Genomic DNA, 55,632 nt, shown 5'->3' with positions numbered 1-55,632 from the left:
TACCGCATTCCGACGGTCCACGTATCGGCGACGCCGGCCGTGGCCCGCTGGATCGCTGAGACCGTCCCCGACGCTGTGCTGATCGGCCCTGACAGCGAGAGCGAGCAGTGGGTAGCGGACATCGCCGCCCTGTCCGGCATGCCCTACCAGGTGCTGGCCAAGGAGCGGCACGGCGACTACGACGTGCGCGTCAGCCTGCCCGACCCGGCAGCCGTGGCTGGTCGGACTCCGGTGCTGATCGACGACATCGTGTCGTCCGGCCACACGATCCTGGAGACCCTCGCACACCTGCGCCGGTTGTCGTTGCCGTCGCCGTTGCTGGTCGCCATCCATCCGGTGTTCGCAGGCGACGCCTATGCCCGCCTGCAGGACGCGGGCCTGGCCCGCATCGTCAGCACTGACACCATTTCCCACCCCTCCAACGCCATCGCGCTGGGTGCGGACCTCGCCGCCGCGGCATCGACCCTGATGACCGCTTCGACCGATTCCCCGGAGGACCCATGAACCTGCATCTCAACTGCTGCACCGCCGACCAGCTGTCGGCCGCCGAGCGCCAGCGGATCCTTGAACTCGCCGACGCCCACCGGCAGGCCGATCCGGCGTTCGCCCATTGGGCGGCCGGCTACGGCGTGATCCGGCATGACCCGCTCACCCAGCTGCGCGTCCGCCAGATGGTGCACGAGCTGGTGGCCCTGGGCCGCACACCCGATGCCGGCACCGCCTGGCAGCGGCTCGCCGCGGCCGACCGCATCACCAGCGCCGGCATGTGGCTGGTGGCGCACATGACCTACAGCCAGCGGGTCCGCACCGACGGCGCGGCCCTCGAGGCCGATGACTTCAAGGCCACGCCCGAAGGCCACACCGGCGGGTCCCTCAACATGGTGCCCGCCTACGCCGGCTACCTGCTGATGGATTCCCTGGATGGCGTCACCCGCGCGTGGATGATGGGCCAGGGGCACTGCGTGGCCGCCATCGACGCGCTGAACGTGCTGGTTGGCAACATGACCGACCGGCACGCCGAACGTTACGACCGCACCGGCGAAGGGCTGAGCCGGTTCGTAAGCGACTTCTATGCCTACACCCTCAATCCGGACGGAACGCCGGCGTCGCCCCTCGGCTCCCACGTCAATGCGCACACCGCCGGGGGCGTGATGGAAGGCGGCTATCTCGGCTTCGCCGAACTGCAGTACGTGCATGCGCCACTGAAGGACGAGCGTCTGGTCGCCTTCCTGAGTGACGGGGCGTTCGAGGAACAGCGCGGCAGCGACTGGGCGCCACGCTGGTGGCGTGCCGAGGACAGCGGGCTGGTCAGCCCGATCATCATCCTCAACGGGCGGCGCATCGAACAACGCAGTCAGATCTCCCAGCAGGGCGGCGAGCGGTGGTTGGACCGGCACCTGCGCTTGAACGGCTTTGATCCGGTCGCGCTGGACGGGCGCGATCCGGCCAGCATCGCGTGGGGCATCCACGTGATGGAGTCGCGCCTGCAAGCGGGCGCCGCCGTTCCCGATGCCGACGTGCGGCTGCCCTATGGCATCGCCGAAACCGTCAAGGGCTTCGGCTTCCCCGGCGCCGGGACCAATGCCTCGCACAACCTGCCCCTGCCCGGCAATCCGGCGAAGGACGCCGAGGCACGCGCGCTGTTCAATGAAGGCACGGCGGCGCTGTTCGTGGCTGCGTCCGAGCTCGATGAGGCCATTGCCGCACTCAACAGCCACGATCTCCAGCAGCGGGTGCGCGAGCGCGACCATGCGTTGGCTGATCGTCAAGTGGATCCGCCCCGCGCTCCAGCGATTGCCGACCGCACCGTCGGCGGTGAAAGCTCGCCAATGACCGCGCTCGACGAGCAATTTGTCGCCATCGCCGAAGCGAACCCGGGGCTACGCGTGCGCGTGGGCAATCCTGACGAGCTGCGCAGCAACAAGCTCGACCGCACGCTGGACGCGATGAAGCACCGGGTGCACGAACCCGAGCCCGGCGTCGCCGAATCGCCGACCGGCGCGGTCATCACCGCGCTCAACGAGGAAGCCGTGGTCTGCGCCGCGCTCGGCAACAAGGGCGGGCTGAACCTGGTGGTCACCTACGAAGCGTTCGCACCGAAGATGCTCGGCGCCGTGCGCCAGGAACTGATCTTCGCCCGTCACCAGGCACAGGCGGGGCGACCGCCCGGCTGGCTGGGCGTGCCTCTCGTGCTGACCTCGCACACGTGGGAGAACGCGAAGAACGAGCAGTCCCATCAGGATCCGACCATGGCCGAGGCGCTCCTGGGCGAAATGGCCGACATATCGCGCGTGGTGTTTCCCCCGGACGCCAACGGCGCCGCCGCGGCCCTCGCCCACGCCTACGCGCAACGCGGCACGGTCACCACCCTGGTCGTCCCCAAGCGACCGGTGCCGCACGAGCTGACACCGACGCAGGCGCAGGGGCTGGCCACCCAAGGTGCGCTGTGCCTGGCCGGCAACCCGGCGACAGCGGCGATCCTGCTGGTCGCCACCGGTGCTTACCAATTGCAGGAAGTGCGCCACGCGCAGGTGCGCCTCGTTGAACGTGGCGTGTCGGCAGCGATCCTGTATCTCGGCGAGCCCGGCCGGTTCCGCACGCCGCGCGATCCGGACGAGGCGCGGTACGTGCACTCCGACAGCGAGGTCCATGCACTGTTCCCGGCGGAACGGCCGCGCATATTCGTCACGCATACGCGGCCCGAGCCCTTCCTGGGCGCGCTGCGCCGGCTCGACACTGGCCCGGCCACGACCGCGGCGCTCGGCTTCGTCAACCGCGGCGGCACGCTGGACGTGCCGGGACTGCTGTTCGCCAACCGCAGCACCTGGGCGCACGTGGTCGATGCGGCTGCAAGCGTCCTCGGCGAGTCCCGTGGCAACCTGTTGACCGAGGCGGAGCTGGCGGCAGTGGATGGCCAAGGCGATCCGGCCACCATCCTGCGCCCAGCAACGGGCCCGGCATCGTGAGCCGGCCGGCCAGGGCCGCGCGCTGATGGCGGGCACGGTGCGGCGCGGAGGGCAGATCGCCTGGGCCGGACTGAAGCTCGGGGCCGCCGTGCTGCGCCTGCGCCGGCGCGCACCCGAACGGCTTCCCGCGTACGTCAGCGCCACCTTGGTCGGGCTGGGCACCACCTTCGTCAAGCTGGGCCAGGGCTTGAGCCTGCGTTGGGACCTACTGCCGGTGCCCTATCGCGAGGCGCTTGCGCGGTTGCACAGTGACGTGCCGGCGTTTCCGGCGGACGAGGCGAGACGCATGGTTGAACAGGCGTTCGGCGCGCCGGTGGACGCGCTCTTCGCAAGCTTCGATGACAAGCCGTTGGCCGCGGCGTCGGTGGCCCAGATCCATCCGGCGCGCATGCAGGATGGTCGCGATGTGGTCGTCAAGATCACCCGCCCCGGGATCCATGCCCAGGTGCAGGCCGACCTGCGGCTCCTGCGGCGCACAATGCGCGTGGCCCAGTGGATCTGGCCGCCCCTCAAGCGACACCGCCCGCTCGAACTCGTAGACGAACTAGGCGCATTCCTGCGCGACGAGATCGACATGCGTCACGAGGCGCAGAACATGCGGCGCATGGCCAAGGTGCTTGATGCGCTGCCCGGCATCACCCAGCCGCACGTCGTCGAGCCGTACGCCACCCGCGACGTGCTGGTCCAGGATCGAAGCCACGGCACCCGTCTGGAGGCCGCCTACGGGACAGCGGCCGCTCCCGAGCTGGCACGGGCGTTGCTCGATGCCTACGTGCATCAGCTCTTCGGCGCCGGCGTATTCCATGCAGATCCGCATCCTGGAAACCTGTTCTTCTTCGACGACGGTCGCCTGTGCCTGCATGACTTCGGCTCGATCGGCGTGCTCGACCCGGCATCCCGCCTCGCGCTTGGCGGCATGGTCGAGGCCATCGCGGCCGACGACGCCGAGGGCGTGCTGGATGCGGCAATCGCCTTGGGTTTCTTCCCGCCACAGGTCGAGCGACGCTCACATGTGCGAGAGATCCACCTGATCCTGGCCGAGATGGCCAGCCGCCCGCTGGCGGAATGGTCCATTGCCGAGGCGATCTGGCGCGTGGCACGCATTGGGCAGGGCGCTGGCTTCCGGCTACCCGCCCACCTGTTGGCCCTGATCCGCACGTTGTTCTTGGTCGAGAACACGCTGCGGGCACTGGATCCGGACATGGACCTGCTGGGCACGCTGTCGGCGCAGGCAGCCGACGTCATGGCGATCGTCGACGCCAGCCGACCCGCGCGCCGTCCGCTGGCGATGCGGCTGGCACGCACCGCCCGCCAGCTGCCGCAGATCGCCACCGACCTGTTGCGACAGGCACAGCTGAGTGACGGACGACCCGCGTTCTCGGTGCACCACCACGGCCTGGCTCCCACGCACGAGGCGCTTGCGCGCACCGGCAACCGGCTGGCGCTGGCCCTGGTGACCTTGGGCCTGTACGTGAGCGGCTCCCTGCTCGCCCTGCACAGCACCGGTCCGCTGCTGGCCGGACATCTGCCATGGCTGTCCGTCATCGCGTTCGCCGGCGCAGCGCTCCTGTCGCTGCGGCTCGTCGTTGCCATAGGGCGATCAGGCCACCTGTAAGCGCAACAACGCCACTGATGTCCGGAGGAACCGCCATGAAACGTCGCCTTGTCCTGTCCCTCGTCGGCATGCTGTCCCTGGCCGTCGGCAGCGCGTCCGCCACCGAGGCGCCCATGGCGGGTCCAGTCCAGCATATCGATGGATACACGCTGTATTTCGGCATGGTGCCCAGCGCGATTGCTGCGCCCTCGATCGGAACCCACAGCCCCGGTCCGCGCGACGCGCACGGATTGCCGCGCGGGGACTATGCGCGCGAACATCACCTGCTGGTCGTCGTCGAGCGCATGCGCGACGGGTGCGTCCGACAAACGTGCAGGTCGTGGCGACCGTGCCGATCGCCGGGCAGACGATAAGTCGCACGCTCGGGGCGATGTCGATCAACGGCTCGATGAGCCACGGCGCCGTGTTCGTACTCGCGGGCCCGGGGCGCTACGTCTTCACCACCACCGTGCGCGTGCCTGGCGAGCCCGAACTGATCGTCGCCCGCTCCTCCTATACGCTGGCGCACAATCCATGACCACGCTGCCAGGCTTTGCCGACCCGGCACATCCCGGTCTTCCCGAACGCCTGCATGTGGAGTCTCTCGGCCGGGGGTCGCTACGGGTGACGTTCCTGCCGGGCTTGGGTGGCACCACGCGCTACTGGACCTCGACGCCGGTGGCACCGGCGTTCCGGCATGCGCAGACCGAGCTGGTCGATCTCTACGGGTTCGGGCACTCGCCCCGGCCCTGGTGCCGCTACACGGTCGAGCGGCACGTCGACGCGCTCGCACGCACCCTCCAGGCCGGCCCGCCGCGGGTCCTCGTCGGCCATTCGCTCGGCGCGGCGCTGGCGCTCGCCTTGGCCGCGCGCCACCCCGACCGGGTCCAGGCGCTGTGCTTGTTCAGCCTGCCCGACTACGGCTCGCGCGCTGGCGCGATCGAATGGTTCGCCAGTCAGCGCGGTGGCTGGGTCTACACGAACATGCTGGCGACCGCGCTCGCGTGCCTGGTCACTCGCCGCGTGGCGGGCCGTTGGCTGCCTTATCTGGTGCACAACGTTCCGCCCGAGGTCGCGCGCGACCTGGTGTTGCACAACATGGCCTCGTCCACCACATCGCTGTGGGAGGTGCTCTACCGGCACGACGTGCGGGCCGACGCGGCCGCTCTGCCACCGGACCTGCCAGTAGCGTGTGTGCACGGCCTGCGTGACGCGACGGCACCGCCTGCGCGCGTGAACGAGCTGGCGGCGCGTTTCCCGCTCTGGCGCCATGTGACGCTGGATGCCGACCATCATCCGTGGTTGCGCGATCCGGGCGCCTGCCATGGGGTAGTCGACGCCCTCTGCGAAGCGGTGCGGCCCCAAGCCGTCCGCGCCGAGGCGATCGCGTGATGGCCGGACGCGAACCCGTCGGCATCCCGAGCGCGCGGCCGGGGTTGGCGGCGAGCGCAGCGGTTGCGCTCGCCTACGGCGTGGTGCTGCCGGTCCTGCCCACGGTGGTGGCTTCGTCGCCTTCGCCGGCGCGCGCGATCGCCGAGTTGATGGCGGTCTACAGCGCCGCCATGGTGGTGACGGCACCGATCTGGGTACGGGTCTGTCGCCAACTTCCGGCACACCTGCTCGTGCGCCTCAGCCTGCTTGGCCAGGCCGCGGCGATGATCATGCTCCTCTGGTCTTCGGAAACGACGATGCTGCTGTTGGCGCGCGGCCTGCAGGGCATCTTCGCAGGTGCCGCACTCCCCGCCCTGCAGACCGCCGCTTCGCGCGCCGCTGGCAGTGAGGGCGACCGCTCGCAGCGCCTGTCGGACCTGACCCGCGCCGCGCTGGTCGGCGGCCTGCTTGGCCCCGGCGTGGGGGCGGTCGCGGCGCCCGACGACAGCCTGGTCGGCCCGGTCCTCGTCGGCGTTGCCGTGCTCGTGCTTGCAGCCGCAGCGCAGCGGCCGGCGACCGGGTCCTCCACCATTGTCGTGGCCGGCCCGGGTTCGCCACGCGATCGCGACGTCGTCGTCCTGATTCTGCTGGCTGCCCTGGCGGCTGCGGCAATGAGCGTTTACGAGGTGGGGCTCGCGACGCAGGGGCGCCTGGTGGATGGCCTGTCGGCACGCGCGCTCGGCTTCATGTTCACGGGCTGCGGGGTGGTGATGCTGCTCAGCCAGTCGCTCGTCTTCCGCCCGCGACACGACCCGTTGCGCGCATTCGCCTGGGTGGCGCCCTCCTTCGTCGCCACCGCTGCCGGCCTCGCGTTGCTCGCCTGGCTCGGGGGCCGGTGGCCGAGTGCGCTCGGCCTGATCCTCGTGGCGGCAGGTGGCGGCGTGCTGCAGCCGGCGCTCGTCTACTGGACCTCCCGCGCCGCGGGGCCCGCCGAGGCCACCGGTCTGGGGTGGCGCGCTTCGTTCACGAGTGCCGGCCAGGCGCTTGGCAGTCTTGCCGGCGGTTTCGCTTTCGCTGCGACCCTTGTGGGAAAGATCGCGCTGGCCACCCTCCTCTTGACCCTGCTCGTCGCGGCCATGCTCGCCCTCGCACGACGCCGTGCACCGGCCGGGCTTCCATATTCCGTACCGACTCACGAGCGATGACCATGTCCAAGACCACTCATCCTGCTGCCCACCGCGCCGCCCCTTCCGGCGACGCCCCGCATGCCACCCCGCCGACGCGCCGTCCGTTCCCTGGCCAGGCGGCCGTCACCGCTGTTCTTGCACGGGCCGACGTCCTTGTAGACGGGCCGCACCCCTGGGACATGCGTGTCCACGACCCTGGCGTGTTTCCCCGCCTGCTGCGTAACGGCTCGCTCGCACTTGGCGAGACCTACATGGAAGGCGCCTGGGACTGCGAGGCGCTGGACGAGATGCTCACGCGCCTGCTGTGCGCGGGGCTGGAGGAGGCCGTCATCGGCTGGGCCGACCGCTGGGACGCCTTGCGTGCGCGGCTGTTCAACCGCCAGCGCGGGCGGCGCGCGTTCAAGGTCGGCGAGCGCCACTACGACCTGGGCAACGATCTCTACCGCGCCATGCTGGGCACGCGCCTGGTCTACAGCTGCGCGTACTGGAGCGAGGCGGCCGACCTCGACGCCGCGCAGGTCGCCAAGCTCGACCTGATCGCGCGCAAGCTGCAGCTCGCGCCGGGCATGCGTGTGCTCGATATCGGCTGCGGCTGGGGCGAGGCCCTGCGCCACTTCGCCGAGCACTACGGCATCAGCGGTGTGGGCCTGACCATCTCCAGGGAGCAAGCGGACTTCGCGCGCGAGCGTTGTGCCGGGTTTCCCGTCGAGATCCGCGTGCAGGACTACCACGATGTGCGCGGCGAGTTCGACCGGGTGTTTTCCGTCGGCATGTTCGAGCACGTCGGCGTGCGCAACTACCGCGCCTACTTCGAGACAGTGCATCGCTGCCTGCGGCCGCACGGCCTCACGCTGCTGCACACCATCGGCACCAACCGCTCGACCAACCACACCGACCCCTGGATCGAGCGCTACATTTTCCCCAATTCGATGCTGCCCTCGGCGGCGCAGATCACCGCCGCCAGCGAGGGTCTGTTCGTGCACGAGGATTGGCACAACTTCGGTGCCGACTACGACCGGACGCTGCAAGCCTGGCGTGGCAACATCGAAGGTGCGTGGTCCCGGCTGCCGGCCCGCTACGATGAACGTTTCCGCCGCATGTGGCGCTATTACCTACACGCCAGCATGGCCGCATTTCGCAGCCGCAACGCGCAACTCTGGCAGCTTGTCCTTTCCCGCGACGGCGTGCCGGGCGGCTACGTCGCGCCCCGCTGACAGGAGGTCGCCATGTGCTTTTCCGCCACCGCAAGCTTTTCCGCCAGCGTCGCACTCACCGGCATCGGCGTGCTTGCGCTGCGCGCCGCGCACACGCCCGGCGAGCGCATGTTCGCCTTGATCCCGCTCCTGTTCGCCGCGCAGCAGGCGACGGAGGGCCTCGTATGGATGAGCTACCCGTGGGATGCACCGACCTTGCGCGCCTGGGCAACGCAGGTCTATTCGGTCTTCTCCCACCTGGTCTGGCCCGTCTTCATCCCATGGGCGGTGCGTGCACTCGAGCCCGTGCCATGGAGACGGCGCGTGTTGGTCCTGCTCGGTGTCGCCGGCCTCGCGAGCGCCCTGTTCCTCCTCTTCGGCATGGTCGTCACGCCGATTGACGTGGTCCCGACCGGGGGCCACCTCGCGTATCGCTCACCACATTTCTTCCTGCCGATATCACTGACGCTGTATCTCGCCGCGACGACGGTGGGGCTGGGCGTGTCGAGCCAGCCGGTGATCCGCTGGTTCGGCGTGCTGGCACTGGCATCGGCGGGCTTCACCTACCTGGTTTATGCGCGCTGGTTCATCTCGGTCTGGTGCTTCTACGCCGGCTTGCTCAGTGTCATGGTCTACATCGAGCTCGCGTCGCGCCGAACCGCAGCTCGCCCTGCACCCTGACCTTCTTGCACTTCATGATTCCCGCGCTGGCCCGCAGGCACACGAGAGATTCTGGCTGCCGCCAGCCCGGCTTTCATGGCGGTCTTATCTTGTCCTTCCCGTTGTCTCACGGCGCGCCTGCGCCACTTGGCACATGGCGTAGACCGGAGGTCTGATAGAGTGAGCGCCATTCGAGGATCTTCATCAAGCCTGGTGTCCAAGCGACAGCAGCTGACCCGCTACGTGGAATACTCGGCCCGCGTTCCTGAGACAACCGGCGACACTGACAGCCGAGCGAACTCCGCTGTGAGGAGAAGACGATGAGCCAAGCGAAGAAGTGCAGAGTCGCCGTCAACGGCTACGGCGTGATCGGAAAGCGTGTCGCCGAAGCCGTGGCCAGGCAGGACGATATGGAGCTCGCAGGAGTGGCGGATATCAGTACCGACTGGCGTCCGCGCGTGGCGCTGCAGAAGGGCTTTCGCCTGTTCGGGGCCACCGGGGAACATACGCAGGCGATGCGGGAGTCAGGCCTCGAAGTCGTGGGAAATCTGGAAGATCTGCTCGGGGTGAGCGATCTGGTGGTTGACTGCACGCCGAAGCGAATCGCGGCGCTGAACGTTGACATCTATCGACAAAGGGGCATCAAGTTCATCGTCCAGGGTGGCGAAAAGCACGAGGTGACCGGACACTCCTTCGTCGCCGAGGCCAGCTATTCGAGCGCATTGAACCGGGAAAGCACGCGAGTCGTCTCCTGCAACACCACCTCGATCGTCAGAACACTTACTGCATTGAAGCACGCGGGTCTGCTGCGCCGCGCGCGCGGGACGCTGCTGCGCCGCGCCACGGATCCGTGGGAAAGCCATCTCGGCGGCATTATGAACACCCTCGTCCCCGAGCCTGAAATTCCCAGCCATCAGGGGCCGGACGCGCAGTGCGTCGACCCCGCTTTGGATGTCATCACGATGGCGGTCAAAGTGCCGGAGACCTTGGCGCATCTGCATTACTGGTCGGTGCAGTTGACGCGACCGGCCTCCACTGAAGAGGTGCTCGACGCCTTTGCCGCATCGTCCCGGATCGCGCTGATACGCACGGATGCCGGATTGTCGGCTCTCAATACGGTCAAGGAGCTCATGGCCGATCTCGGCCGGCCGCATGACAATCTCTATGAAGTGGCTCTGTGGTCGGACATGTTGAAAGTCGAAGGGGACGAGCTGTTCTACGCTTACATGGTCGACAATCAGGCGATCGTCATTCCAGAGACGATCGACGCCGTCCGGGCGTTGACCGGAACGATGAGCAACGCTAAAGAATCGATCGCCAAAACCGATGCAACACTCGGGATCGGCTTGCTGACCCAAATCGCCGGGCGACGATGATTGCAAAAATATTCGGCGCCCACCTCGGGCTTCAAGCGCGTCCGATCCGGGCGCAACAACGGCTCTGCGATCGATGAACCTTCCAGACCCCGCGTCCTCGAGTCCAGGTCAGGCGATATGTTCGCCAATTTCACGGGACGACCGGGTCCACTTCCGCCAGAAAGTTCGCCCGGCGCGTCCACTTTCGCTTGCCCAGTCACTCGGCACCACCGAAGGCCAGCTGCATTCATCGTCTGCCCCCTGAGGTCGCGCAATGCTGGCCTGGACGTGGGTCAAGCGCTCACGGGCTTCAGGCAGTGTCAGCGATGACGACGCAATGCCAGCGGGCCGGTTGCGCGACGACACCGGAACGACGGGCAGCCGCGACACAACGGATTCGACGGGGCGCCGCCCCGGCCAAGTCCGCCCCTGCGGTCTTGGCGCACCCACTCCGGGTGTCGTCAGAGCCAGCGGCGTGCCCACCAACCGATCAGTTGGGTAACCGGCGAGTGCCATGGCCTGCGCCGCGACCAGTCTTCGGTGACTTCGGCAGCGTCGTCCAGGTCCAGTAGAAACTGGCCGGCAAGCTGTCCATTCAGCGCCGGTCCGTGTTCGAACAGATTGAGCTCATCGTTGACGAAGAAGCTGCGGTAATCGAAGTTCGCCGTACCCACCGTCGCCCAGTCGTCATCCACCAAAACCGTCTTGGCATGGAGGACGCGGGACTGGTACTCCCAGATCCGTACGCCCGCCGCCCGCAAGCTGCCATAGGCGGCGCGCGCGGCCCACTGGGTGATGGGAACGTCGCTCTTGCCCGGCACCAGCAAGCGCACGTCCAGGCCTCGCCTGGCAGCGTCGCGCAGCGCCGCTTGGCTGTGCTGGTCGGGGACGAAGTAGGGAGTGGTCAGCCAGATCCGGTGACGCGCTGCACGGAACGCATCGGTGAATTCGCAGTGCAATACGTGCCGGCAGCGGCGGTTGCTGTTGGGCACCAGCTGCCGGCCGGAGTGCGTTACCGGTGGCCAAGGCGCGCGCGGGTAGGCATCGAAGTGGCGGATGGCATCCTGCACGAGTTCACACTCGAACCGCAGGTGGGTGTCGCGCCACCGGCCGGGGCCGACGGCGGCGGCCGAACTGTCCCGATGAATGTTGAAGCCGCCCAGATAGGCGGCCGTGTCGTCCACGACCAGCAGTTTGCGGTGGTTGCGCCGATGGTACGCCAACGGCCGCCTCCACGACCAGGGGCGGCTCCAGTGCAGTTGGACCCCGGCGGAGCGCAACGCGGCAAGCCGCGCACTGGAAAGCATGCCCCAGGAGCCGACGGCATCGATGCGCAATCGGACCAGTATTCCGCGCGCGGCCGCACTGGCCAGGAGATCGAGGATCGGGTCTCCGGCCTCATCGTCCGCAAAGATGTAGGACTCCAGACGGATGGTGGAACGGGCCGCCGCGATATCTGCGCGCAGATCGGCGTAGAGCGCGTCGCCCTCAATATAATGTCGCATGGCTCAACGAGCGGACGGACGCGACAGATGCGTGGCCGCCAGCGCAAGTACCTCCTCGTCGATCACAGTGGCCGGTCCTGCTGACCAACCCTTATGGCACACTGCCTTGGCAGCCCCTCTCAATGCAACGAGTACCTGCATGAACTCGCCCTCTTCTCATCATCATCCCCGTGCTGAAGGCGCGAGAACCGCTGTTGAGACGGTGGATGGACGGGTCACCGACCCGGTCTGTGGCATGCAGGTGGATCCCGCCACCACGCCGCATCATGCGACCCACGACGGCGCGGCTTTCCACTTCTGCTCGGAGCGATGCCGCGCGAAGTTCGTGGACGATCCGCAGCGTTGGCTGTCGCCCCGGGACGAGCCCGAGGTGGCACAGCCGGGCGCCATCTATACCTGGCCGATGCACCCTGAAGTCCGGCAAGAGGGTCCTGGCACCTATCCCTTCTGCGGCATGGCGCTGGAAGCGGAGATGCCGAGCCTGGAGGACGATGACAATCCGGAACTGCGCGACTTCTCGCGCCGGTTCTGGGGGACGCTTCCGCTGCCGGTGGTGACGCCATGGTCGCCACCGGCAAGGCGGCACAGCTGGGCGTGTTGTTCCGCGATGCCGAGGCCATCGAGCACAGTGTTCGGTCACATGCCTTTCCTGGCGATCGTGGCTTTTGCTGCTGCGGGATTGCGCTCAATGCGGCTGGTGACGGCCATCGCCAGATCGGGGCACTTGTAGCAGAACACTGATCTATCTCCCCGCTGATGCTCGGTGCATCAGTGCATCCAGGAAGGCAGACCCATGACGCAACACACTCATCATCAAGATCATCAGGCGCATGGCGAGCAACCGCCGCATCCCCCCAAAGGTGCCGATGGCGACGCCCATGCCGGGCACGACAAGCATGCCGGCCACAGCGCGGCGGGCTTCCGCGACAAGTTCTGGCTCACGCTGCTGCTGACCATCCCCACGTTGATCTGGAGCGGGATGATCCAGCATTGGTTCGACTACACCGCACCCCAGTTCCCGGGGTCGGCGTACATCCCGGCGGTGTTCGGCACGATCGTGTACTTCTACGGCGGCTCGCCGTTCGTCCGCGGCGGATACCACGAGCTGAGAAATCGCCTGCCGGGCATGATGACGCTGATCTCGCTTGCGATCACCGTCGCCTTCCTTTACAGCGCGTTGGTCACGCTCGGCGTTGTCGAGGGCTTGGACCTGTGGTGGGAGCTGGCGACGCTGGTGGCGATCATGTTGCTCGGCCACTGGATCGAGATGCGTTCGATCAACCAGGCACAGGGCGCTCTCAAGGAACTCGCGAAGCTGCTGCCTGATATGGCGGTGCGGTTGGATGAGGCCGGTACCGCGAAGGAAGTCCCTGTCGCGGAACTGAAGCGCGGCGACCTGCTGCTCATCAGGCCCGGCGCGAGCATTCCCGCCGACGGCGTCGTGAAGGAAGGGACCAGCGCCGTCAACGAAGCGATGATCACCGGCGAGTCCAAGCCGATGGACAAGTCGGCGGGCGACCGGGTGATCGCCGGCACCGTCAACGGACAAGGCTCGCTGCGGGTCGAAGTGACAGGCACCGGCGACGAGACCGCGCTCGCGGGCATCATGCGGCTTGTCGAGCAGGCCCAAACGTCGCGTTCGCGTGCCCAGGCCCTGGCGGACCGGGCGGCGTTCTACCTCACGATCATCGCCATCGTCTCCGCCGCCATCACCGCCATCGTCTGGCCACTCCTCGGTCGACCGTGGAGCTTCACGATCGAGCGCGTAGTGACCGTGCTCGTGATCGCCTGCCCCCATGCGCTGGGTCTGGCCATCCCGCTGGTGACCGCCATTTCCACCACGATTGGCGCCCGGAACGGCCTGCTCGTGCGCGATCGACGCGGCCTCGAAGAGGCCCGTCTGCTGAACACGGTCGTGTTCGACAAGACAGGTACGCTCACCCTCGGTTCGCACCGCGTCGTGAAGACCACTGCCGCCGATGGACTCACCGACGACGAGGTGCTTCGCGTGGCCGCGTCGGTCCAGCGCGACGCTGAACATCCGATCGCGCAGGCGCTGATGACCAGCGCCAAGGAACATGGCATCGACGTTCCGATGTCGCAGGACTTCGAGTCCATGCCGGGACGCGGCGTGCGCGCAGTCGTCGAGGAGCGCTCGCTTCACGTTGGCGGGCCGGGTCTGTTGAGAATGCTCGCGGTCGAACCGCCGGAGACGCTTCGGCGGGCTGCCGAATCAGCGGCAGCCGATGGTCAATCTGCAACCTACCTGGTGGAAGGCGACCGGGTGCTCGCCGTATTTGCGATCGCGGATGCCATCCGTCCCGAATCGTTCGACGCGGTCAAGCGGCTGCACGACGAAGGACTGGAGGTTGTCCTGCTGACGGGTGATTCCACGGCGGTCGCAAACGCGGTCGCGAAGGAACTCAACATCGACACCGTCTTCGCCGAGGTATTGCCCGAGGACAAGGTGGCGAAGATCGAGGAGCTGCAGGCCCAGGGCAAGCGCGTCGCGATGGTGGGTGACGGTGTCAATGACGCTCCGGCGCTGCTCACGTCCGACGTCGGCATCGCCATCGGCACAGGGACGGACGTCGCGGTCGAGGCCGGCGACGTCGTACTCGTGCGCAGCGACCCGCGCGACGTGCCAGCGATCATCGAATTGAGCAAGGCCACCTATCGCAAGATGATCCAGAACCTGTGGTGGGCCGCCGGCTACAACATCGTCGCCATCCCTCTCGCCGCTGGCGTTCTCGCCGCATGGGGGATCCTGCTGCAACCTGCGCTTGGGGCAGTGCTCATGTCGCTGAGCACCGTCGTTGTGGCAATCAATGCGCAGTTGTTGCGCCGGGCGGTGCGGTCCCCATGAACATGATTCGGGGACACCTGTGACCACGCGCCGGCTTCTTGCACTCAACGTTGGCTCGTCCACCCTCAAGGGCGCGTCCTATCTGTTCAACACTGAGGGACACGGCGCGCAGTCTCGTCTGCTCGAGCGCTCCCGGGCCGAAATTCCAGTCGGCGTGGATGCGCAGGAGCGCCTTGCCACCCTGCTCGAGGCATTGTCGGAGCCGTGGCCCAGCCCCGACGTGGTGGTGCACCGAATCGTACATGGCGGTGACCTGCACGACGCCCGCGAGCTCGACGAAACCGTGCTCGCGAAACTGGATGCATTGGTGCCGTTCGCACCCTTGCACCAGCCGGTAGCCCTCGCTTTCGCGCGTGCCGCGCGCATGCGTTGGCCGCACGCGCGCCAAGGCGTGGCCTTCGACACCGACTTCCACGCGTCGCTCGCGCCCTGGAGCCGGCGCTTGCCTGTCCCTGAAGCATGGGATGCGCTGGGCATCCGCCGCTACGGTTTCCATGGACTCGCCTTTGCCTCCGCGCTCCGCATATTGGCCAGCCACGACGCTGGAATCCTGAAGGGCCGCGCTGTCTTCGCGCATCTGGGGGGTGGCTGCAGCGTCTGCGCCGTCGAGGGCGGCCGCAGCCGCGACACCACCATGGCGCTCACTCCGCTGGGTGGAATCCCGAGCCCTACCCGCTCCGGAGATCTCGATCCCGGCGCGTTGCTGTATCTGCTGAGGCATGAACGCCTGGATGCGCAGGCGCTTGAAAACGGCCTGTACCGCAGTGCAGGCCTTGCCGGAATCGCCGGCCATGGCGACATGCGCGTGTTGCTGACGGATCCCGGCCCGCAGGCCCAGCTTGCCGTGGAGCTCTTTGCAGTCCGGATTGCGCAGTCCATCGCGGCCATGGCCACGGCAATTGGCGGTCTCGACCATGTCGTCTTTTCCGGCGGCATCGGCCATCGCGCGCCGGTTTTGCGGGCTCGCATCGTCGCGCGACTGGCCTGGCTCGGCCTGGCGCTGGCACCTGACGTCAACGATGCTGGAGCCACGCGGATCGACCGCGGCGGCGGGCCGAGCATATGGAACGTCGCGATCGATGAGGAACGCGAACTGGCTGAATCGGCACTCGCCTGGCTGTAGCCACGACACGCCCCAAGGGTCGGCTCCGGTGGGGAATCACTCCTCGATCCGTGACGACGTGAGCACCGCTGCGAATCCACCACCGGGGGTGCGCATGTTCGTGGTCTGGCCCTGGTACAGCCTGGCCGCGAACAACAGGACACCCGCCTCGGACGCGAAGCAGCGCACATCCGCCTTGAGGGACTGGCCCCCATGCACGATCCGCATGCTCGGTGGCGCGAAGGCCTGTGCGATGTAGGTCGCCGACGCCATAGACGCCCAAGTCCGCCGGGTCAACTTGTCGCCCCGATAACTCCCACGGCTGCCAAACCCTGCTGCAGGCTTGAAGAAATATCCGTTGCGCACTGCCCACAACGCATCCCGGTTCGCGGGCACGAGTTCGACCGTGGGCGGGATCACCTGGCCCAGCAGTGCCGTCGAACCCGCATCGACCCCGAACCCGCCGAGCAGAGCCGGGTCCCCGAGCACCGCAAGGTTGCGCTTGTCGGCAAACAGCGCGTGTGCTCGGGGATGCGGCATCAGCGCGACGTCCCCTGCCAGGTAAGCCTCACGAATGTCTGCATGCGAGGCATCCTCGAGCGCGAAATCGGTCAACCGGTTGTAGACAGTGTCGATTCGACCGTGGGCATCCTCAAGCCCGTCCGAACCAAACGACAAATCCTCGGGAGCGCTGATCACGCAGTCCACGCCATGGTCCCGAAACGCGTTCGCGTACAGCTCAAACTCGGGGTAAAGGAACTGCGCTCGCGGAGTGCTGTCCACGATGGCCAGGCGCGACGGCGTGCGCCCGGATTGCTGCCGAGCATCCTCCATCCAGGCCGTGACGGCCGCATCACGCGCTTGGGCCGCGTTGGTCCAGGTGGCCCATGCTGGCGGCGCGCAAGACCGCACGGCATCGAGCAACAAGGCATTGAGGAGCAGACCGCCTGGATTGGTGTTGACCTCGATCAGCCGCGGCCCATCGACCGTCAGGTGAAAGTCCAGACCCAGGACGCCCCCCGCCGAACCCGGATCATGGGTTGCAATGTCAGGGGCCCATTGCAGGACCCGTTGGCTATATCCCGGGTTTCCTGCGACGTCGAAGACCGCCGCCGCGACTCGTCCCATGGCCTCCAACGCGGGCCGATCAACGAACAAGGCATAGGGTGAAAATAAGTGCGCGTGTACGGCGGGATCAGTCGTGAACTCCGGAAAGGCACCCCGGATCGACTCGTGCAGACGGAGGATGTCGACCACTTCGCATGCACACCGCTGGTTGAGCGGCGCGCTTTCCAGGGTGGCACAGTCGATCTCGCAGCCTGTCTGTCCAACTATTATCGGAGTCCGCGGTTCAACCACAACAGGGATTGTTCTGTTGGATCGGTGGACATGGCACTGTTCCGAACGAGCAGAACACACAGCAGTCGCCTTGATGCGGACGCAAAACCGCTCCACAGCCCGTGCACTCATAGAAGAATTGACACGCTGTGATGGGCATTGTCTCGGTCGCCCGATGGCCGCACTCCGGGCAGGTCAAGATGCTTTCCAGCTTGACGTCACTCACCGCCAGTCCGCACCTTGGCCGGGAAGCCTGCTTCCGTGACTGCACGCGCGATTCCGGCTGCATCCGTCTGGCTCGATTCGAACGTCACCGTGACTGTTTCAGCCCGGGTGTCCACCTTCACATCGGCCACGCCCGGCACCTTCTCCAGCGCCTTCCTGATGGTGATGCCGCAGGCGGGACAGGTCATGTTCTCAGCATCGAGCATCACTACGGTTGCGGGCGTCGCAAGAGCGGCACCGACCGACAGAGCAGCCACCAGGGCCAGTATCCACTTGTGCATCGCGCCTCCTACAGAATCCAGACGATGTAATAGGGAAACAGCAGCAACAGGACGATGAGGGCTGTCGCCAACCAGAGCCAACGTCGCCTGCGTCGCAGAGCGTCCGGGGCGATGCAACTGCCATCCACACCGCACCGTGCCGCCGGTCGATACAGCATCCAAAACGCCACGGCCAAGGACAGTACGGCGGCGGCGCTGAACCAGGGCCTCAAGGGATCGAGAGCTGTCAGGGTGCCGATCCAGGCGCCACTGATGCCCAGCAGGACCAGCACCAGCGGCACGACGCAGCAGACCGATGCGCCAATGGCGGCGATGCTCGCGCCAACGATGGCTGGAACAGACGATTTGGCCGGGGTTGTTTGCATCAGAGCATACTAGCCTCTGTACCTAGGTACGGAGTCAAGCCGTGCGTCCGAACACGTTTACGATCAGCCGGCTGGCGGCGGCGGCCGATGTGCACGTCGAAACCGTGCGCTACTACCAGCGACGTAGGCTGCTGCGTCAACCCGAGCGACCCATAGGAGGCGTGCGTCGTTACGACGAAAACGATGTCAATCGGCTTCAGTTCATCCGGCGCGCTCAGATGATGGGATTCAGCCTCGACGAGATCGCTGGCCTGCTAGAGATCACAGGCGAACGTTCTTGCGAGCAGACCCGTCAGCTGACCGAGCGAAAGCTCGTCGATGTCCGTCTACGAATCCGCGAGCTGCGACAGCTGGAGAGGGATCTCGAACAGAAAATAGCGCGGTGCGCCCAAGTGCCGGCGGGAGAGTGCTGCCCAACCCTCGATTTTCTGGAGCGGCCAAGAAAGCCAGCTGCGACAGGCAGTTAGCTCACTTTCGGCCCGTTTTTACACGAATCCCTGCCGACCCTCATCTACACACCAATGTCTCCGATGGCTCACCAAGCCGCCCTGCGCGACTAACCTAGTTGCTCATCCAGATATTTTCGCAAAGCGGCCAATCCATCGACGCCCTCTTCCGCTACAAAGTTGATCGCGGATCGCCCGGCAAATAGCGGCGCACTGTTTGGGCGGATCATCCAACTGTCAGCCTGGTGTTCATTGGGGAAGATGGTGTGCAGGGCCTTATAGATGCCAAGAAAGTAGCTGATGCGGACGAGTACATCACGAGGCATCTCTGCAAAGTCGCCGTCTAGCAATGAATCTAGAGCCTGTTGATCTTGGCAGCCCAACAGTAAGCACTGTTGGGCGTGGGATATTTGCCACTTTTCGGCTATGCGGAAAAACGTCCGGAGGCCGGGGCCCAACAGCCCTTGCTCGGTCATAGAACGGCTGCCACTGGATCGACCAGTCTTTCGTAGACATCCAGCCACCCTTACCCAACCGGCGTATGGTGCCGAGATGATGCATGACTTCCTCATCGCGAATCGGACCGAGCTGATCGCCAGATGCAGGGCGAAGGTGGCCAAGCGCGCATCGCCGGGTATGCTCGAGGAAGAGCTGCAACACGGCGTCACCGTCTTCTTGGACCAGCTCATCAAAACGTTGGCGGTCGAACGCTTCGTGGACACGTCCCGCAGCCGTAAGATCTCCGGGCGTGCGGGCGGCGGCAAGCCGGCATTGTCGGGGATCGGCGAATCGGCGGCCTTGCACGGCAAGGAGCTGCTGCAGCATGGCTTCACGGTCGAGGAAGTCGTCCACGACTATGGCGACCTCTGCCAGGCCATCACCGACTTGGCATTCGAGCGAGGTGCGGCCATCGGCGTCGATGAGTTCAGGACGCTCAACCGGTGCCTGGACAACGCCATCGCCACGGCGGTGACCGAGTTCGGCTATCAGCATGACTTCGTCATGGCGGGCCTGCAGGCCGACGCATTGAACGAGCGATTGGGATTCTTCGCCCATGAGTTGCGCAACCTGCTGTGCACCGCAACGCTTGCACTATCGATCATCAAGGAAGGCAATGTCGGCCTGACCGGTGCCACCGGTGGCGTGCTTGACCGCGCCCTGATCGGCCTTGCCAACCTCATTGGTCGCTCCTTGGCCGACGTCCGCGCCACCGCTGACATGGAGGTACAGCATCGGCTGTTCTCGCTGGCCGACTTCATCGCCGAGATCAAGTTGTCGGCGACGCTGGAGGCGAAGGTCAAGGGGTGCGTGCTGACGGTATCGCACGTCGATCCGTTACTGGCGGTTGATGCGGACCGGGACTTGCTGCTGTCGGCAACGGGAAACCTGTTGCAAAACGCGTTCAAGTTCTCCCACGCGCATAGCGAGGTCACCCTCAATGCCTATTCCTCGGCCGACCGGATCCTGATTGACGTCGAGGACCATTGCGGCGGCCTGCCGCCCGGCGCCGCGGAGCGCATGTTCAACTCCTTCACTCAGATGGGCGCCGACACCAGCGGACTAGGGTTGGGCCTGTCCATTTCACGACGTAGCGTCGAATCGAACCACGGCATCCTCAGTGTACGCGACATACCCGGCACGGGCTGCGTATTCACCATCGATCTACCACGTCATGCGTTGGTGACAGGGGTTCTATCCTGAAGTTTAATTTCAACGACGGCGATGGTCTGGAAGAAACGTCACCCCAGCCACATGTCGACACGTTCCGTCGCTTTCTCACCCGCTATAGACTGGTTCACTGAAAAGCTCAGGGCGAGAAACGCCACGATGTCATCCATCCGACGCATCCCGGCGGCGAGCCTGCGCACCGGCATGTATCTGCACAAGATCGGGGGCTCCTGGCTCAGTCATCCGTTCCTGCGCAACAGTTTCCTGCTGGAGAACCCGGAGGATGTCCGGCGCATCGTCGAGGCCGGCATCGAGAGCGTGTGGGTGGACGAATCCCGGGGCGATGCGCTGCAGGATGCGGAAGGCATCGGCGAAGCCCCGTGCGCCAATGCCACGGACGAAGATCCGGCCCGAGCGGCGCTCCCCGGTGCCGACGCGCAGGCGCCCGCCTTCACCACCCGCCCGCGGACTCTGCTTGCGGATGTTTCGATGGAAGCCGAGCTGGCGCGGGCGCGCAACATCTGCCTGGCCGGCAAGGCGCAGGTCGCGGAAATGTTCGCCGAGCTACGGTTGGGCAAGACCGTCAGCCAGGAGTCCGTGCTGCCGCTGGTGGATGAGATCGCGTCCTCGGTGTATCGCAACCCGGCCGCGCTGATCAGCGTGGCGCGGCTGAAGACCCACGACGATTACACCTACCTGCATTCGGTGGCGGTGTCCGCACTGATGCTGGCGCTGGCCCGCCAGTTGAAGCTGGACGAACGGCTGGTGCGCATCGCCGGGATCGGCGGGCTGATGCACGACCTTGGCAAGGCGTTCATGCCGCTGGAGATCCTCAACAAGCCGGGGCGCCTGACCGACGAGGAGTTCGCAATCATGAAGCAGCACTCCGGCGCGGGCGCGCAGGCGTTGCAGGAAGGCGGCTGCGAACCCGACGTGGTCGACATCGTCCTGCATCACCACGAACGCATGGACGGGCGCGGGTATCCGCACGGCCTGCGCGAAGACGAGATCTCGCTGCTGGCGCGGATGGGTGCGGTATGCGATGTCTATGACGCAGTGACGTCGGTGCGCCCGTACAAGCGGCCGTGGGACCCGGCGATGGCGATGCGCGAGATGGCGCGCTGGGACGGGCATTTCGACACCCGCGTATTCAACGCGTTCGTCAAATCGGTGGGCATCTATCCGGTCGGCTCGCTGGTCAGGCTGTCTTCCGAGCGGCTGGCGGTGATCCTGGAACCGGGCGTCGATTCGCTGCTAAGGCCCATCGTGAGCGCGTTCTACTCGATCCGTTCGCGCGAGAAGATCCTGCCGCAGACCCTCGATCTGGCGGCACCGGATTGCCGCGACAGCATCGTCTCGCCGGAAAGCCCGGAACAATGGGGACTGGGCAACCTCGAGGCACTGTGGCTGTGAGCAGTCTGCTGCCGGCGGACGGAACCATGGGTGGCAAGTCGCCGCAGGCCGAAATCTATCGCCTGGGCGCCAGCGGCCCCAGCCTGAATTCGGTGCTCGCCTCGGTGGACGGCATCACCCGCAGGCTCGCCCTGCTCCATATCGACGTCGATGGCATCGGCACCATCAACGCCACCCTTGGCGAAAACATCGTCGAGCAGGCGCTGCGCGTGGCCGCCCGCCGGCTGGTGCAGGCGGTGCCGGACGACGCCTGGCTGTGGCGTCTGGGCAGCGAGGAGTTCGTCGCCGCGATCGCCTATCGCGACGGCGACAGCGACGGCGAGACGCTGGCCGAACGGCTGCGCGAGGCGTTCGACGCGCCGGTGCAGGTGCCGCCATTCGTGCTCGACGTGACCCTGTCGATCGGCATCGCCGTCTATCCCGACCACGCCCATGACGCCGCCGCGCTGCTGGTTGCGGCCGAGCAGACACTGCGCCGCGCCAAGCGCAGCGGTCCCGGCGGCCAGGCGATCTACGTGCCCGATGTGCCGCTGGATCCGGCCAACGATCCCGGCCGCGAACACTCGGGCCACCGCTTCGTGGACGCCATCGCGCAGAGCGAATTCCGGCTGTATTACCAGCCGGTGGTCAGCGCGCAGGACGGCAGCATCGTTGCCTGCAGTTCGCTGCTGCGCTGGCACAACACCCAGGAAGGCGTGCTGCGCGCAAACCGCATCCTGCCGGCGGTGGAGCGCGCAGGCCTGGCCGGCGCGGTAGGCCTGTGGACGATCGAAACCGCGATCGGGCAGGTGCAGCGCTGGCGCGGCATGGGCATCGACTATCTCAATGCCTCGGTGCCGCTGGAAGGCGCGCTGCTCAGCCGCGGCGAATGCCTGGACCTGATCGGCGAGCTGCTGCACCGCTACGACGTGGCCGGCGCGGCGATCGAATTCGAAGTCTCCGAATCGGTGCTGACGCTGGATGCGCCGCACGTGGCGGCCAATCTGGCCGGGCTGCGCGCGATGGGCGCGGTGCTCACCCTCGGCGACTTCGGTATGCGCGGGCTGAGCCTGGCCACGCTGGCGCAGTTCCCGCTGGACCGGCTCAAGATCGACCGCAGCCTCCTGCGCAACATCACCACCAACCCACGCAGCGCGGCGCTGGTGCGCGGCATCATCGCGATGGGCCACCAGCTGGGCATGACGCTGGTGGCAAAGGGGGTGGAAACCGACGCCGAGCTGGGCTTCCTGCGGCGCAATCACTGCGACTTCTTCCAGGGCTATCTGTTCAGCCCGCCGCTGCCCGGCACCGACATCGACGAACTGCTGCGCCAGCGCTTCCTGCTGCCGCATGTGTTCCAGGACAGCGTGTCGATGCAGCCCACCCGCACCCTGCTGCTGCTGGACGACGAGGAGAACGTGCTGCGCTCGCTGGTGCGGCTGCTGCGTCGCGACGGCTATCGCCTGCTGGCGGCGAACAGCGTCAGCGAGGCCTTCGACCTGCTGGCACGCAACGACGTGCAGGTGGTGCTGTCCGACCAGCGCATGCCGGACATGAGCGGCACCGAATTCCTGGCCCGCGTGCGCGACCTCTACCCGGATACCGTGCGGTTGGCGCTGTCCGGCTATACCGACCTGGAAACGATCAGCCAGGCGATCAACCAGGATGCGGCCTACCGTTTCCTGATCAAGCCCTGGGACGATGCCGACCTGCGCGAACACGTGCGCGCGGCGTTCCGGCTGGTGGAACAGCGCGGCAACGGCGGCCACCGCGAATAGCGCGGGCCGCTGGGCTCAGGCTGTTGGCGCCGGCGGCTCGGCGCGCGGCTGGCGGATCGGCAGGACCACCCGGAAGGTACTGCCCTGCCCCACCCGGCTGGACACGTCGATGCGGCCGTGGTGCTTGGCGATGATGCCGTAGGAAATCGCCAGCCCCAGCCCGGTGCCGCGACCGATCGGCTTGGTGGTGAAGAACGGATCGAACAGGTGCGGCAACGCCTCCGGCGGGATGCCGCAGCCGCTGTCGGTGATGCTGATCCAAGCTTCCTGGTCGTCGCAGCCGCTGGCCAGCTCGATGGTGCCGCGCTGTTCGATGGCCTGGCCGGCATTGAGCAGCAGGTTCAGGAACACCTGGTTGATTTCCGAGGCCAGGCATTCCACCGGCGGCAGGCTGCCGTAGTGTTTTTCCAGCCGGATCTTGTACTTGAGGTCGTTCCAGACGATGTTGAGGGTGGAATCCAAGCCCTGCAGCAGGTCGGCCGGCTGCATCTTCTGGTCACGGCCCACCCGCGAGAAATCCTTCAGGTCCTGCACGATCTTGGTCACGCGCTCGATGCCTTCGCGCGATTCCTTCAGCAGGTTGGGCAAGTCGCCGACGATGTAGTCGATGTCCAGCCGCTGGCGCGCCTGCAGCAGTTCGTCGCGGCGCGCGCCCGGGTCTTCCGAGAACATCGCCTCGTGGTATTTCTGCACCAGCGCCAGCAGCGCGGTGGAATAGTCCTGCAGGGTGCCGAGGTTGGAGCCGACGTAGCCGATCGGGTTGTTGATCTCGTGGGCCACGCCGGCCGCGAGCTGGCCGATCGAGGCCATCTTCTCCGACTGCAGCAGCTGTTCCTGGGTGCTAGCCAGGCGGTCGACCGTGCGCTGCAATTCTTCGTATTGCCGCTGCCGCTCGCCGCGTTCGCTGATGTCCAGCACCACCATGAAGCAGTGCGCGCTGTTCGGGGCATGGCCGCAATGGATCTCCAGCGACAGTGGCGATGCCGACTGCGGGCGCACCGCGCCCTGCCAATGGCCGCGGCGCAGCGATTCGGCCCAGTCTTCGTCGGACATCATCGCCACCAGCGATTCCGGACCGCTGCCGGGCGCCAATTTCTCGGCCAACACCAGCGCCGCCGGGTTGGCGGCATGCACGGTCCGGTCGCCGTCAAGGAACAGCACGGCGAATTTCACCGTGCTGGCGGCCCAGATGGCGTCGTCGCTCCACAGGGAGGACGGCGCGGCGTCCATGTTCATCCGCTGCCCAGCCACCGGGACTGGGTTTGCGCGCTGGCGTAGCCGGCGCCGTTGTAGACGCCATTGGCCTCGCTGCGGCCAAGGTGCCGCAGCGTCCACGCCACCTCGCGGCGGCGACGCGCCAGCAGCACCGCGTTGGCGCGGTTGAGTTCGTGCAGCTCGGAGACGCGGGCCATGTCGTCGGCGCCGGCGCTGCGCTCGGCGTCGGCCAGCGCTTCCAGCTTGGCCTGGGTGGAGCGCAGCAGCGCGTCCACGTCGTGCTCCAGCAGGGCGCGACGTTCGGCCTGCAAGGCCGATTCGAGCGCGTCCAGCGGATGCACGGCCAAACTCATCCCAGCAGCTCGCGTTCCAGCGCCAGCAGGCGGCTGGCGATTTCCTGCGGGTTGATCTCGTAGGTACCCGAGTCGATGGCGTTGCGGATCTCCTCGATCCGCGCCATGTCGGGCTTGCCGGGCGAGGCCAGGTCGCGTGCCATCGCCTTCAGGCCCACCGCCTGGCCGGTCAGGCGCAGGCTGTCCACGGGTGGAGTTGCAGCGACCGCCGCACCCCGCGCCCCGCCGGCACGCACCGGGCCGGAATCATTGACAGTCGCGGCCTCCACGGGTTTCGCCGGCAGCCCGCCTTCGATTTTCGTGGTCATGGGAATGTGACTCCGGTCAAGTGGCTCGCAAGTTCTATCGGCAGGGCAGCGTGCGACTTTAGGGGAATATCGGAATAATTTTCAATTGACCACTTCCACCGTCCCGTCGGCCGCCAGGCGGCCGCGGATGATCCGGTGCGAACTGTCGTTCTCGACGTTCAGGATACCGCCCGCGCGGGCCTGCCCCAGCGCCTTGCCGCCCATCCGCACCTCCGTGCCGCCGAGGCTGGCACGCAGCACCACCGGGTCGCCCCGCTTGACCATGACGGCCAGCGCCGGGTTCTCTTCAGCCGCCCGCGCTGGCTGCGCCATGGCGCCCAGCCGCAGCGGCACGAACAGCCGCCAGCCGGGGCTGTCCGGGCAGCGCACGTCGGCCACCGTGGGGCTGCTGGCGCTGGCTGTCAGCGGCTGGCGGCAGGCCGGCAACCGCAGCCCCGGGGCCACCATCGCCTGTGCCGAGGCGTCCGCCTGCAGCGCCGAGATCGCGGCGTCGCGGATCGGTTGCAGCGGCTGCACGTCCTGCGCCGCGACCGCCGCGGTGGCGGCCAGCAGCAGGCAGGCGAGGAACTGGCGGGGACGATCCATCGGGCTTTCTCGCAAACACGGTATTCCCGCAGCCGGACGCAAGAAGCATGCCGGACTCAAGCTGGCGCATTCCGGGCCGACAACGGCGTCATGCAACGCAACCAACTGCTCGATCGCATCGACCAACGCATCCGCCTGGCTGGCCATAACCGGTTGGCCCTGCTGTTGTTCCGCCTCGGCGGGCGTCAGCTTTTTGGCGTGAATGTCTTCAAGGTGCAGGAAGTCCTGCCGCGCCCGGCGCTGTTCACCATGCCGCAGCTGCCTGCAGGGTTCCTCGGCGCCGCCGATATCCGTGGCCGCAGCGTGCCGGTGCTGGACCTGGCCAGCGCCATCGGCCAGCCCGCCGACGGCCCCGCCAACTATCTGGTGGTGACCGAGTTCAACCGCAGCGTGCAGGGCTTCCTGGTGTCGGCGGTGGACCGCATCGTCAATGTCGCGGTGGAAGACGTGCAGCCGCCGCCGGAGCTGGGCGGCGATCCGCACTACCTGACCGGCGTGACCCGCTATCACGACGAGCTGATCCAGCTGGTGGACGTGGAAAGCGTGCTGGCCGAAGCGCTGCCGCCGCCGGCCAGCAAGGTCCGGGTCGCCCCGATCGCCCATGCCGGCAACCGCGAGGTGCTGGTGGTCGACGACTCGCGGGTGGCGCGCAACCAGATCCGCCACGTGCTGGACCAGCTGGGCCTCGGCTGCACCCAGCTGTCCGATGGCAAGCAGGCGCTGGATCACCTCAAGCAGATGGTGGCGTCCGGGCAGGATCCGGTGCAGCGCTACGGCATGGTCATCTCCGATATCGAGATGCCGGCGATGGACGGCTACACGCTGACGTCGGAAATCCGTCGCGACCCGGCGCTGAGCGGCCTGTACGTGCTCCTGCACACCTCGCTGTCGGGTGTGTTCAACCATGCGATGGTCGAACGGGTGGGCGCGGACGACTTCGTGCCAAAGTACTCGCAGCAGGAGCTGGCCGACCGGATCACCAGCAGGCTTGCGGAAGTTTCTCGGAACTGATTTTCAAGCCATTGTTTTTCATTGATTTTTATCTGAACTGACGGCGCGGACATTCGCCCCTGGTGGGGCGATGGCACACGCGTTGCATCGGCTCATGCGGACAAACCCCCTCGGAGGGGCGCATGAGCGATTTCCTTGGCATCCACGGTACTGCGCTGGCGCTGCGTGAGCAGCGGCTGCAGGTGCTCGCTTCCAATCTGGCCAACGCCGATACCCCCGGCTTCCAGGCCCGCGACCTGGACTTCAGCACCGCCCTGCAGGCGGCGCTGTCGCCGGCCACCGGCGAGGGCGTCGATGCCCTGAGGGCAGCCGCGGACCAGGCCACCTACGCGCGCCCCGGCGTCCAGCCCAGCATGGACGGCAACACCGTGGACACCCAGCGCGAGCAGGCCACCTACGCCCAGGCCGCGCTGGAATACCGCGCCTCCATGGCCTTCGTCGAATCCAAGGTGAGAACCATGCTCACCGCCATCACCGGCCAGTAAGGGGGCATGCCATGAGCAACCTGCCGATTTTCGACGTCGCCGGCTCCGCCATGCAGGCGCAGTCGGTGCGCCTGAGCACCGTGGCCAGCAACCTGGCCAATGCCAATACCGTGGCCGGCACCGCGGAGGGCGCCTACCGCGCCAAGCAGCCGGTGTTTTCCGCCGAGCCGCTGGCGGCAGACCCGGCGCTGGCCGGGGTACAGGTGCTGGAAGTGCGCGAAAGCGACGCCGCTCCGATCCGCCGCTACGACCCCGGCAACCCGCTGGCCGACCCGCAGGGCTATGTCTATGCCCCCGACGTGGACCCGGTGGCGCAGATGGTGGACATGATCTCCGCCTCGCGCAGTTACCAGGCCAACGTGGAGGTCTTCAACAGCGCCAAGGAATTGGCCGTCGCCACCCTCAACATGGGCCGCTGAACATGAGTACCGTGACTCCCGCAACGGGCAACGACAGCGCCTACGCGCAGTACGCCTTCCCGACCGCCAGCAATGGCAAGACCGACAGCATGGGTCAGGCCGACTTCCTGCGCCTGATGACCGAGCAGATGAAGAACCAGGACCCGCTGAACCCGCTCAAGGGCAACGAGTTCCTGGGCCAGCTGGCGCAGTTCTCCACCGTGCAGGGCATCGAGAACATGCAGCAGGCGATGTCCGCCATGGCCAGCGTGATGGAAAACGACCAGTCGCTGCGCGCCGCCAGCCTGGTCGGCCGCGACGCGCTGGTGGAAGTGGACAAGGTGAGCCTGGCCGAGGGCGCGGGCGCCAGCGGCGAGATCGTCGCCACCCACGCCGGCCCGGTGCAGCTGGAAGTCGTGGGTGCCGGTGGCCAGGTCGTGCGCCGAATCAGTGTCGAAGCCGCCGGCGCCGGCCCGGTGCAGTTCGCCTGGGACGGCAAGGACAGCGACGGCGACGCGCTGCCCGCCGGCACCTACACCTTCCGCGCCAGCAGCGGCAGCGGCGATGCCAGCGAAGCGCTGGGCGTGCGGATGGCCGCACGCATCGACAGCGTTTCGATCGAGCCGACCGGGCTGGTCCTGAACCTCGCCGGCCTCGGCAGCATCCCCCTGTCTTCCGTCCGTCGCATCGGCTGACCGCCGTCCAACCCTTTCCAAGGAGCGCACCATGAGCTTTCGCATCTCCGTCAGCGGCATGAACGCCGCCAGCCAGGACCTCAACGTCACCTCGAACAACATCGCCAACGTCAACACCACCGGCTTCAAGCAGTCGCGCGCGGAGTTCGGCGATCTGTTCGCGGTATCGGCCTACGGCCTGTCCAGCGCCGCCACCGGCGCCGGCGTACGCATGCAGGCGGTGGCCCAGCAGTTCGACCAGGGCAACATCGACTTCACCGGCCGCGCGCTGGACATGGCCATTTCCGGGCAGGGCTTCTTCACACTCACCAACAACGGCGCAACGGTCTACTCGCGCGCCGGCAACTTCGGCGCCGACCGCGAGGGTTACGTGGTCAACCCCGCTGGCCATCGCCTGCAGGTGTTCCTGCCGAACACCGCAGGCGGCTTCGACACCGGCCGCATGGGCGACCTGCAGCTGCCCACCGGCGACGCGCCGCCCGCCGCCACCGGCAACGTCACCGTGGAAACCAACCTGCCCGCCGCGGCCACCGCGCCCACGGTCACGCCGTTCGATCCGCTGGATCCCAACAGCTACAACCACACCACCGCCGTGACGGTGTACGACTCGCTGGGCGCCGCGCACAGCCAGTCGCTGTATTTCGTCAAGACCGCCAACCCCAACGAGTGGCAGGTGCATACCCTGGTCGACGGCAACGCGGTGGGCGGCCCGCAGACCCTGCAGTACTCCGACACCGGCGCGCTCACCTCGCCCTCGCCGGGCCAGATCAGCCTGCCCGCCTACGCCACCACCAACGGCTCGGCGCCGCTGAACCTGGTGCTGGACCTGGGCCGCTCCACCCAGTACGGCGACAAGTTCAGCGTGTTGGGGCTGACCCAGGACGGCCATACCACCGGCCGCCTGACCGGCGTGGAGACCTCCCCCGAAGGCGTGGTGTCGGCGCGCTACACCAACGGCGTGGTGCAGCCGCTGGGCCAGGTGGCGATGACCAACTTCGTCAATCCGCAGGGGCTGCAGTCGCTTGGCGACAACGTCTGGGCCGAAACCTACAACTCCGGCGAGCCGCGCCGCGGCCAGGCCAGCACCGCCGACTTCGGCATGGTCCAGGGCGGCGGCCTCGAAGCCTCCAACGTGGACCTGACCGAGCAGCTGGTGAACATGATCACCGCGCAGCGCAACTTCCAGGCCAACGCGCAGATGATCCAGACCCAGGACCAGATCACCCAGACGGTGATCAACATCCGCTGATGAACCGCCCCGCCCCCGCCACCGCGGGGGCGACCGGAGGCTGCCATGACCGACCGAGCCCTTTACGTTGCGATGACCGGTGCCAGCGCCATGCTGCGCGGCCAGGCCACCGTGGCCAACAACCTCGCCAATGCCGACCGGGTGGGTTTCCAGGCCACCCTGGAAGCCACCGCGGCCAAGCCCATCGAAGGCCCGGGCTATCCCTCGCGTGTGGCCACCGAAGCGCGCACGCTGGGCATCGACGCCCGCATGGGCGCGATCCGGCAGACCGGCAACCCGCTCGACATCGCCCTGCACCAGGAGCGCTGGCTGGCGGTGCAGGACGGCAACGGCGCCACCGCCTACACCCGCGCCGGCGACCTCACCATCAATGCCAACGGCCTGCTGTCCACCGCCAGCGGCCAGCTGGTGCTGGGCGCGGACGGCGCGCCGCTGGCGATCCCGCCCAGCCAGAGTCTGGACATCGCCGGCGACGGCACCATTTCCATTGTTCCGCAGGGCCAGCCGCCCTCCACCATCGCCGAGGCGGGTCGCCTGCAGCTGGTGACGGCCAAGACCACCGAACTGGAACGCGGCGACGACGGCCTGCTGCGCCCACGCACCGGATTCACCCCGCAGCCGGCCACCGGGGCGTCGCTGACCTCCGGGACGCTGGAGGACAGCAATGTCCGCCCGGCCGATGCGCTGGTGTCGATGATCGAACTGGCGCGCAAGTTCGAAATGCAGGTACAGCTCTTGCAGCGTGCAGACGAGAACGCGCGCGCCAGTGCTTCGCTGGTGTCGATGCGCTGACCGCAGCGCCTTGCATCCCCGAATTGAATTGAAAGGACACACGCCATGACCCAGTCCCTGTGGATCGCCAAGACCGGCCTCGATGCCCAGCAGACCAAGATGGCGGTGATTTCCAACAATCTCGCCAACACCAACACCACCGGCTTCAAGCGTGACCGCGCCAGCTTCGAAGACCTGCTGTACCAGACCATCCGCCAGCCGGGCGGCGCCACGTCCGAGCAGACCCAGCTGCCCACCGGCCTGCAGATCGGTACCGGCGTGCGGGTGGCGGCCACCGCCAAGCAGTTCGCCCAAGGCAGTCTGAACCAGACCGGCAACGCGCTGGACACCGCCATCAACGGCCGCGGCTTCTTCGAAGTGCTGATGCCCGACGGCAGCTCCGCCTACACCCGCGACGGCAGCTTCCAGATCAATGCGCAGGGCGAAGTGGTGACCAATGAAGGCTACCCGGTGCAGCCGGGCCTGCAGCTGCCGGAAGGTGCGCAGAGCGTCACCATCGGCGCCGACGGCACGGTCAGCGTGCAGCTGGCCGGACAGGCGCAGCCGGTGCAGATCGGCGCGCTGACCCTGGCGGACTTCGTCAACCCGGCCGGCCTGCAGGCGCTGGGCGAGAACCTGTTTGCCGAAACCGGCGCCAGCGGCCCGGCGCAGACCGGCGGCCCCGGCACCGGCGGCCTTGGCCGGCTGATCCAGGGCGCGCTGGAAGCCTCCAACGTCAACGTGGTGGAAGAGCTGGTGTCGATGATCGAAACCCAGCGCGCCTACGAAACCAACGCCAAGGCGATCTCCACCACCGACCAGATGCTGGCGTTCCTGAACAACAACGTGTGAGTACCGCCATGAGCCGCGCCGCCCTCCTCGCCCGCACCGCCATGCTGGCTGCCGCCGTTTTCGGCCTGTCGGCCTGCGCTACGGCCAACCGGCTGCAGGGCGACGTGCGTCCGTTCGACGCCCCGGTCGCGCAGTACGCGGAACCGGCGCCGCAGCCGGTGCGCGCCGCGCCCAGTCCGGGCGACGGCGGCGGCTCGATCTATGCCGGCCGCAGCGGCAAGCCGATGCGCCTGTTCCAGGACAACAAGGCCAGCGACATCGGCGACCTGCTGACCATCGTGCTGGTGGAAAGCACCAGCGCCACCACCAAGGCCAATACCGCGGTCACCAAGAAGAGCGGCGTCGACATGGCGGCGCCGACCCTCGCCGGCCAGCAGGTCACGCTGAACGGCAAGTCCCTGCTGTCGGCCTCGGTGGAAGGCGGGCGCGACTTCGCCGGCAACGGCAACAGCGCGCAGAGCAACCAGCTGCAAGGCCAGCTGACCGTGCGGGTGGTGCAGGACCTCGGCAACGGCAACCTGCTGGTGCGTGGCGACAAGCAGCTGCGCCTGAACCAGGGCGACGAGCTGGTGCAGGTGCAGGGCATCGTCCGCCGCGCCGACATCGGCTCCGACAACCGGGTGACCTCCGACCGCGTGGCCGACGCCCGCATCGTCTACGGCGGCCGCGGCACCCTCGCCCGCTCCAACGCGATGGGCTGGCTGGGCCGCTTCTTCAACTCCGCGCTGTTCCCCTACTGAGGCGGCCCCGATGAAACGTATTGCAATCGCGGTTGCCGCCCTGCTGTTCACGCTGGCGGTGGCGCCACCGGCGCAGGCCGAACGCGTCAAGGATCTGGCGCAGGTGGCCGGCGTGCGCGGCAACCCGCTGATCGGTTACGGCCTGGTGGTGGGCCTGGATGGCAGCGGCGATCGCACCAGCCAGACGCCCTTCACCGTGCAGAGCCTGCGCACCATGCTGGACCAGCTGGGCGTGTCGATCCCGCCCAACGTCAATCCGCAGCTCAAGAACGTGGCCGCGGTGGCCGTGCATGCCGAACTGCCGGCGTTCGCCAAGCCCGGCCAGCCGATCGACGTGACCGTGTCCTCGATCGGCAACGCCGGCTCGCTGCGCGGCGGCAGCCTGCTGATGACCCAACTCAAGGGCGCCGACGGCGAGGTCTACGCGATCGCCCAGGGCAGCCTGGTGGTCAGCGGCTTCGGTGCCTCCGGGCGCGACGGCTCGCGGATCTCGGTCAACGCGCCCAACGGTGGGCGGATTCCGTCCGGGGCCATCGTCGAGCGTTCGGTGCCCGCCTCGAACACCGGCGACAAAGTCGTGCTGAACCTGCACGAAGCCGACTTCACCACCGCCTCGCGGATCGTGTCGGCGGTCAATCGCAGCTTCGGCGCCGCCAGCGCCCGCGCGCTCGACGGCGTAACCATCGAGATCGCGCCGCCGGCCGGCGACCGCGTGAGTTTCCTGGCCGCACTGGAATCCCTGGACGTGGATCCCGGCACCGCCGCCGCCAAGGTCATCGTCAACGCCCGCTCCGGCACCGTGGTGATGGGCGGCCAGGTCAGCGTACTGCCGGCGGCGGTCGCGCACGGCTCGCTCACCGTCACCATCACCGAAGCCACCCAGGTCAGCCAGCCGGAGCCGTTCGGCCGCGGCAGCACCGTGGTGGCACCGCAGTCCACCGTCAGCGCGGAGGCCGAGGGCAGCCACATGGTGCTGTTCAAGGGCGGCACCTCGCTGGAGGAGATCGTGCGTGCGGTGAATGCGGTCGGCGCGGCGCCGGGCGACATCGTGGCCATCCTCGAGGCGCTCAAGCAGGCCGGGGCCCTGCGCGCCGAGCTGGAAGTGATCTGATGCCGATGGCATGCCGTTTGCATCCATCCTGACATGCGCCTGCCCGTCGCCACCGCCTTCCCCCTGCAACGCCCCGAGGCGACCCCGCGCGCCCGCGTGGAGGAAGCCGCGCGCGGGCTGGAGAGCCAGTTCGCCCAGATGCTGATCAAGAGCATGCGCAGCGCGACGCCGGGCGACCCGTTCGGCGGCGACAACAGCTATCGCGACATGTACGACCAGGCCCTGGCGAAGGAATTGACCAAGGGTCGCGGGCTGGGCCTGCAGCCGATGATCGTGGGCCAGCTGTCCGGCGCCACCGCCACCCCGGCACCGCCGGTTGGCGGGCTGCCGCTGCGCCAGCCGAATGCGCCGATGGCGCTGCCCGCGGCCGACACTCCCTCCGGGCTGCCGCTGCCGGCCGGCCTGCGCGGCAGCTCCCTGTCGCTGGCCCCCGCCAGCAGCGGCACCTCCCTGCAGGCGATGGCGATGCCGCCGCGCCCGCCGCTGGCCGCCGCGGTCATCAGCTGCGACGAGAACGCGCCGCTGGACTGCAGCAGCCCCGAAGCCTTCGCCCGTTCGGTCTGGCCGCATGCGCGCAAGGCCGCCGAGGAGTTGGGCGTGCCGGCCAAGGCGCTGGTGGCGCAGGCCGCGCTGGAAACCGGCTGGGGCCGTCGCCTGGCCGGGCGCGAAGGCGTCACCTCGCACAATCTGTTCGGCATCAAGGCCGGCGGCAGCTGGCGCGGCGGCAAGGTCGAAACCGCCACCCACGAATACGTCAACGGCCAGCGGGTCAACGAACGCGCCGCGTTTCGCAGCTACGGCAGCCCGGCCGACAGCTTCGCCGACTACACCCGGCTGCTGAAGAACCCGCGCTATGCCGACGCGCGCGGGACCGGCGGCGACGTCCATCATTTCGCGAAGGCGCTGCAGCGCGCCGGCTACGCCACCGACCCGGCCTACGCGGCCAAGATCGTGGCGATTGCCGACGGCGCTACCATGCGTCGTGCGCTGGCCGGACTGGAGGGTTAAACGATGCCGACTGGAGGCGTACTCGGAACCGGCGCATCCGCCCTGCTGGCGTTCCAGCGGGCGATGTCCACCGTCGGCCACAACGTGGCCAACGCCACCACGCCCGGCTACAGCCGCCAGCGGGTGGAATTCGAAGCGCGAGCGGGCCAGCCGGGCCGGATCAGCATCGGCCAGGGCGTCGACGTGGCCAACCTGCGTCGGCTTGCCGACGGCCTGGTGTATGCGCGCCAGCTCGACAGCGCCGGCGAAATGGGCCGGCTGACCCAGATGACCGGACTGTCGTCGCGGGTGGACAAGCTGATTTCCGACCCCACTACCGGCCTGGCCACGGCCTGGTCGAGCTTCTTCAGCGCCGCCAAGGGCGTGGTGGCCGACCCCACCTCCACCGCCGCGCGCAGCCAGATGCTGACCACTGGCGGCCAGCTGGCCACGCGCTGGCGTTCGCTCGACGGCCACCTGACCCAACTCGGCAACGAGGTCGAGGCCAGCCTCAAGGACAACATCACCGCCGCCAACCAGCTGGCCGGCGAGATCGCGAACCTCAACCGCGACATCATCGCCTCCGGCGACAACGCCTCGCCCGATCTGCTGGACCAGCGCGACCTGCGCGTGGGCCAGCTATCGGCGCTGGTCGGCGCCGAAGGCGTGCTGCAGGACGACGGCGCGATGAACGTGTTCACCATCGGCGGCCAGCCGATGGTGCTGGGCGCGCGCGCCATGCAGCTGTCCACCGTGGCCGACCCGTATCAGGCCAACCGCGCGCAACTGGCCGTGCAGTCGCCGGCGGGGCCGGTGCCGCTGCCGGCCGGTTCGGTCTCGGGCGCCATCGGCGGCCTGCTGGAATTCCGCAGCAACGTGCTCGATCCGGCCCGCGCCGAACTGGGCCGCCTGGCCACCGCCTTCGCCGACACCTTCAACGCCACCCAGCGCGGCGGCATCGATTACGCCGGCAACCCGGGCACCGACTTCTTTACCCTGCCCGACCCCAAGGTCTATCCGCACAGCGGCAACGCCGCGGCGTCCACCGCCAGCTTCGCCACCAGCGTTGCCGACGTTGGCGCGCTCACCGGCAACAACCTGGTCCTGCGCTTCGACGGCGCTGCATGGAACGCCGCCCGCGCCGATACCGGCCAGGCGGTGGCGATGACCGGCACCGGCACCGGCGCCGACCCGTTCGTGGTCGAAGGCGTGGAACTGGTGCTGTCGGGCGCGGCCGCAGCCGGCGACCGATTCCTCCTGCAGCCCACCGCCGCGGCCGCCGCCAATATCCAGCTGGCGTTGACCGATCCCGGCCAGATTGCCGCCGCCGCGCCGATGACAGTGGGGTTGGATGCCGGCAACATCGGCAACGTCAGCGGCGGCACCGCCAGCGTCACCGATCCGGCGCTGTTCGCCGGCTTCACCAGCGCCAACATCAGCTTCATCGACGCCAATACTTATACCGTCGACGGTGGCCCGCCGGTCGCCTATGCGCCCGGCGACACCATCACCGGCAGCGGCTGGTCGCTGGTGCTGAAAGGCAACCCCGCCGCCGGCGACGAAATCAACCTCGGCCGCACCGGCCCGCGTTCCTCCGACAACGCCAACGCGCGCCTGTTGGCGGCGGTGGACGCCAAGGCCGTGCTCAACGGCGGCCGCAACGACGTCACCGCGGGCATGTCGCAGCTCACCGCCCGCGTCGGCGGCGACGCCCGCCACGCCCAGCTCAACCTCGACGCGCAGCAGGTCATGGACGACCAGATCCTGGCCGAGCGCGAATCCGTTTCCGGCGTCAACCTCGACGAGGAAGCCACCAACATGCTGCGCTACCAGCAGGCCTATCAGGCTGCCGCGCAGGTGATCGCCACTGCCGATACCATGTTCCAGGCACTGCTCGGCGCCGTGCGCCGCTGATGCCATGAAGGAGGCCCCATGACCCTGCGCATTTCCACCCAGAGCCTGTACATGCAGGGCCTGAACAGCCTGCTCAGCCGGCAGAGTGAAATCGCCCGCACCCAGCAGCAGATCAGCAGCGGCGTCAAGCTCACCCAGGGCAAGGACGACCCGGTCGGCATGGCCACCGCGCAGCGGCTGGACCACCTGCAGGCCGCGCTGACCCAGTACGACAGCGACGCCCTGCGCGTGGACCACCGCCTGCGCATGCAGGAAAACGCGCTGACCGACGCCAACGACAGCCTCACCCGCGCCCGCGAGCTGGCCATCCAGGCCAACAGCGGCGCACTTGGTCCGGACGACCGCAAGGCCATCGCCACCGAAGTGCTGCAGCTGCGCAAGAACCTGCTGGACATCGCCAACCGCGACGACGGCAACGGCCGCCGCCTGTTCGCCGGCACCCGCGACGGCGTCATCCCCTTCTCCGACAACGCCGGCAACGTGATCTACCACGGTGACGACGGCCGCAACGCGGTGGAAGTGGGGCCGGATGTCGCCATCGAAGACGGCGATCCCGGCAGCGCCGTGTTCCTGCGCGTGCGCACCGGCGACGGCTATGCCCGCGGCAGCGCCGGCGCCGGCAACACCGGCAGCGGCCTGCTGAACAGCGCCCAAGCCACCGACGCCAGCACCTGGAACGGCGACGCCCTCACCCTGCGGTTCACTGCCCCCGATGCTTACGAAATCGTCGATGCCGGCGGCAACCCGCTGGCGCCGCCGGTGACCGGCAGCTGGACCAGCGGTAGCGCCGTGCCGCCCGCATCGTCCGGGCTGGGCGTGGAGTTCAGGATCAGCGGCAGCCCCGCCGCCGGCGACACCTTCAGCGTGGAAACCGCCCCCAACCAGGACGTGTTCGCCACCCTGCAGGCCTTCGCCGACGCGCTGCTGCTGCCCGGCACCGGCCCCGCCGACAACGCCCGCCGCGTCAACGCCTTCGGCAGCGCCATCGGCGACATCACCACCGCGCAGGGCCACATGCTGTCGCTGCGTTCCGGCGTCGGCGCGCGCATGAACGACATCGACACCGCCAACGACGGCCGCAGCCTGCAGAGCCTCACCCTGTCCGAATCGCTGGCCAGCCTGCGCGAAACCAATCTGGCCGAAGCCATCAGCCGCCTCAACATGCAGATGCTGGCGCTGGAAGCCGCGCAGAAGACCATGCTGCAGACGCAGGGCATGTCGCTGTTCAACAAGCTCTGAGGCGGCACCGGGGCTAATATCCGCCGCCCGGACATCAGGCCGCTGCAGCCCGCGTCCGCCGGCTGACCACAACCAACCCAACCAGCGCCAGCAGCGAAAACCCGGCGCCGGCGGCGAAGGTCATTGCCGGCCCCGCCGCCGTCCACAGCGCGCCGGCCAGGAAGCTGGCCAGCAGCAGGGCCAGGCCGGTCATCAGGTTGAACAGGCCGAACGCGGTGCCGCGCAGGTCGGCGGGCGCGGCGTCGGCGACCAGCGTGGCCAACAAGCCCTGTGTCGCCCCCATGTGCAGCCCCCACAGCACGGTGCCGGCCAGCACCCAGCCCACCGACGTTGCCAGCGCCATCACCACGTCGGCCACGATCAGCAGCAGGATGCCCAGCGCCAGCAGGCGATGGCGTTCGCCGCGGTCGGACCAGTGCCCGAACGGCCATGCGCTGGCCGCGTAGACCACGTTCATCACGACCAGCACCAGCGGCACCCAAGTCGCCGCCAGCCCCACGCTACTGGCGCGCAGCAGCAGGAAGGCCTCGCTGAACCGCGCCAGCGACAGCGCCCCGGCGAACCCGATCACCAGCCAATAGGACGCCGGCAGCCGGCGCAGTTCGTCGCGATGGATCGGCGAGCGCCGCCGGTGGGTCACCGCCAGCGTTTCCGGCTCCTGCACGCCCCACACGATGAACAGCACCGAGACCACCGCCGGCACCACCGCCACCCAGAACACCAGCCTGAAGTTGTCGCCGCTGGCAGCCATCAGTAGCAGCGCGATGCAGGGCCCGGCGAACGCACCCACGGTATCCATCGACTGCCGCAGCCCGTACGCCGCGCCGCGCGACTCCGGCGGGGTGATGTCGGCCACCAGCGCATCGCGCGGCGCCCCGCGGATGCCCTTGCCGATCCGATCCACGAAACGCGCCACCAGCACCATGCCCAGCCCCGACGCCAGCGGGAACAGCGGCTTGGTCAACGCGGCCAGCCCGTAGCCCAGCAGCACCAGCGGCTTGCGCCTGCCGATCCAGTCGCTGAGCGTGCCCGAGAACACCTTGACGATGGCCGCAGTCGCCTCGGCGATGCCTTCGATGATCCCCACGGACATCGCACTGACCCCCAGCACGCTGACCAGGAACACCGGCAGCAGGCTGTGCACCATCTCCGACGAGGTGTCCATGAACAGGCTCACGAAGCCCAGCGCAACCACGCCGCGCGGCAGATGGGGAAGTTTCATCAGGCGGCTCCTGCGGTCGCATAGCATCGCTATGCCGGCAAGCTTGCCGGCGCACGGCGCGATTGTCGCGCGCGCCACGTCGACAAGCCGTGGCAAGGCCACCCGCTTGCCGAACACCGCCGATTACAGGCTGCCAGCACATTGCCGATACCGGTTTGCAGCCCGGCCGCCGCACTGCGAAGGCAGGCTTTAGGAATCTTTAGGGCCTCCACGGAAATTTTTTTATTTCTGCGAAGCAGTACCCAAATCCAAACATTCCCCTCAAGAAACCCCAGCGGGGTCCGTTACCGGGATTGCAGAGGACAGGGCCGCACCAAAAACCGGCAAGCCCCTGCGGACCCCAACCGGCAACGCCCTGACCCATTCCGGCATCGCCCTTCCACGGAGAACACGCAATGTCCATCATCAACACCAACGTGATGTCGCTGAACTCGCAGCGCAACCTCACGACCAACAACGCCAGCCTGGGCACCACCATCCAGCGCCTGTCCTCGGGCCTGCGCATCAACAGCGCCAAGGACGACGCCGCTGGCCTGGCGATTTCCGAGCGTTTCACCACCCAGATCCGCGGCCTGAACCAGGCGGCGCGCAACGCCAACGACGGTATCTCGCTGGCGCAGACCGCCGAAGGCGCGCTGGGCGAGATCGGCAACAACCTGCAGCGCATCCGCGAGCTGGCGGTGCAGTCGCGCAACGCCACCAACTCGACCTCGGACCGGCAGGCACTCGACGCTGAAGTCCAGCAGTTGAAAGCTGAAATCCAGCGCGTTTCCGAGCAGACCTCGTTCAACGACACGAAGCTGCTCGATGGTTCCTTCACCGCTCAGGCGTTCCAGATCGGCGCCAACCAGGGCCAGGTCATCAGCATTGATTCCGTCGCCGACGCGGGTACTGCTTCCCTCGGCAGCTGGTCTTCGTCGACCGCCGCGGGCGCTGCTGTTGCTGGGGCGCTCACCGCGGGAGAGCTGACCATCAACAATGTCGCCGTGGGCGCGGCCGCTCGGGATGCCAAGGCGCAGGCTGCGGCGATCAATGCCATCAGCAGCCAGACCGGCGTGACCGCAACCGCGAGCAGCACCACGGGTTCGCTGGGCGTTTTCGCCACTTCTGCCGGCGGCACGTACAGCCTGAGTGTGGGCGGTGTAAACATCTCTCAGAACGAAGCGGCTGGCTATACCGCTGCGAATCTCGATACCGATCTGGATGCCGTCAAAGACACGCTCAATGCCGCAGGCATCACTTTTACCGGCACTGCAGCCGGGAGCAATTTGACGTTCAGCCGCGCTGATGGCGCCAACATTGATGTCGTTGAGGCTTGGGGCGCTGGCGCCACCGCTGGCGGTTTCGCCGGACAGGCCAACGATCCGACTGCCGGCAACTCTGCAACGAACACCTATTACGGCACGATGACCCTCACCAGCTTCAATGAAGGTTCCTTCACGATCGCGGGGGGCACTGATGCCGGACTGACCAATGGTGTTGCTGCTGTCACCACCAACAACGGATTCCAGAACGAAAACGTTCTGACCACCGCTGGTGCCGACAAGATGATCGTGGCGATGGATGCCGCCCTGAAATCGGTCAACAGCTCTCGCGCCGACTTGGGTGCGATCCAGAACCGCTTCAGTTCGGTGATCAGCAACCTCAACACCACTTCGGAAAACCTGACCGCTTCCCGCAGCCGCATCCGCGACACCGACTTCGCCAAGGAAACGGCCGAACTGGCCCGCACCCAGATCCTGGCCCAGGCCGGTACCGCCATGCTGGCCCAGGCCAACCAGTCCACCCAGAACGTGCTGAGCCTGCTGCGCTAATAGGCCATTAGCAACAACGGTACGGCAGGACGGCCCCGACGCAGATCGCGTCGGGGCCAACCTGCTTTCCGGCAACACCCGGTTCAAGGAGCAACACGCAATTGCGGCAGGAAAGGCCCCGGCCCGGACTGCAGGAGAGTTGTCCCAACCCCTTCGATGAGCCGTCATGTCCAGCATCACGCCCATCAGCGCTCCGCCTAACGGAGCCGTTCCCGCCTCGACGCCCGGCGCCGGGGCTTTGCCGCGTCCGCTTGCCGGTACGCCCTCCCCTGATGCTGCCCTGCAGGCGCGAGAGGCGCAGGCCAAACAGGCCCTGGCAATACAGGCATCCAACAAACCAACGGCCAGCGAACTGCAGAAACAGCTTGAACAGGCGATGGCGGACGCCCGCGGACAGACCAACCTGCGCTTCCGGGTGGACGAGGATGCGAACCGCATCGTGGTGTCGGTGGTGGATTCGGACACCGGCGAGACCATCGTGCAGATCCCCGACGAAACCGCATTGACGGTGGCAAGGCGACTGGCCGCCACCGGCCGCGGCTTGTTTGATCGGGAAGCCTGACAAGCATCCGGTTGGACGTAAGCCGTGGTCTCCCGACCACGTTGGGCGTGACCGCTCAATTGACACCGGATGGGTTTAAGGTACGGCCAGCGCTGCCGTTATATTCCCTGCAACCCACAAAGGCGCCGCGCGTGCGGCCGCCACGGAGGACGCCAACATGGCCAGCATCACCAGCGCGGGCATCGGCTCGGGCCTGAATGTCACCGAACTGGTCGGCCAACTGGTCGCGGCCGAACGCGCGCCGGCGGAAAACCGGCTGACTGCGATGGAGACGTCGACCAAGACGCAGATTTCCGCCTTCGGCGCAATCAAGGCCGCTCTGGCTGGCGTGGAGAGCGCGCTGAAGAAGTTGGACGGCGCCGGCGGCCTGCCCGGTCGCAAAGCCACCGTGGGCACGGATGCGGGCTTTACCGCCAGCGCCGGTAGTTCCGCCGCGCTGGGCACCTATTCGATCATCGTCGAGAAGCTGGCCACTGCGCACAAGCTGCAGTCGGCCGCTGCCACCAGCACCACCCAGGTCGGCGATGGCACGCTGACGCTGAAAGTGGGCGATGGCGATGCCTTCGATGTCACTATCGAAGCCGGCAAGGGCACGCTGGCCGACATCCGTGACGCCATCAATGCGCAGGCGGCCGGCAAGGGCGTGAACGCCACGCTAGTCAATGGCGATGCCGGGCAGGTGCTGGTGCTGAACTCAAGCAAGACCGGTTCCGCCGGCGCGCTGACCATCAGTGCCAGCGGTGGCGACGGCGGACTTTCGGTGCTGGCAACGTCCGGCGGCACGATGACCGAAGTCACGCCGGCGCAGGATGCCGTCGTGCAGGTGGACGGCATCACTAGAACCTCCTCCTCCAATACCTTGGCCGATCTGGTCGATGGTGTCACCCTGACCCTGGCCAAGGCCAAGCCCGGCGAGGCATTCACGCTGGACGTAGGTTCCGACGCCAGCACGCTGAAGGCCTCCATGCTCGGCTTCATCAGCGCCTACAACACCGCGCTGGGCGCGCTGCGCACGCAGAGCGCCGCCGGTGGCGAAGGCAAGACCGCTGGCCCGCTGAGCGGTGATGCCGCGCCGCGCGCGATCACCGCATCGCTGCGCAACGCGATCGGCAACAACTACGCCGAGCTTAGTGCGATGGGCCTGAAGACCGCGGTGGATGGGTCGCTCAGCCTGGACGGCACGAAGTTCGACGCGGCCCTTGCCGCCAATCCCGGCGCGGTCAAGAACCTGCTGGGCGAAGACGCCGATTTCGGCAAGAGCATGCGCGACCTGCTGCACAACTACGTGGGCGCGCAGGGGCTGCTGGCCGATCGCGGCAAGACGCTGGCCGACCGCATGAAGTCGGTGGGCCAGCAGCGCGCCGATCTCGATGCCCGCATGGAGCGTCTGGAAGCCTCGTATCGCCGCCAGTTCACCGCGCTGGACGCGATGATGGCGCAGATGCAAAGCACCTCCAGCTATCTCACCCAGCAACTGGGTGCCCTCAGCAACAGCAACAGCAACCGTTGATCAATGCCATGAACGCACGCGGCTATGCCAACCAGTACCGCCAGACCGCCGTCAACAGCGCGGTGCTGGACGCCACTCCGCATCGGCTGGTGAGCCTGATGCTGGCCGGTATCCGCGAACGCCTGAAGCTGGCCAGCGCCTGCATGGAAGTCGGCGACCTGCCGCGCAAGGGCCAGGCCATCAGCGAGGCCAGCCTGATCATCGGCCATCTGGATGGTTCGCTGGATCACGCCGCCGGCGGCGAGATCGCCGACGGACTGGCCGCGCTGTACGACTACTCGCAGCGCCGGCTGACCGAGGCCAACCTGAACAACGATGTCGCCGTGGTGCAGGAGGTCGACGGCCTGATCGCCGACATCGAATCCGCGTGGCAGCAGATCGACCCGGAACGCGCGCGGTGACCGACTACACCACCGACGCCCCGCCCGCCCTGCCTGTGGAGGCCCTACGCGAAGCGCTGGGCCGGGCCGATCTGGACGCGGCTGCGGCGCTGGTGGATGCGCATGATCGCGCCGTGCGTCAGGCGCTGGGTGGCGCGGACACCGCGCTGTTGGACCCGCGCCAAGTGCAGGCGTGGGTGCAGCTGTTGAACGACCAGCAGGCGATGCTGGAAGAATTGGGGCAGCGGCGCGACTTCGTCGCCGACCAGCTGCAGCAGCTGCAGCGCCACCAGCGAGGCGCCAACGCCTACCTGCAGGCGATGGGATGAACCGCGAACACGCCGACGCGGCCCTGTTCGGCGACGCGCTGGCCTGTGAAGACCTGCAGCGGGCGGCATTCGTGCCACAACAATTGGATCCGGCCTGGCTGGAAACCGTCTGTTCCCGCGCCGAGATCCACCTGTCTGCGATCGCCATCATCGAAGACAGCCGTAACGAAGAAGAAGAAGGCCCGCAGGGGCTGGCGCTGCGACGCATCGAAGCCAAGCTGGACCTGCTGCTGACCTTGGTCGGCAACCTGAATGCGCAGGCCAACGCCGATCCGCGGGTGCTGCTGCGCTGGTCAGCACAGGGCGTGCGGATGCCGGCTGGCAATGCCTGCGTGGAAGGCAGCACCGGCCTGTTCCGCATGCAGGCCACCCCTTGGCTGCCGGAACCGCTGGTACTGCCGGCGGTAGTGCTCGCCTGCGCACCCAGCGACGACGGCACCCCAAGCCAGTGGCTGCAATTCGCCCCCCTGCCCGACGCCACCCGCGCGGCGCTGGAGCGCCACGTGTTCCGCCAGCACCGTCGGGCCATCGCCGAGCTTCGCGCACAGCGCGACCAGTAATCCTGGCTTCCGCCCTGCCGGACGCGCGACCACGTCCGCGTTTCGAGCGCGCCTGTCGTCGTGTCGATTTTCCGACTCCGGTCGCGCCTATTTCCATGGATTCGCCTACACTGCATGCAAGACGCGTGCGCGGTTACTCGGTAGGGGCGACTTAACCACTGCAGATGGGCAGTTCAGGCAGGACCACGGGGGGCCGGGATGAAGGCTAGCTTGCAGGCCAAGATGGGGCAGTCGATGACGCTGACCCCGCAACTGCTGCAGTCGATCCGCCTGTTGCAGGTCACCTCGCTGCAGCTGGAACAGGAACTCCATCAGATCCTGGAACGCAACCCCCTGCTGGAGCAGGAGGCGGACGAGGAAGAGCCCGTTTCCGCCGGTGATGGCCATGACGCCGCGCTGGAAGCCGCCGCCTGGGACGAATTGCCTGAACCGATGTTCCTGTCCGGCGGCAGCCATGCCGGCGATCCGGACAACGATGCCACCGCCCGCATCGCCGCCGGCGAATCCAGCGACCCGCGCCAGCGCCTGTTGCAACAGCTGCAGCTGCGCTGCAACGCGCGCGAACTGGCGATGGCCGCATGGTGGCTGGACTGCTGCGACGACCGCGGCTATCTGGAAGGCGATCCGTTCGACCTGGCCCGCCATGGCGCTATGCAGCTGGCCGACGAACTACCCGACACCGACGCCACGGCCCTGCTGGCCGCACGCCAGCGCCTGCTGCTGGAGGGCGACTGGCCGGGCATGGCCGCGGCCGACCCGCGCGAATGCCTGCTGGCCCAGCTGCGCACCCTGCCCGCCAGCGATGCGCGGGCGCTGGCGCGGCGCATCGTCGGCGAGCAGTTGGAAACGCTGGCCCGGCACGAACTCCCGGCCTTGGCCAGGCAGCTGGACGCATCGCCCGCCGAGGTGGCGACAGCAGTGGCGCTGGTGCTGTCGCTGCAGCCGCACCCGGTGGAACAGCCGCCGGAGCCGGAACCCGCATTCATCGTGCCGGACGTGATCGCCTGGCGCGGCGGTGGCGGCTGGCAGGTACGCCTGAATACCCGCAGCGCGCCGCGCCTGCGCCTGTGCGCGCATGCGGAGCAGGCCTCCGGCCACGCCGGCATGCGCGGCCTGCTGGACGAAGCGCGCTGGCTGCTGCGCAGCCTGGGCATCCGCAACGAAACCCTGCTCAAGACCTCGCGGGTGCTGGTCACGCGCCAGCAGGCCTTTCTCGAGCAGGGCGAGGAAGCCATCGCGCCGCTGACGCTGAAGGATGTGGCCGAGGAAATCGGGGTGCACGAATCCACGATCTCGCGCATTACCACCGGCAAATACATCCAGACCCCACGCGGCACGCTGGAACTCAAGCGCCTGTTTGCGGTGCGGCTGGAGGGCGCGGAGGTGTCCGGTGCGGCGATCAAGGCGATGGTGCGCCGGCTGATCGAAGACGAGCCGGCGCACGCGCCGCTGGCCGACGAGGTGATTGCCGCGATGCTGGCCAGACAAGGCATTCGCGTGGCGCGCCGCACCGTGGCCAAGTATCGTGAACAGCTGTGCATCGCACCGGCGCGGATGCGCCGCCGCGAGCGGGGCCCGGCCCCGATGGCGCGGCTGGGCTGATCTTCTCAAGGGGGGAAGAAGATGTTGAGAACCATCAGGGTGCTGCTCGTGGATGACCACGAAGGCTTCATCAACGCGGTGACCCGACACATGCGCAAGCATGCGTGGATCGACATCGCCGGCACCGCGGCGAACGGCATCGAGGCGGTGGCCCGTTCCGAATCCCTGCGTCCGGACGTGGTACTGATGGATCTGGCGATGCCGGAAATGGGCGGATTGCAGGCCACGCGGCTGATAAAAGCCCAGGACGCGCCCCCATTTGTCGCCATCGTCAGCCATTTCGACGACAGCGAACACCGCGAGCATGCCCAGCGCGCCGGCAGCGATGCCTTCGTCAGCAAGCTCAACTACATGCAGGAAGTGCTGCCGCTGCTGGAAAGCCTGGCCGGGAACGAGGCCGGCGCATGAGTGAATCGCGCATCCTGGTGGTCGATGCCGACGACGCCCGCACCGAACGGCTGGCGACGCTGCTGGATTTCATGGATTTCACCCCGCGCATCGTGGTCGATGCCGCGGACCTCGACCTGGGCAAGGCGCGCGCCACCGACTGGGTCGCGGTGATCGCCGGCGACGTCGGCGATGCCGGCGCGTGGGATGCGTTCGCTGCCTGGCTGGCGGCGCAGCCCATGCACCCGCCGATGATCGCCCTACCCGGCCCGGCCGACGCCAGCGGCTGGCGCCGGCACCTGCACCCCGAAATGGTCTGGACGCTGGACTATCCGATCCGCCGCAACCAGCTGCAGGACGTGCTGCGCCGCGCCAGCATCAAGCGCATGGACGACGACGAGCGGCGGGAAATCCCGCAGCTGGGCCCGACCGGGCACAGCGCCGCGGTGCTGCGCCTGAACCGGCTGATCGACCAGGTGGCCCGCTTCGACACCACCGTGCTGCTCCTGGGCGAGTCCGGCACCGGCAAGGAAGTCGCCGCGCGTTCCATCCACGGGCTTTCGCAGCGCAGGGACAAGCCGTTCGTCGCCATCAACTGCGGCGCGATCCCGCCCGACCTGTTGGAAAGCGAGCTGTTCGGTCATGAGAAAGGCGCGTTCACCGGCGCGCTGACCCAGCGCAAGGGCCGTTTCGAGATGGCGGAGGGCGGCACCCTGCTGCTGGACGAGATCGGCGACATGCCGATGGCGATGCAGGTGAAGCTGCTGCGGGTGCTGCAGGAGCGCGTGTTCGAGCGCGTGGGCGGCGGCCCGCCGATCACCTGCAACGTGCGCGTGCTGGCGGCCACCCACCGCAACCTCGAGGCCCATATCGCCGATGGCCGGTTCCGCGAGGATCTGTTCTACCGCCTCAACGTGTTCCCGATCGAACTGCCGGCGCTGCGTGAACGCGGCGACGACCTGCCCGATCTGGTGATGGCGATCACCCGCCAGCTGGCCGAAGCCGGGCGTGGCCGGGTGACCCTGACCGACGAGGCCATCGCGGCGCTGCAGCATTACAACTGGCCGGGCAACGTCCGCGAGCTCAGCAACCTGCTGGAGCGGCTGGCGGTGCTGCACCCGGAAGGCCGGGTCGGCGTCGGCGACCTGCCGGCGCGCTACCGCGCCGCGATTCCGGAAGACCTGCTGCGCGATGCACCGCCGCCGCGCGAAACCCAGCTGCCGCCGCTGCAGCCGGTCGCGCCCTCGCCCGCGCCGCCGCCATCGCCGCCCGACCCGGCCACCCTGTCGCCGCTGGTGTCGCTGCCGGCGGGCGGCCTGGATCTGCGCCAGCACATTGCGGAAATCGAGAACGAGCTGATCCGCCAGGCCCTGCAGCAGAGCGGCGGCGTGGTCGCCCACGCAGCCCCCCTGCTGGGCCTGCGTCGCACCACCCTGCTGGAGAAGTTGCGCAAATACGGGATCGGCCGCGGCAGCGAAGCGCCGCTCGAAGACAGCCATCGCGATTCCTGAGCGAATCTCGGGCGCCATGCGCCGTTCTGGAACAGCTTTCGTAGGACTTTCGTTGGCGGGGCTGCGGCCCCGACGCCATATCGGACGCGAGAAGTTTCCGGCCGCAGGCAATGGCCGCGGCGGAAACCGCTTCTAGATGAAGCATGAGATATGCCTCATATTTCATTGAAATATAAGATATTTAAGTTTGCCGCATAACCACCGGCAGTTTTCCGTCACCGCCCCGGCATGGGTTTTGCACGAAAGGCGACAGGCTTCCCTGTCCCCGTGCCCAGATGACCGATGCCATCAGCTCGATCCTCTCCCAGATCCGCGCCCACGAGACGCGGGCGCAGGGTCCGCTGGGCAATCCGGCGGCCGTCGATGCCCGCCCGTCCAATGCCATCGAGACCGGGCAGCCGGCGCGCGCCGACTTCCAGAAGACCCTGAGCAACGCCATCGACGGGGTCAGCAAGACCCAGAACGAGGCCGGCGCGCTGCAGCATGCGTTTGAAATCGGCGATCCGCGCGCCGACCTGGCCCGGGTCATGGTGGCGATGCAGCAGTCCCAGGTCGCCTTCAAGGCGGCGGTGGAAGTGCGCAACCGCCTGGTCCAGGCCTATCAGGACGTGATGAACATGCCGGTCTAGCAGGCCTGACCGCCACCCGGCGCCGCGCGCCCGGCCGTTTTCGCTTCACCCCTTCCACCCTTTCCAGCCAGAATCCCGCCAGCCATGAGCGCCATCGCACTTCCCAAGAACACCGAAGGCCTGAAGAACCTGGGACGCCTGCAGGACATCCCGATGGTGCGGCAGCTGCTGACCCTGGGCGTGACCGCGGCCGCCATCGCGCTGGGGCTGTGGCTGTTCTTCTGGACCCAGAAGCCCACCTACGCGCCACTGCCGGGGCTGGACGCCAAGACTGCCGGCGAGGCGCGCGACGTGCTGCGCAATGCGCAGCTGCCGTTCAAGATCGACCCGACCACCGGCGCGCTGTCGGTGCCGGAAGACCGCATCGGCGAAGCGCGGATGGCGCTGGCCGCCGGCGGCATCGGCGCGGGCGAGGATCGCGGGTTCGCCGCGATGGAAGGCGACCAGGGCTTCGGCACCAGCCAGTTCGTGGAAAACGCGCGCTACCAGCATGCGCTGGAAACCGAACTGGCCCGCACCATCTCCAACCTGCGCCCGGTGCGCGAGGCGCGGGTGCACTTGGCCATGCCCAAGCCGTCCGCGTTCACCCGCAACAAGGACCCGGCCAGCGCCTCGGTGGTGCTGCAGCTGCAGAGCGGCGCCAGCCTGGAGCAGGGCCAGGTGGATGCCATCGTGCATCTGGTGTCCTCGTCCATCCCCGGCCTGCCGGCCAGCAATGTCACCGTGGTCGACCAGTACGGCCGCCTGCTATCCAACCCCGATCCGGACAGCGACGCCGCCATCAGCGCCAAGCAGTTCGAACGCCAGCGTCGCCAGGAAGCGGTGTTCGTGCGCCGCATCCAGGAATTGCTGGAGCCGATGACCGGCCCCGGCCGGGTTCGCGCCGAAGTCAGCGTGGACATGGATTTCAGCCAGACCGAGCAGGCCAGCGAGAAGTACGGCCCGGACCCGGCCATCGTGCGCAGCGAGCAGCTGTCCGAATCCGGCAACCTGGCCGCCGCCACCCCTCCGCAGGGCGTGCCGGGCAGCGCCACCAACACCCCGGCCGCCGCAGCAGCCGCCAACCCCGCCCCCAATGCCGCCGGCGCAGCGCCGGCAACCGCCGCGCAGACCACCGCGGCCAATGGCAACGGCACCCGCAGCTCGGTGCGCAATTACGAGATCGACCGCACCCTGACCCACACCCGGCAGGCGCCGGGCCGGATCAGCCGGGTCACCGCCGCGGTGCTGGTGGACAACCTGGCCGGCGCGCCGGGCAAGAACGGCAAGCCCACAGAACGCGCACTCAACGCGCAGGAAATCCAGCGCATCCAGTCGCTGGTGCAGCAGGCGATCGGTTTCGACGCCCAGCGTGGCGACGCCGTGACCGTGGTCAACTCGCCGTTCGCGCGCCAGCCGGAACTGGCCATCGAACCGGCGCCGCTGTGGGAAAATCCGAAGGCCCGCGACCTGCTGCGCACCCTGCTCGGCGGCCTGGCGGTGCTGGCGGTGGTGTGGTTCGTGCTGCGCCCCGCCTTTCGCGCGCTGACCACGCCGAAGGTGCTGGTCAAGCACGAAGCGCAGGATGCGGAGATCACCGAGATGCTCGACCACGACGACCAGCCGCTGCCGCCGGCGCTGACCCAGGAGCGCATCGCCAAGCGGCGCGATTTCGAAGCCAAGGTGCAGGTGGCGCGCGACGCCGTGGCCACCGATTCCAAGCGCGTTGCCTCGGCGGTGCGTGAACTGGTGAATGCCGATGAGTGACTACGCCCTGACCGGCGTCCAGCGCGCCGCCGTCATCCTGCTGTCGCTGGGCGAGCAGCAGGCCGCCGAAGTGCTCAAGCACATGGGCGCCAAGGAAGTGCAGAAGCTGGGCGTGGCCATGACCTCGGTCGGCGGCGTGTCGCGACAGGACGTCGAGAAGGTGATCGACGACTTCGTCGACACCCTCGAACAGCCCAACATCGGCAGCGGCGCCGACGAGTACGTGCGCAGCGTGCTGGTGCAGGCGCTGGGCGAAGAGCGCGCCAGCAGCCTGATCGACCGCATCCTGCTGGGCCGCAACACCACCGGCCTGGACACGTTGAAGTGGATGGAGCCGCGCGCCATTGCCGATCTGGTGCGCAACGAACACCCGCAGATCATCGCCATCGTGCTGTCGCACCTGGACCCGGACCAGGGCGCCGACGCGATCAAGTTCCTGCCCGAGCGCACCCGCGCCGACGTGCTGATCCGCATCGCCACCCTGGACGGCATCCCGCCGCACGCGCTCAATGAATTGAACGACGTGATGGCCAAGCAGTTCGCCGGCAACCAGAACCTGAAGTCGTCCTCCATCGGCGGCATCAAGGTGGCGGCCAACATCCTCAACTTCATGGATGGCGGCCAGGACGAGGTCATCCTCGGCACCATTGCGCAAGTCGATGAAACCCTGACCGCCAGCATCCGCGACCACATGTTCGTGTTCGACAACCTGGCCGAGATCGACGACCGCGCCATGCAGTCGGTCCTGCGCGAAGTCCCGGCCGATCGCCTGGCAATGGCGCTGCGCGGCGCCGATGCCAAGGTCAAGGACAAGATCACTTCCAACATGTCGCAGCGCGCCGCGGAAATGCTGGTCGAAGACATGGAAGCGCGCGGCCCGGTGCGGCTGGCCGAGGTCGAGGCCGCGCAGAAGGAAATCCTCACCATCGTCCGCAAGATGGCCGAAGACGGCACCATCCAGCTGGCCGCCAAGGCCGAGGTCTTCGTATGAGCAATGCCGTGCGCTGGGCTGCGCCGGAGCTGGCGCCGCCACCGCCACCCCCACCGCAGGAGCCGGTGCGGCACATGCCCAGCGTGGAGGAAGTGCAGGCCATAGAAGAGGCCGCGCATGCGGAAGGTTATGCTCGCGGGCACGCCGAGGGCGTCGCCGCCGGCCAGGCCGAAGTGCGCCGCATCGCCGCGCAGATGGAAGGCATCCTCGATGCGTTCACCCGCCCGCTGGCGCGGCTGGACGCGGAAGTCGGCGATGCGCTGGGCGATCTCGCCGTGCGCATCGCCGGCGCCCTGCTGCGCCGCGACTACGCCGCCGAACCGGCACTGCTTGAGGCGCTGGTGCGCGAAGCGCTGGAACTGGCAGGCAGCGATCAACGCCAGCTGGAATTGCGCCTGCATCCGGATGACCTGGCCATGCTTGCCCCGCAGCTGCTGGCGCTGGAAGGCGTGCGCCTGAGCGGCGACACCACCCTGGCCCGTGGCGACCTGCGCCTGCATGCCGACAGCGTGCGCATCGACGGCAGCCTGTCGACGCGCCTCAACGCGGTCCTGCAGCGGATCGTCAGCGGAGCCGGTGCATGAACCGACCTGCCGCCCCCTTGATCTTTGCTGCGAAAAAGCGCTGGATAGGCATGGAGAACCGTGACGCCTGTCGCGGTTCGTGGAAAGCCGCCAAGCGCAGCCTCGCGGGACGCAGCCGATGAGCATTGCCGCCGCACAGTGGGACGAAGCACGCAGCCTGCGGCTGGCGATGCGGCTGCGCGGCATGGACACCGCGCGTGTCGACGGCATGGGCATGGTTCGCGAAGGCGTGCTGCGTCGCGCGGTCGGCCTGACCCTGGAAGCCACCGGTTGCGAAGCGCCGCTGGGCGCGCGCTGCAGCGTGGAAAGCAGCGGCGGCCGCTGGGTGGATGCCGAAGTGGTCGGCTTCGCCGGCGACCGCGCCTTCCTGATGCCCACCTCCGACCTGTCCGGGCTGCTGCCGAACGCCCGCGTCATCACCGGCTCCAGGCGCGGTGAAGTGGCGGTGGGCGAAGGCCTGCTGGGCCGCGTCATCGACAGCGACGGGGTGCCGCTAGATGGCCGCCCGCCGCTGCGCCCGGAGGATTTCGTCGGACTGGCCGGCGTGCAGATCAACCCGCTGATGCGCGAGCCGATCACCCGCTCGCTGGACGTGGGCGTGCGCGCCATCAACGCCCTGCTGCCGATCGGCCGCGGCCAGCGCGTCGGACTGTTCGCCGGCTCCGGCGTCGGCAAATCGACGCTGCTGGGGATGATGACCCGCTACACCGCCGCCGACGTGATCGTGGTCGGCCTGATCGGCGAACGCGGCCGCGAAGTGCGCGATTTCGTCGAGAGCACGCTGGGCGAGGAAGGCCTGCGCCGTTCGGTGGTGGTGGCCGCCCCGGCCGACCGGCCGCCGCTGGCGCGCCTGCACGGCGCCCTGCGCGCCACCGCCATCGCCGAATGGTTCCGGGACCAGGGCTTGCATGTGCTGTTGCTGATGGACTCCCTGACCCGCTTTGCCCACGCGCAGCGCGAAATCGGCCTGTCGGTGGGCGAACCGCCGACCACCCGCGGCTACCCGCCGTCGGTGTTCGCGCGCCTGCCGGCACTGGTGGAACGTGCCGGCAACGGCGCCGACGGCCGCGGCTCGATCACCGCCTTCTACACCGTGCTGACCGAAGGCGACGACCAGCAGGAGCCGATCGCCGACGCCGCCCGCGCCATCCTCGACGGCCACATCGTGCTGACCCGTCGGATCGCCGACGCCGGCCTGTACCCGGCCATCGACGTGGAAGTCTCGGTCAGCCGCGTGATGCAGGACATCACCGACCCGGCATGGCGCGGCCGCATCCGCCGGCTCAAGCAGCTGATGTCCGCCTACAACGCCCAGCGCGACCTGATCGCCATTGGCGCCTACCAGCGCGGCAACGATCCGCTGGTCGATGACGCCCTTGCGCTGTGGCCGCAGATCCTCCAGTTCCTTGGCCAGGACGTCGCCGAGTCGGCCGATGTCGAAACCAGCCGCAATGCCCTTGCCCGTCTGCTCGACGGCGTACCGGAGATCGTTCAATGACCCGTTCGCAACGACTGGACCCCCTCCTCCGGGTCACCCAGCAGCGCCAGGACACGGTGGCGAAGATGCTGGCCGAGCGCGACAAGACCCTGGCCGAGCAGCAGCAGCGCCTGGACACGCTGAAGGAATACGCCGACGCCTACAGCGTCGCGCCGTCGGGCGGCACGCTGGCGCCAGCCATGCTGGCCAACCACGTGGCGTTCCGCGCCAAGCTCGACACCGCCCTGCAGCAGCAGGCGCAGGTGGTGGACAGCTCGCGCCAGAACTGCGAGGTGGAGCGCGCCCGGCTGATGCTGGCGAGCCGCGACAACAAGGTGCTGGAGCAGCTGGCCGCCAGCTATCGCGCCGAGGAAGTGCGCGTGGCCGACCGCCGCGAGCAGCGTGAACTGGACGACCTGGGCGCGCGCCGCGTCCGCGTGGCGCAGGAAGGCAACGAATCATGATGGGCGAGACCGCCAGCCTGCCGCTGCCGTCCGCGCTGCCCGCAGCCGTGGTACCGGCGGCGAACACCACCGCCGCCAGCGGCACGGCGGCCCCGAAGGCCGCTGCCGTCGGCACCCCGCAGGACGCCGCTGCCGGTCCGGCCGGCAACCCCGGCCTGTTGTTCGCGCTGCTGCTGGGCGAGCAGCCGGAAGCAGCCGGGATTTCACTGGCCGGCGCGGTGCCAGCGGCCACCCGCACCGCGGCCGGCGAACGGCAGGAAGAAGCACCTGCCGCTGATCCGCTGCTGAGCGTGCTGGCGCAGATGCCGCAAACACAGCAGATGCCGGTGCTGCCGGTGGCGCCAACCCTCCCGCCCGCATCCGTGACCACCGCCGCCGCGGTCGCCGTCGATGCCGGCACACGCTCGTTGTCCGCGCTGGCGGCCAGCCAGCCGGTTCCGGGGCTGGCAGCCGGCGCCGGCGCCGACATCGCCATGTCCGCGCCCACAACCGTTACCTCCGCCAGCGCCGGCCTGCCGGGGAAAACCGCAGCCGATACCGGCTTGCCCAACGCCCGCGCCGCGCGCCTCCCGCTGCCGCAGCAGGGGGCTGCCAACCAGGTCGCGCTTGCCGAAGCACCGCTGCCGGGCTTCGTGTTGCCTGCCGCGGAACAGGCGGGCGCTCCGATCGAGGCCGCAGCCGCGGTTTCCCCCGCGCCGCTCAACGCGCTGCAGTCGCTGGCCGGGGTGCAGCCGCTCGGCGCCCCCGCTGCGCCAGTCGCCGTGCCCATGCTGTCGCAGCCGGCGGACCCCGCCCAGGGCTATGACGACGGCTTCAGCGGCCACGTCGCCTGGCTGGCAGGGCAGCGCATCGGCCAGGCCGAAATCCGGGTGGTGCCCGAGCATCTGGGCGCCATCGACATCCGCCTGCAGATGGACGGCAGCAACGTGCGCGCGGAGTTCCACAGCGCCCAACCGGAAGTCCGTCAGGCGCTGGAAGCCAGCCTGCCGCGGCTGCGCGAAATGCTTGGGCAGCACGGCCTGCATCTGGCCCATGCCGGTGTCGGCCAGGGCCAGGGCGGCCAACGCCAGTCCGGCGACCGCACGCCCCAGCCCGGCCACGCCGGTGGCCTGACCCTGCCGGACGAAGCGGGTTCGCCGCTGCCGCCGGATTTCCGTCGCGCCCGCGGGCTGCTTGACGTCTACGCCTGATCGCGCGGCAACCCTGGCGCGGTTTTCCGCCCGCCTGGCGCGGCAGCGGGCGGGTGTGGCGTCACGGCGTCGAGATTGCCATTGCAATGACGGCACGCGATTTGCACCATGATGGGCATAGCCCGCTCAAGGATGGATCGATCCGTGTCAGCCGCACCCGCCAAGTCTCCACCCGGCAAGCCCGGTGCCGCAGCGCCCGAGGCGCCGCCGCCGAAGAAGTCGAAGAAGCTGATGTTCATCGTCCTGACCCTGGTGGCGATCGTGGCCGCCGGTGGCGGCGCGGCGTTCTGGTTCCTGAAGCCCTCCGCCCCGGCCAGCGCCAAGCCCTCGGGCCCGGCGCGGTACATCGCGCTGGAGCCGGCCTTCGTGGTCAACCTGGCCGACGAAGGCGGCGCGCGCTACCTGCAGGCCGACGTGCAGCTGCAGACCCGCGATGCGGACACCGCCGCGGCGGTGGCGCTGCACACGCCGATCATCCGCAACAAGCTGCTGCTGCTGTTCGGCCAGCAGACCTCGCAGCAGCTCACCGGCCGCAACGGCAAGGAACAGCTGCAGGCGCAGGCGCTGGCGGAGGTCAAGAAAACCCTCAGGGCGCAGCACGCGGCCAACCAGGTCGAAGCGCTGCTGTTCACCAGCATCGTGATCCAGTAGGCGGACCAGCCCGATGACCACCGACCTGCTCAGCCAGGACGAGATCGACGCCCTCCTCCACGGGGTGGATTCGGGCGCGGTCGACGTCGAACCGCCGCCGGTCCCCGGCGAGGCGCGGACCTACGATTTCGCCACCCAGGAGCGGATCATCCGCGGTCGCCTGCCGACCCTGGAGATGATCAACGAACGCTTCGCGCGGACCTGGCGGATCGGCCTGTTCAACCTGCTGCGGCGCTCCGCCGACCTGTCGGTGCGCGGCATCGACATGATCCGCTTCGGCGAATACATGCACTCGCTGCAGGTACCCACCAACATCAACCTGGTGAAGATGAAGCCGCTGCGCGGCACCGGCATCGTGATGTTCGAGCCGCGCCTGGTGTTCACCGTGGTCGACAACTTCTTCGGCGGCAACGGCAAGTACCACACCCGCATCGAAGGCCGCGAGTTCACCCCCACCGAGATGCGGGTGATCCAGCTGCTGCTCAAGCAGACCTTCTCCGACTTCGCCGAGGCGTGGGCGCCGGTGATGAACGTTGAGTTCGAGTACATGAACTCCGAGGTCAACCCGCACTTCGCCAACATCATCAGCCCGCGCGAGTACATCGTGGTCTGCCGCTTCCACGTCGAGCTGGAGGGCGGCGGCGGCGAGCTGCACCTGGCGCTGCCGTGGTCGATGCTGGAGCCGATCCGCGAGCAGCTGGACGCCGGCGTGCAGAGCGACCGCGTCGAGAAGGACGAGAGCTGGACCAGCGCGCTGCACGCGCAGTTGCAGGACGTGGCGGTGGACCTGAAGAGCACCCTCGCCACCCGCCAGATCA

Annotated in this window: 58 protein-coding genes and 1 pseudogene (2 of these 59 cut by a window edge); 48 read left to right on the top strand and 11 right to left on the bottom strand. The window is 68.0% G+C overall.

The window, feature by feature from the left end; genetic code table 11:
- The 10 genes from G582_RS0107865 to G582_RS0107825 all read left to right on the top strand — a co-directional run.
- Positions 1-504, top strand: partial view of a ribose-phosphate diphosphokinase gene (locus tag G582_RS0107865; RefSeq protein ID WP_028839368.1) — the 3' portion only. Its footprint begins 411 nt before the window's first position; only the last 504 of its 915 coding nucleotides appear in the window; its start codon lies off the left edge, out of view; its stop codon occupies positions 502-504.
- A complete protein-coding gene (locus tag G582_RS0107860) occupies positions 501-2,966 on the top strand; it encodes a phosphoketolase family protein (RefSeq protein ID WP_248642723.1) in 2,466 nt (821 codons plus the stop codon). The genes G582_RS0107865 and G582_RS0107860 overlap by 4 nt, the downstream gene beginning before the upstream one ends.
- Positions 2,911-4,581 carry an ABC1 kinase family protein gene (locus G582_RS0107855; RefSeq protein WP_248642721.1) on the top strand — a complete coding sequence of 557 codons (1,671 nt, stop codon included), beginning with the start codon at positions 2,911-2,913 and terminating at the stop codon, positions 4,579-4,581. Before G582_RS0107860 ends, G582_RS0107855 begins: the two co-directional genes overlap by 56 nt.
- 35 nt (positions 4,582-4,616) lie before the next feature.
- The gene (locus G582_RS18175) at positions 4,617-4,934 is read left to right on the top strand and encodes a hypothetical protein (protein WP_169380591.1); all 318 of its coding nucleotides are present in this window, start codon (positions 4,617-4,619) and stop codon (positions 4,932-4,934) included.
- Positions 4,935-4,951: 17 nt separating this feature from the next.
- Entirely contained in the window at positions 4,952-5,098 is a 147-nt protein-coding gene (locus G582_RS18170) for a hypothetical protein (protein ID WP_169380589.1), read from the top strand.
- Positions 5,095-5,952 carry an alpha/beta fold hydrolase gene (locus G582_RS17510; protein ID WP_138349937.1) on the top strand — a complete coding sequence of 286 codons (858 nt, stop codon included), beginning with the start codon at positions 5,095-5,097 and terminating at the stop codon, positions 5,950-5,952. The genes G582_RS18170 and G582_RS17510 overlap by 4 nt, the downstream gene beginning before the upstream one ends.
- A complete protein-coding gene (locus G582_RS0107840; RefSeq protein WP_028839365.1) occupies positions 5,952-7,136 on the top strand; it encodes an MFS transporter in 1,185 nt (394 codons plus the stop codon). The genes G582_RS17510 and G582_RS0107840 overlap by 1 nt, the downstream gene beginning before the upstream one ends.
- Before the next feature lie 2 nt (positions 7,137-7,138).
- A complete protein-coding gene (gene cfa / locus G582_RS0107835; protein ID WP_083961085.1) occupies positions 7,139-8,332 on the top strand; it encodes a cyclopropane fatty acyl phospholipid synthase in 1,194 nt (397 codons plus the stop codon).
- Positions 8,333-8,344: 12 nt separating this feature from the next.
- Positions 8,345-8,992, top strand: coding sequence for a DUF6629 family protein (locus G582_RS0107830; protein ID WP_028839363.1), 648 nt, complete (start codon positions 8,345-8,347; stop codon positions 8,990-8,992).
- 299 nt (positions 8,993-9,291) lie between these two features.
- Entirely contained in the window at positions 9,292-10,347 is a 1,056-nt protein-coding gene (locus G582_RS0107825; protein WP_028839362.1) for a type II glyceraldehyde-3-phosphate dehydrogenase, read from the top strand.
- 440 nt (positions 10,348-10,787) lie between these two features.
- Here G582_RS0107825 and G582_RS0107820 read toward each other — a convergent pair whose 3' ends face one another.
- Positions 10,788-11,831: a phospholipase D-like domain-containing protein gene (locus G582_RS0107820; RefSeq protein WP_028839361.1), complete on the bottom strand. Its 1,044-nt coding sequence runs from the start codon at positions 11,829-11,831 to the stop codon at positions 10,788-10,790.
- 139 nt (positions 11,832-11,970) lie between these two features.
- Between G582_RS0107820 and G582_RS17900 the strand changes: the two genes are divergently transcribed.
- The 3 genes from G582_RS17900 to G582_RS15980 all read left to right on the top strand — a co-directional run bounded on the left by G582_RS17900 (position 11,971) and on the right by G582_RS15980 (position 15,820).
- Entirely contained in the window at positions 11,971-12,561 is a 591-nt protein-coding gene (locus tag G582_RS17900) for a YHS domain-containing protein (RefSeq protein WP_248642719.1), read from the top strand.
- Positions 12,562-12,624: 63 nt separating this feature from the next.
- Positions 12,625-14,697 (top strand): heavy metal translocating P-type ATPase, encoded by a 2,073-nt coding sequence (locus G582_RS15985; protein WP_038053351.1) that lies wholly within the window; start codon positions 12,625-12,627, stop codon positions 14,695-14,697.
- Positions 14,698-14,716: 19 nt separating this feature from the next.
- Positions 14,717-15,820 carry a hypothetical protein gene (locus G582_RS15980; protein WP_038053347.1) on the top strand — a complete coding sequence of 368 codons (1,104 nt, stop codon included), beginning with the start codon at positions 14,717-14,719 and terminating at the stop codon, positions 15,818-15,820.
- 36 nt (positions 15,821-15,856) lie between these two features.
- On the opposite strand, the gene G582_RS0107800 is transcribed toward G582_RS15980, so the two are convergent.
- The 4 genes from G582_RS0107800 to G582_RS0107790 all read right to left on the bottom strand — a co-directional run bounded on the left by G582_RS0107800 (position 15,857) and on the right by G582_RS0107790 (position 18,008).
- Positions 15,857-17,056: a hypothetical protein gene (locus G582_RS0107800; RefSeq protein WP_036196073.1), complete on the bottom strand. Its 1,200-nt coding sequence runs from the start codon at positions 17,054-17,056 to the stop codon at positions 15,857-15,859.
- A 94-nt stretch (positions 17,057-17,150) separates the two neighbouring features.
- Positions 17,151-17,426: a GDCCVxC domain-containing (seleno)protein gene (locus G582_RS18425; protein WP_465251337.1), complete on the bottom strand. Its 276-nt coding sequence runs from the start codon at positions 17,424-17,426 to the stop codon at positions 17,151-17,153.
- The gene (locus tag G582_RS0107795) at positions 17,356-17,643 is read right to left on the bottom strand and encodes a heavy-metal-associated domain-containing protein (RefSeq protein ID WP_017355169.1); all 288 of its coding nucleotides are present in this window, start codon (positions 17,641-17,643) and stop codon (positions 17,356-17,358) included. The genes G582_RS18425 and G582_RS0107795 overlap by 71 nt, the downstream gene beginning before the upstream one ends.
- Positions 17,644-17,651: 8 nt before the next feature.
- Positions 17,652-18,008 carry a mercuric transporter MerT family protein gene (locus G582_RS0107790; protein ID WP_017355168.1) on the bottom strand — a complete coding sequence of 119 codons (357 nt, stop codon included), beginning with the start codon at positions 18,006-18,008 and terminating at the stop codon, positions 17,652-17,654.
- Between the two features lie 41 nt (positions 18,009-18,049).
- Between G582_RS0107790 and G582_RS17500 the strand changes: the two genes are divergently transcribed.
- The gene (locus G582_RS17500; RefSeq protein WP_043766636.1) at positions 18,050-18,475 is read left to right on the top strand and encodes a MerR family transcriptional regulator; all 426 of its coding nucleotides are present in this window, start codon (positions 18,050-18,052) and stop codon (positions 18,473-18,475) included.
- An 89-nt stretch (positions 18,476-18,564) separates the two neighbouring features.
- Here G582_RS17500 and G582_RS0107785 read toward each other — a convergent pair whose 3' ends face one another.
- Positions 18,565-18,930 (bottom strand): antitoxin Xre/MbcA/ParS toxin-binding domain-containing protein, encoded by a 366-nt coding sequence (locus tag G582_RS0107785; protein WP_028839358.1) that lies wholly within the window; start codon positions 18,928-18,930, stop codon positions 18,565-18,567.
- A 76-nt stretch (positions 18,931-19,006) separates the two neighbouring features.
- Here G582_RS0107785 and G582_RS0107780 point away from each other — a divergent pair, with 76 nt between their 5' ends.
- From G582_RS0107780 to G582_RS0107770, 3 genes are all read left to right on the top strand, one after another.
- Positions 19,007-20,155: a sensor histidine kinase gene (locus G582_RS0107780; protein ID WP_028839357.1), complete on the top strand. Its 1,149-nt coding sequence runs from the start codon at positions 19,007-19,009 to the stop codon at positions 20,153-20,155.
- A 126-nt stretch (positions 20,156-20,281) separates the two neighbouring features.
- Entirely contained in the window at positions 20,282-21,535 is a 1,254-nt protein-coding gene (locus G582_RS15975) for an HD-GYP domain-containing protein (protein WP_083961072.1), read from the top strand.
- Positions 21,532-23,292, top strand: coding sequence for an EAL domain-containing protein (locus tag G582_RS0107770; protein WP_051246998.1), 1,761 nt, complete (start codon positions 21,532-21,534; stop codon positions 23,290-23,292). Before G582_RS15975 ends, G582_RS0107770 begins: the two co-directional genes overlap by 4 nt.
- A 15-nt stretch (positions 23,293-23,307) precedes the next feature.
- On the opposite strand, the gene G582_RS0107765 is transcribed toward G582_RS0107770, so the two are convergent.
- From G582_RS0107765 to G582_RS0107750, 4 genes are all read right to left on the bottom strand, one after another.
- Entirely contained in the window at positions 23,308-24,528 is a 1,221-nt protein-coding gene (locus G582_RS0107765; protein WP_083961069.1) for an ATP-binding protein, read from the bottom strand.
- Complete coding sequence (locus tag G582_RS15970; RefSeq protein ID WP_156880357.1) at positions 24,525-24,860, bottom strand: flagellar protein FlgN; 336 nt, start codon at positions 24,858-24,860, stop codon at positions 24,525-24,527. The genes G582_RS0107765 and G582_RS15970 overlap by 4 nt, the downstream gene beginning before the upstream one ends.
- Positions 24,857-25,168, bottom strand: a complete 312-nt coding sequence (gene flgM / locus G582_RS0107755) for a flagellar biosynthesis anti-sigma factor FlgM (protein ID WP_028839353.1) — start codon at positions 25,166-25,168, stop codon at positions 24,857-24,859. The genes G582_RS15970 and flgM overlap by 4 nt, the downstream gene beginning before the upstream one ends.
- An 81-nt stretch (positions 25,169-25,249) precedes the next feature.
- Complete coding sequence (locus G582_RS0107750) at positions 25,250-25,753, bottom strand: flagella basal body P-ring formation protein FlgA (protein WP_028839352.1); 504 nt, start codon at positions 25,751-25,753, stop codon at positions 25,250-25,252.
- A 90-nt stretch (positions 25,754-25,843) separates the two neighbouring features.
- On the opposite strand from G582_RS0107750, the gene G582_RS0107745 reads away from it, so the two are divergent.
- The 13 genes and pseudogenes from G582_RS0107745 to flgL all read left to right on the top strand — a co-directional run bounded on the left by G582_RS0107745 (position 25,844) and on the right by flgL (position 37,205).
- Positions 25,844-26,764 (top strand): chemotaxis protein, encoded by a 921-nt coding sequence (locus G582_RS0107745; protein WP_028839351.1) that lies wholly within the window; start codon positions 25,844-25,846, stop codon positions 26,762-26,764.
- 122 nt (positions 26,765-26,886) lie between these two features.
- Positions 26,887-26,952 (top strand): annotated as a pseudogene (gene flgB, locus G582_RS18660) (flagellar basal body rod protein FlgB); the annotation flags it as partial.
- Positions 26,947-27,249 carry a flagellar basal body rod protein FlgB gene (gene flgB / locus G582_RS0107740; RefSeq protein ID WP_425472239.1) on the top strand — a complete coding sequence of 101 codons (303 nt, stop codon included), beginning with the start codon at positions 26,947-26,949 and terminating at the stop codon, positions 27,247-27,249. The pseudogene flgB (G582_RS18660) and the gene flgB (G582_RS0107740), both read left to right, overlap by 6 nt.
- Before the next feature lie 11 nt (positions 27,250-27,260).
- Positions 27,261-27,668 (top strand): flagellar basal body rod protein FlgC, encoded by a 408-nt coding sequence (flgC, locus tag G582_RS0107735; RefSeq protein ID WP_028839349.1) that lies wholly within the window; start codon positions 27,261-27,263, stop codon positions 27,666-27,668.
- A 2-nt stretch (positions 27,669-27,670) separates the two neighbouring features.
- Positions 27,671-28,342, top strand: a complete 672-nt coding sequence (locus tag G582_RS0107730; protein WP_028839348.1) for a flagellar hook assembly protein FlgD — start codon at positions 27,671-27,673, stop codon at positions 28,340-28,342.
- A 31-nt stretch (positions 28,343-28,373) separates the two neighbouring features.
- Positions 28,374-29,591 (top strand): flagellar hook protein FlgE, encoded by a 1,218-nt coding sequence (gene flgE / locus G582_RS0107725; RefSeq protein ID WP_028839347.1) that lies wholly within the window; start codon positions 28,374-28,376, stop codon positions 29,589-29,591.
- 45 nt (positions 29,592-29,636) lie between these two features.
- A complete protein-coding gene (locus G582_RS0107720; RefSeq protein WP_051246994.1) occupies positions 29,637-30,383 on the top strand; it encodes a flagellar basal body rod protein FlgF in 747 nt (248 codons plus the stop codon).
- 45 nt (positions 30,384-30,428) lie between these two features.
- The gene (gene flgG, locus G582_RS0107715) at positions 30,429-31,214 is read left to right on the top strand and encodes a flagellar basal-body rod protein FlgG (RefSeq protein WP_028839345.1); all 786 of its coding nucleotides are present in this window, start codon (positions 30,429-30,431) and stop codon (positions 31,212-31,214) included.
- 8 nt (positions 31,215-31,222) lie between these two features.
- A complete protein-coding gene (gene flgH, locus G582_RS0107710; protein WP_028839344.1) occupies positions 31,223-31,954 on the top strand; it encodes a flagellar basal body L-ring protein FlgH in 732 nt (243 codons plus the stop codon).
- Positions 31,955-31,964: 10 nt separating this feature from the next.
- Complete coding sequence (locus tag G582_RS0107705; protein ID WP_028839343.1) at positions 31,965-33,065, top strand: flagellar basal body P-ring protein FlgI; 1,101 nt, start codon at positions 31,965-31,967, stop codon at positions 33,063-33,065.
- A 33-nt stretch (positions 33,066-33,098) separates the two neighbouring features.
- A complete protein-coding gene (gene flgJ, locus G582_RS15965; protein ID WP_051246992.1) occupies positions 33,099-34,073 on the top strand; it encodes a flagellar assembly peptidoglycan hydrolase FlgJ in 975 nt (324 codons plus the stop codon).
- 3 nt (positions 34,074-34,076) lie between these two features.
- Positions 34,077-35,966 carry a flagellar hook-associated protein FlgK gene (flgK, locus tag G582_RS0107695; RefSeq protein ID WP_028839342.1) on the top strand — a complete coding sequence of 630 codons (1,890 nt, stop codon included), beginning with the start codon at positions 34,077-34,079 and terminating at the stop codon, positions 35,964-35,966.
- A gap of 18 nt (positions 35,967-35,984) precedes the next feature.
- On the top strand, positions 35,985-37,205 hold the full coding sequence (gene flgL, locus G582_RS0107690; RefSeq protein WP_028839341.1) for a flagellar hook-associated protein FlgL: 1,221 nt from the start codon (positions 35,985-35,987) through the stop codon (positions 37,203-37,205).
- Between the two features lie 34 nt (positions 37,206-37,239).
- On the opposite strand, the gene G582_RS0107685 is transcribed toward flgL, so the two are convergent.
- Positions 37,240-38,427 (bottom strand): MFS transporter, encoded by a 1,188-nt coding sequence (locus G582_RS0107685; protein WP_038053395.1) that lies wholly within the window; start codon positions 38,425-38,427, stop codon positions 37,240-37,242.
- A 395-nt stretch (positions 38,428-38,822) separates the two neighbouring features.
- Between G582_RS0107685 and G582_RS0107680 the strand changes: the two genes are divergently transcribed.
- The 18 genes from G582_RS0107680 to fliM form a co-directional block, all read left to right on the top strand.
- A complete protein-coding gene (locus tag G582_RS0107680; protein ID WP_028839339.1) occupies positions 38,823-40,241 on the top strand; it encodes a flagellin N-terminal helical domain-containing protein in 1,419 nt (472 codons plus the stop codon).
- Positions 40,242-40,407: 166 nt separating this feature from the next.
- Positions 40,408-40,803 carry a flagellar protein FlaG gene (locus G582_RS17495; RefSeq protein WP_083961065.1) on the top strand — a complete coding sequence of 132 codons (396 nt, stop codon included), beginning with the start codon at positions 40,408-40,410 and terminating at the stop codon, positions 40,801-40,803.
- A 157-nt stretch (positions 40,804-40,960) separates the two neighbouring features.
- Positions 40,961-42,313, top strand: a complete 1,353-nt coding sequence (gene fliD, locus G582_RS0107670; RefSeq protein WP_028839337.1) for a flagellar filament capping protein FliD — start codon at positions 40,961-40,963, stop codon at positions 42,311-42,313.
- Positions 42,314-42,321: 8 nt separating this feature from the next.
- Positions 42,322-42,714 (top strand): flagellar export chaperone FliS, encoded by a 393-nt coding sequence (gene fliS, locus G582_RS0107665; protein WP_038053345.1) that lies wholly within the window; start codon positions 42,322-42,324, stop codon positions 42,712-42,714.
- The gene (gene fliT / locus G582_RS0107660) at positions 42,711-43,022 is read left to right on the top strand and encodes a flagellar protein FliT (protein WP_038053343.1); all 312 of its coding nucleotides are present in this window, start codon (positions 42,711-42,713) and stop codon (positions 43,020-43,022) included. The genes fliS and fliT overlap by 4 nt, the downstream gene beginning before the upstream one ends.
- Complete coding sequence (locus G582_RS0107655; protein WP_028839334.1) at positions 43,019-43,582, top strand: PilZ domain-containing protein; 564 nt, start codon at positions 43,019-43,021, stop codon at positions 43,580-43,582. The genes fliT and G582_RS0107655 overlap by 4 nt, the downstream gene beginning before the upstream one ends.
- Positions 43,583-43,780: 198 nt before the next feature.
- On the top strand, positions 43,781-45,184 hold the full coding sequence (gene rpoN, locus G582_RS0107650; protein ID WP_028839333.1) for an RNA polymerase factor sigma-54: 1,404 nt from the start codon (positions 43,781-43,783) through the stop codon (positions 45,182-45,184).
- A 24-nt stretch (positions 45,185-45,208) separates the two neighbouring features.
- Positions 45,209-45,592: a response regulator gene (locus G582_RS0107645; RefSeq protein WP_028839332.1), complete on the top strand. Its 384-nt coding sequence runs from the start codon at positions 45,209-45,211 to the stop codon at positions 45,590-45,592.
- Positions 45,589-47,082 (top strand): sigma-54 dependent transcriptional regulator, encoded by a 1,494-nt coding sequence (locus G582_RS15960; protein WP_051246985.1) that lies wholly within the window; start codon positions 45,589-45,591, stop codon positions 47,080-47,082. Before G582_RS0107645 ends, G582_RS15960 begins: the two co-directional genes overlap by 4 nt.
- Before the next feature lie 275 nt (positions 47,083-47,357).
- Complete coding sequence (gene fliE / locus G582_RS0107635) at positions 47,358-47,711, top strand: flagellar hook-basal body complex protein FliE (protein ID WP_028839331.1); 354 nt, start codon at positions 47,358-47,360, stop codon at positions 47,709-47,711.
- Positions 47,712-47,795: 84 nt separating this feature from the next.
- Positions 47,796-49,457 (top strand): flagellar basal-body MS-ring/collar protein FliF, encoded by a 1,662-nt coding sequence (fliF, locus tag G582_RS0107630; RefSeq protein ID WP_038053336.1) that lies wholly within the window; start codon positions 47,796-47,798, stop codon positions 49,455-49,457.
- Positions 49,458-49,464: 7 nt separating this feature from the next.
- Positions 49,465-50,448, top strand: a complete 984-nt coding sequence (fliG, locus tag G582_RS0107625) for a flagellar motor switch protein FliG (protein WP_028839329.1) — start codon at positions 49,465-49,467, stop codon at positions 50,446-50,448.
- Positions 50,445-51,032 (top strand): FliH/SctL family protein, encoded by a 588-nt coding sequence (locus G582_RS0107620; protein WP_028839328.1) that lies wholly within the window; start codon positions 50,445-50,447, stop codon positions 51,030-51,032. The genes fliG and G582_RS0107620 overlap by 4 nt, the downstream gene beginning before the upstream one ends.
- A 118-nt stretch (positions 51,033-51,150) precedes the next feature.
- A complete protein-coding gene (fliI, locus tag G582_RS0107615) occupies positions 51,151-52,530 on the top strand; it encodes a flagellar protein export ATPase FliI (protein ID WP_028839327.1) in 1,380 nt (459 codons plus the stop codon).
- Positions 52,527-52,973, top strand: a complete 447-nt coding sequence (gene fliJ, locus G582_RS0107610) for a flagellar export protein FliJ (RefSeq protein WP_028839326.1) — start codon at positions 52,527-52,529, stop codon at positions 52,971-52,973. Before fliI ends, fliJ begins: the two co-directional genes overlap by 4 nt.
- A complete protein-coding gene (locus tag G582_RS17210; RefSeq protein ID WP_156880353.1) occupies positions 52,970-54,163 on the top strand; it encodes a flagellar hook-length control protein FliK in 1,194 nt (397 codons plus the stop codon). Before fliJ ends, G582_RS17210 begins: the two co-directional genes overlap by 4 nt.
- A gap of 144 nt (positions 54,164-54,307) precedes the next feature.
- A complete protein-coding gene (locus tag G582_RS15950; RefSeq protein ID WP_169380587.1) occupies positions 54,308-54,814 on the top strand; it encodes a flagellar basal body-associated FliL family protein in 507 nt (168 codons plus the stop codon).
- A gap of 13 nt (positions 54,815-54,827) precedes the next feature.
- A protein-coding gene (fliM, locus tag G582_RS0107595) for a flagellar motor switch protein FliM (RefSeq protein ID WP_028839324.1) crosses the window boundary here: on the top strand, positions 54,828-55,632 show its 5' portion. It continues 191 nt past the right edge of the window; the window shows 805 of its 996 coding nt (coding positions 1-805); it begins with the start codon at positions 54,828-54,830; its stop codon lies off the right edge, out of view.

The organism is Thermomonas fusca DSM 15424 (assembly GCF_000423885.1).
Lineage (GTDB): Bacteria > Pseudomonadota > Gammaproteobacteria > Xanthomonadales > Xanthomonadaceae > Thermomonas > Thermomonas fusca.
Note: the sequence above shows the minus strand (reverse complement) of the source record. Positions and strands in the feature narration are given on the sequence as shown.

Bases quoted from the DNA above. Each gene is read 5' to 3' on its own strand.
- G582_RS0107785 (WP_028839358.1), bottom strand. From the start codon at position 18,930: ATGACCGAGCAAGGGCTGTTGGGCCCCGGCCTCCGGACGTTTTTCCGC.
- flgK (WP_028839342.1), top strand. From the start codon at position 34,077: ATGCCGACTGGAGGCGTACTCGGAACCGGCGCATCCGCCCTGCTGGCG.
- G582_RS0107680 (WP_028839339.1), top strand. From the start codon at position 38,823: ATGTCCATCATCAACACCAACGTGATGTCGCTGAACTCGCAGCGCAAC.
- flgM (WP_028839353.1), bottom strand. From the start codon at position 25,168: ATGACCACGAAAATCGAAGGCGGGCTGCCGGCGAAACCCGTGGAGGCC.
- G582_RS15985 (WP_038053351.1), top strand. From the start codon at position 12,625: ATGACGCAACACACTCATCATCAAGATCATCAGGCGCATGGCGAGCAA.
- rpoN (WP_028839333.1), top strand. From the start codon at position 43,781: ATGAAGGCTAGCTTGCAGGCCAAGATGGGGCAGTCGATGACGCTGACC.
- fliD (WP_028839337.1), top strand. From the start codon at position 40,961: ATGGCCAGCATCACCAGCGCGGGCATCGGCTCGGGCCTGAATGTCACC.
- flgC (WP_028839349.1), top strand. From the start codon at position 27,261: ATGAGCAACCTGCCGATTTTCGACGTCGCCGGCTCCGCCATGCAGGCG.
- flgL (WP_028839341.1), top strand. From the start codon at position 35,985: ATGACCCTGCGCATTTCCACCCAGAGCCTGTACATGCAGGGCCTGAAC.
- G582_RS0107840 (WP_028839365.1), top strand. From the start codon at position 5,952: ATGGCCGGACGCGAACCCGTCGGCATCCCGAGCGCGCGGCCGGGGTTG.
- G582_RS18170 (WP_169380589.1), top strand. From the start codon at position 4,952: ATGTCGATCAACGGCTCGATGAGCCACGGCGCCGTGTTCGTACTCGCG.
- G582_RS17510 (WP_138349937.1), top strand. From the start codon at position 5,095: ATGACCACGCTGCCAGGCTTTGCCGACCCGGCACATCCCGGTCTTCCC.
- G582_RS0107820 (WP_028839361.1), bottom strand. From the start codon at position 11,831: ATGCGACATTATATTGAGGGCGACGCGCTCTACGCCGATCTGCGCGCA.
- G582_RS0107730 (WP_028839348.1), top strand. From the start codon at position 27,671: ATGAGTACCGTGACTCCCGCAACGGGCAACGACAGCGCCTACGCGCAG.
- G582_RS17210 (WP_156880353.1), top strand. From the start codon at position 52,970: ATGATGGGCGAGACCGCCAGCCTGCCGCTGCCGTCCGCGCTGCCCGCA.
- flgH (WP_028839344.1), top strand. From the start codon at position 31,223: ATGAGCCGCGCCGCCCTCCTCGCCCGCACCGCCATGCTGGCTGCCGCC.
- G582_RS0107830 (WP_028839363.1), top strand. From the start codon at position 8,345: ATGTGCTTTTCCGCCACCGCAAGCTTTTCCGCCAGCGTCGCACTCACC.
- G582_RS17495 (WP_083961065.1), top strand. From the start codon at position 40,408: ATGTCCAGCATCACGCCCATCAGCGCTCCGCCTAACGGAGCCGTTCCC.
- G582_RS0107825 (WP_028839362.1), top strand. From the start codon at position 9,292: ATGAGCCAAGCGAAGAAGTGCAGAGTCGCCGTCAACGGCTACGGCGTG.
- G582_RS0107750 (WP_028839352.1), bottom strand. From the start codon at position 25,753: ATGGATCGTCCCCGCCAGTTCCTCGCCTGCCTGCTGCTGGCCGCCACC.
- G582_RS0107655 (WP_028839334.1), top strand. From the start codon at position 43,019: ATGAACCGCGAACACGCCGACGCGGCCCTGTTCGGCGACGCGCTGGCC.
- G582_RS0107860 (WP_248642723.1), top strand. From the start codon at position 501: ATGAACCTGCATCTCAACTGCTGCACCGCCGACCAGCTGTCGGCCGCC.
- G582_RS17900 (WP_248642719.1), top strand. From the start codon at position 11,971: ATGAACTCGCCCTCTTCTCATCATCATCCCCGTGCTGAAGGCGCGAGA.
- G582_RS15975 (WP_083961072.1), top strand. From the start codon at position 20,282: ATGTCATCCATCCGACGCATCCCGGCGGCGAGCCTGCGCACCGGCATG.
- G582_RS0107795 (WP_017355169.1), bottom strand. From the start codon at position 17,643: ATGCACAAGTGGATACTGGCCCTGGTGGCTGCTCTGTCGGTCGGTGCC.
- G582_RS0107620 (WP_028839328.1), top strand. From the start codon at position 50,445: ATGAGCAATGCCGTGCGCTGGGCTGCGCCGGAGCTGGCGCCGCCACCG.
- G582_RS0107765 (WP_083961069.1), bottom strand. From the start codon at position 24,528: ATGAACATGGACGCCGCGCCGTCCTCCCTGTGGAGCGACGACGCCATC.
- G582_RS18425 (WP_465251337.1), bottom strand. From the start codon at position 17,426: ATGCAGCCGGAATCGCGCGTGCAGTCACGGAAGCAGGCTTCCCGGCCA.
- G582_RS0107745 (WP_028839351.1), top strand. From the start codon at position 25,844: ATGCAACGCAACCAACTGCTCGATCGCATCGACCAACGCATCCGCCTG.
- fliJ (WP_028839326.1), top strand. From the start codon at position 52,527: ATGACCCGTTCGCAACGACTGGACCCCCTCCTCCGGGTCACCCAGCAG.
- fliS (WP_038053345.1), top strand. From the start codon at position 42,322: ATGAACGCACGCGGCTATGCCAACCAGTACCGCCAGACCGCCGTCAAC.
- G582_RS0107720 (WP_051246994.1), top strand. From the start codon at position 29,637: ATGACCGACCGAGCCCTTTACGTTGCGATGACCGGTGCCAGCGCCATG.
- flgE (WP_028839347.1), top strand. From the start codon at position 28,374: ATGAGCTTTCGCATCTCCGTCAGCGGCATGAACGCCGCCAGCCAGGAC.
- G582_RS0107790 (WP_017355168.1), bottom strand. From the start codon at position 18,008: ATGCAAACAACCCCGGCCAAATCGTCTGTTCCAGCCATCGTTGGCGCG.
- fliE (WP_028839331.1), top strand. From the start codon at position 47,358: ATGACCGATGCCATCAGCTCGATCCTCTCCCAGATCCGCGCCCACGAG.
- G582_RS15970 (WP_156880357.1), bottom strand. From the start codon at position 24,860: ATGAGTTTGGCCGTGCATCCGCTGGACGCGCTCGAATCGGCCTTGCAG.
- G582_RS0107855 (WP_248642721.1), top strand. From the start codon at position 2,911: ATGGCCAAGGCGATCCGGCCACCATCCTGCGCCCAGCAACGGGCCCGG.
- G582_RS0107685 (WP_038053395.1), bottom strand. From the start codon at position 38,427: ATGAAACTTCCCCATCTGCCGCGCGGCGTGGTTGCGCTGGGCTTCGTG.
- G582_RS0107780 (WP_028839357.1), top strand. From the start codon at position 19,007: ATGATGCATGACTTCCTCATCGCGAATCGGACCGAGCTGATCGCCAGA.
- fliI (WP_028839327.1), top strand. From the start codon at position 51,151: ATGAGCATTGCCGCCGCACAGTGGGACGAAGCACGCAGCCTGCGGCTG.
- cfa (WP_083961085.1), top strand. From the start codon at position 7,139: ATGTCCAAGACCACTCATCCTGCTGCCCACCGCGCCGCCCCTTCCGGC.
- flgG (WP_028839345.1), top strand. From the start codon at position 30,429: ATGACCCAGTCCCTGTGGATCGCCAAGACCGGCCTCGATGCCCAGCAG.
- G582_RS18175 (WP_169380591.1), top strand. From the start codon at position 4,617: ATGAAACGTCGCCTTGTCCTGTCCCTCGTCGGCATGCTGTCCCTGGCC.
- fliF (WP_038053336.1), top strand. From the start codon at position 47,796: ATGAGCGCCATCGCACTTCCCAAGAACACCGAAGGCCTGAAGAACCTG.
- G582_RS15960 (WP_051246985.1), top strand. From the start codon at position 45,589: ATGAGTGAATCGCGCATCCTGGTGGTCGATGCCGACGACGCCCGCACC.
- G582_RS0107705 (WP_028839343.1), top strand. From the start codon at position 31,965: ATGAAACGTATTGCAATCGCGGTTGCCGCCCTGCTGTTCACGCTGGCG.
- flgJ (WP_051246992.1), top strand. From the start codon at position 33,099: ATGCGCCTGCCCGTCGCCACCGCCTTCCCCCTGCAACGCCCCGAGGCG.